The organism is Tenacibaculum xiamenense, assembly GCF_964513065.1.
GTDB classification, from domain to species: domain Bacteria; phylum Bacteroidota; class Bacteroidia; order Flavobacteriales; family Flavobacteriaceae; genus Polaribacter; species Polaribacter xiamenense.
In genome coordinates, this window is sequence record NZ_CAZEQU010000002.1 from 1 (window position 1) to 46521 (window position 46521).

Genomic DNA, 46521 nt, shown 5'->3' on the forward strand with positions numbered 1-46521 from the left:
TTATTACAATCAAGAAAGACCACACCAAAGTCTGAATGGTGTAGCTCCTAATATTTTTAACCAAAACTGTCAACGAATTAGTTAACCTTTACAGAAGTGACATGTATCAATCAATATACCATCAAATACAATGAATTCGAGTCTTACTTTTATGCCTTTTTCCATATGACAAACCTACTACATGAAATAAAAATGCTATTCAAACTAGATATAAACCATTAAAAATGAGTACTCAGATATACTACACTTCATTTTTCACCAAAATCCGTCTGTATGTTTGCCTCGAGTTTGAATCCCTTATGAATAGTTAATTTTTGAGGTTGTCAAAATTGATAAGAAAGTAGATCATCCCTTAAAAAACTTAGTTCCCCCCAGAAGAAGTTTTGACAACCTCTTTTTCATCCCTATCGGGGATGATTGGCTCCTTAGGGAGCTTTTTTTATTACTGTTTATGTTTGTTTATCGCTCCGTCTTTATTCTTAAATCTTTTCATCAAAAACATAAGTACCATGTAAAGTAAAGCTGGAATTCCAATATAATACAGTTCACTATAAATAACTCTTAGTCCCCAATGGCTAAAAAAACGACTTGCACCAATAGGTGATACTTGAATTGGTCGCCAAGGAAGGAAATGTCTGGTGTTATCAAATGGCGAAAATAAAGCTACTCCTAAGCCCCCATTTGTTAATCCATCTAACAGCGCATGAGATACCGTACATAAGGTAAAAAACACCATGTATAATACTCCTTTTTTGCTGAAGAAGTTTTTGCTATAGAACAAAGCCGTAATCAGTATACCGAATAGCACTGCAAACAAAATGGAATGCGAAAATCCGCGATGCCCCCAAAAACTTTCATAAGGAATCCCAAATTGAAATCCAATAACATCTGCATCTGGAATTACCGAACATAAGATTCCTAACAACCAAAACTTCCAACTCTTGATTTTCTTGGAAAAACTAGATCCAATTGCTACTGCTGTAAGTGCGTGTCCGAAAATAGATGCCATGTTATTCTCTAATTCTAATAATTGCTAAATCATCTGTGGGTATATAACCTTCTTTTTCCAGAGATAGTACTTTTCTATCCAAAAAATTATCTGGTAATTCGCTTGTTTTATTGATCTAGCTATTAAACTTAGGTGTATTTAAATGTACGCGAAACGTTAAAAACCCTTGTTTTCTAATTTCTCTATGTATTTCGTCAATATCTTCTGGAATATCATTATTTAATAGCCAGTTTACATCAAAACCATTTTGTATAGCTATTTTCATTAGACTAGGATTTTCATTTATTAACTCTCCTAATTGCTCCAAATCGTCATCAAATTCTAACCATAAATCTTCATGAAGTTTTTGTCTTAACACTAATATTTTAAAGACTCTTCCAATAATATATATGCATATTTTTCTTGATTTCCCTGAGCTATGTCGGGTTATTTGACTGTTGTTCTTTCGGAGTGTTTCTAATAAAAGCAACAAGTTAAGACTTACTTCTCCGTGTTTATCTTTCGTTATTTTAACATGTTCAGTGATTTCACTGCTGATTTCGCGCATGTACATCATTAGGTCACGCGGTGATAAATTATACTCCGAAAAAAATGCAATTCGTTCATTAATATAATTTTCTTTGTCAAGCCTTCTATCATCAACCGTTTTATGGTCTACAAGTTCAAAATACAGTCTTTCAGCAAGGATTCTATCTTTTTTTAACAGACGTAGGATTAGCTTATCTTTTTCCTTTGAAGGAAGGTGACTAATTGCCTCTTTAAAGTCTTTCTCGAAAGTCATATGATTGATTTGCTTTTCATCCAAAGATAGAATAATAAATGCTCATTGTAGATTAAAAGGATTGACTTCTCATTAGCTTACCGCTGAACTGACAGTTTAATAAATTTGCTTTCTGTTAAGAAGTGATAAAGGCAATATATAAGCTATATTTTTTCCCTTTCTTCTAACAATAACTTAGCTATTCTTAGAGCCTCTTCTTTATACAAATGAGGTCTATCTAGAATTTCCTGTAACTCAAAATTAGATTTTTCCTCGTATTTCTGATATAATGACTTTTTTTCTAATGGAAAAACGGTATCTTTTCTCGAGATATATGGAAAAACTCGATACTTAATTTTTGTATTCTTTCCTTTTTTTCTTTTATGAATATCATGAATAAAATTGGTAAGAAAATATCGATCTCCATTTTTAAATTCTACCTCCCAGTATCCAAAATCAGAAAACAACAACTCTTCACCCCCATAGAACCCTTTCTTTGAATGAGTTAAATGATATATCGATTTCTCAATGTCGCCGTACAAATAATCTTTTCTCTTATCGTTTTTGATAATGGTAATATTCTTAAAGTCATAAATAAAAGTGGTGTTTCTGTTTTCTAAATAATAATCTACAAAAAGCCATAGAGAAGGACCAAAGACCAAGATTATCATCAATAAAACTCCTGTCCAAACCTTTTCTTCAAAAAGAAAAACACAAAAACATACTACAGCAATTAAGAAAATTAAATGCTCCATTACAATTTTCTTAAACTCCTTACTTGGAAATTTATATGTTTTTGTTTTCATTATGATCTACACACTCTTCAACGTATTCAGTGCCTTATTTACAGTATCAATTTTAATGAAAGTAATCAATAAACGTAATCCGTTTTTCGTTTCCTTTTCTTTCATAACACAGCTTTTTGAGTTCTTTTGAACATACTGTAGCATTTTTGTAAAGGCTTCAGTTTGATAAAAATCGCTTTGCTGATTCGATACAAAATACCCAATCATTCGTTTTTGCTTTAGAATTATTTTCTCTAAACCTAAAGACTTCGCTAGCCATTTAATACGCACACTATCCAATAAATCGGACACTTGAGTTGGATACTCTCCAAAACGATCGACAATTTCACTTTCAAACACCTGTAATTCTTCTTCATTGGTTACCTCAGAAAGCTTGTTATATAATACCAAACGCTCACTTACCGAGTTCACATAATCATCAGGGAATAAAATTTCAAAATCAGTATCAATTTGAACATCTTTTACATACTCTTTTTCGCCTGAATCATCTGTAGGATATAAATCTTTGAACTCATTTTCTTTCAATTCTTCAATCGCTTCGTGTAAGATTTTCTGGTAGGCATCAAAACCAATATCATTAATAAATCCACTTTGTTCACCACCTAGTAAATCTCCAGCACCACGAATTTCTAAATCTTTCATGGCAATATTGAGTCCACTACCTAAATCTGAAAACAGTTCTAGCGCCTGAATTCTCTTACGAGCATCATCCGTCATATGATGATAAGGTGGAGTAATAAAATAACAAAACGCTTTTTTATTAGAACGTCCAACACGACCACGCATTTGGTGTAAATCGGACAATCCGAAGTTGTTAGCATTGTTAATGAAAATTGTATTGGCATTTGGTACATCCAATCCACTTTCAATAATCGTAGTTGACACCAACACATCAAATTCATTGTTCATAAAGGCTAGCATTAACTCTTCCAGCTTTTTTCCTTCCATTTGCCCATGTCCAATTCCAATTTTAGCATCAGGAACCAAACGTTGTAACAATCCTGCAACCTCTTTAATATTTTCAATTCGGTTATGAATAAAGAATACCTGACCACCTCTTGAAATTTCATAAGAAACCGCATCTCTAATGGTTTCTTCACTAAAACGGATCACATTGGTTTCAATGGGGTGACGGTTTGGTGGTGGTGTTTTGATTACCGATAAATCTCGCGCAGCCATTAAACTAAACTGTAAAGTCCTTGGAATTGGAGTTGCTGTTAAAGTCAATGTATCTACGTTCTCCTTGATGGTTTTGAGCTTATCCTTTGCGGCAACTCCAAATTTTTGCTCCTCATCAATGATTAGCAAGCCTAAATCTTTAAACTTGATACTTTTGTTTGTTAACTGATGCGTTCCAATAACAATATCAACATGACCACTAGAAACTCCTTCTAAGACCCCTTTTCGCTGTTTTGTGGTCCTAAAACGGTTCAGATAGTCAATGACAACCGGAAAATCTTTTAATCGCTTAGAAAAGGTTTTAAAGTGCTGAAATGCCAAAACTGTTGTTGGTACCAAAATAGCCACCTGCTTTCCGTTGTCAACTGCTTTAAAAGCAGCACGCACCGCAACCTCTGTTTTTCCGAAACCAACATCTCCACAGACCAATCGATCCATAGGTTGTTCTTTTTCCATATCGGTTTTTACATCTTGCGTTGCAGTAAACTGATCTGGTGTATCTTCAAAAAGGAAGCTAGCTTCCAATTCGTGCTGCATATGAGTATCAGGCCCAAAAGCATGTCCTTTTTGAAGCTTTCTCTTTGCATACAACTGAATTAGATTAAAAGCAATTTCCTTAACACGTGTTTTGGTTTTCTGCTTTACTTTTTTCCAAGCATTGGAACCAAGCTTATATATTTTTGGAGCTTTTCCGTCTCTTCCATTAAACTTCGATATTTTATGCAGCGAGTGAATACTTACATACAAAATATCACGATCGCCATAGATTAACTTAATGGCTTCTTGTTTTTTTCCTTCAACATCAATCTTTTGAAGTCCTCCAAACTTTCCAACCCCATGATCGATATGAGTTACATAATCGCCCACCTCAAGTTTTGTCAATTCTTGAAGGGTGATGGATTGTTTTTTTGCATATCCATTTTTTAAACGGAACTTATGATAACGTTCAAAAATTTGATGATCGGTATAACAAACTATTTTTTCATCTGTATCAATAAACCCTTGGTACAATGGAAAGACTAGCGTTTCATAATGCACCTCTTGATCAGAATCATCAAAAATATCTTTAAAACGTTGCGCTTGTTTATCATTTGCGCAAAAGATATAGTTGGTAAATCCGTTGGTATGATTCTCGTTCAAATTGTCTATTAACAAATTGAATTGCTTGTTAAACGAAGGTTGAGGCTTAATTTGAAAAAGCACATCCGTTTTAGGATTTTCTTCTTTTAACTCCGAACGGAAACTGATATGCGCAACAGTAAAATCTTGTAATTGTTTACTAATTTCAGCTCCATTACAGAATAGGGTAGCAGGTTCTGCATGTTTTACCTCTTTTGATAATTCACTAAAAGCAGTTTCTGCTTTTGTATAAAATTTATCAAGTTTTGCCGATAATACATCTGTATTTCTAGCGAAAACTACCGTTTTTGATGAAATATATTTTAAAAAGCTTTCTCTGGTTTCTTGTAATGCCTTGTTTTCAACATTGGGCATGATACTCACTTTTTTTAGTTTCTCCTTTGACAGTTGTGTTTCCACATCAAACGTTCGAATACTATCAATTTCTTCCCCAAAGAATTCAACACGATAGGGTTCATCATTTGAAAAAGAAAACACATCGATAATACCTCCTCGTACCGAAAACTCGCCAGGTTCTGTAACAAAATCTACACGATTGAAATTGTACTCAAACAACACCTCATTCACAAAATCAAGAGATACTTGTTCTCCAACGTTTAATTTTAAAGTGTTTTTTTCCAACTCTTTTTTCGTCACCACCTTTTCAAAAAGAGCAGTAGGATAGGTAACAATAATGGCTGGCTTTTTACGTGAGTTGATTCTGTTTAAAACTTCAGAACGTAGCAACACATTGGCATTATCCGTTTCCTCAATCTGATAAGGTCTGCGATAAGATCCTGGGTAAAACAAAACATTCTTTTCACCCAATAACTGCTCTAAATCGTTCAAATAATAGGCCGCTTCCTCCTTGTCATTTAGAATTAGAAGGTAAGGTTTATTGGCTTGTTTAAAACTTTCAGAAATAACAAAAGACAACGAAGAACCGACCAAATTCGTAATTTGAAAATGGTGTGGATCTTGTTGAAGCTGACCAACAATCTGCGTTACTTTACCCGATTGCTGGTAATGATTTACAATGGTTTGCTTGCTCAACGTAAAAAAATTTTGGCAAAGATAAGGTTTATTAGTTTTGAATAGTTAATTCTAAATGTTAAGTGATGAACGATGAATTTTAAGTTGTTAAGTTACTTTTTTTATAGATTTCTCCCTAGCGCTCGAAATGACAAATAGAAAATAAATTAAACAATATTAATAGCTTCCACCATTAGTAATTCATTTACAAATTGAAAAACATAACCTAAATCCCAATCTGGGCTAAAAGATGTTTCTAGTTCTTGAAAACTTATTGTTTCTCCATTATTCAGTTTTTTTAACACTTCTTCGATACTAATGTTTTTTTTAATTTTTAATTCATGACCTCTTGCTATGATGCAGCTTTCACTCTCTTGATCATTTAAAAGAATTGGAAATATTGTTTTAGCTCGAATATTAAATGGAGGATTCGGTAGTGCATTGTTTTTAATTAGAGAGGATTGAAGAACACCCGCATTAGATTTCAATTTGGTAATAAACTTATTTAATTCCTTTTTATACTTTTCTTCCCAGGTTGTTTTGTTCAACAAAAAGTTCCAGTCCAAAGAAACATCACTTTTAATTGGAGCTAAGTATCCTTGATTTTTCTCTATGGAATTGGTTTCTGCTATTTGACCAGCCATCTTGTTTTCTAAGTAATCTCTTGACGGATTGATATAATCCATCACCACACTTAACGAAAACTCATTCGTATTTGCTATATGATAAACGTGATGAGGTATAAACATTACGGATTTCGCTTTCAAAGGATACTTTTTCGACTGTGGTAAAAACTTTTCAATATCATGAAATACCTGAGTATTGTGTTCAATTTTATTATACTCTTCAATATCCCAAGTATAAAAATCCTTATTATTTGGTCCTAAGTGAAATAAAAAACCTTCCTCACCCTTGGCTTCCTTATGAATTCCAAAGGGCGTAAATCCGTAATTTCCCATGAAAAACAAAAAAGAAAGTCCGCCCAAGGGAAGTCCTGCTTTTTCTAAAAGAGGTGCAACTATGTTACACATTTTCTCAGTTAAATCATTACTATAAGCTTCCAAGCTATTAAAAACAACCCCAAACTTATCATTTCCGAAAAGTTGATTGCACCAATCTTCAATGGTTTTGTCTTTTTCAGGTCTGTTCTCAACCATTTCATAAACCTTGGCATTGTTTAGCTCTTGATTTATATAGATTTTTATACCTTTATGAAGCTCTCCTCGGTCAAGAAACTTATTGATTACATTTTTTAGCTCTTGCTGCAAATAGTTCACATCTTCATTAGAGAATATATTATCAACAGATGCTGGTTTGGTTAATTCTTTTGATAATGTATAAAGTTGGTTCCAATTTTTCGTCATTTTTAGATTTAGTTGTAGTTGTAGTTGTCTTTATTGTTGGTTAAATAGTAATATGCATTTTTCAAGTACTAAAAAACAACATTTCTTATAAAAAAACCAACGAACTCTCTTAGGAACCTAAAAACTTGAATTTTCAATATATAATACTACCTAAAAAAGCATCCAAACACAAGGTTTAGATGCTTCACAATTAAATACTTTTCTTTTTCAAAAAGTAAGTTACTAGTGAGTAGTAGTTACTTTTGAATTGTTATAATCCACATGGGTTTTCACCAAATATTCCTGGAACACAACTTCCTGACCATTTGTCGCAAACATATCCGTATGACGAATTATGTTGGAAATTACAACAATCGCTATCCGTACGACATCTTTGCGATTTAAATCCTCCAAGAATATCTTTCTGCTTTGCTTTATCAAGAACAGTTCCTAGGTTTAAAATTGTTTTTTTCATTATACATAAATTTAAATTAAACATTCTGTTTATAAATAGAAGGGTGGTAGCGAGAACAAAAACCTAATCCATTTAACAGTTTTTAGTTTTGTCTTTTTAAAGGAAACTACCAGTTCGAGTTATCGTATAAATCCTTAGTAATGCTCCAACTATACTGTGTCGCTTTTACTTGTATTCCTTGGTTAATAATTCCAAATTTTAAAGTTCCAGCACCTGTATTCCACCAATCTCCACCAGTAATTTTAGCTCTTCTACTTCTTCTTCTTCGTACCGATTTGTATTTTGAAACATATAATTCATCCTCACAATTCTCCAAACAATTACCGTTAAAAAGAATTCCAATTGGAGTTCTTCTTTTTCTCCATTTTCTTCTTCTCTTTTTATACCCTTTAATAATGGTTACGATTTTTGGTGCACCAGCAAACTGATTGAGTCTTACTTTATGCTTTACTTTAATTCGTCTTCTGCCGTTATGACCATTTACATAGCTGTTTTCTCTAGTTAATGTTTTTTTACATCCTGTTGTTGTAGTTCCACCACCTGTATTGGTTGGATATGTAGACACAATTACAAAACCTAAATCAATTAAAACAGGTACTGAGTTTATTGATGCTATAAAAAACCTTGCTCTTGTTAATGAATTATAGTTTTCGGTTTTCACAACACCCCAGTCATAAAATTTGTGATAAAACTTGCCAATTTTCACTTCCGCAAATTCATTTAGTAAAGCTCTCTCAACATCATCAACTATAAAATGATTATCTGGATCGGTTTTTTCATCCAACACCTCGACATCACCTTGTTGAGCCAACCACTCTTCTTCTTTTTCAGCTATAATTGATCTTAAAGATTTAAATCCTCTTTCTTTTTCGAATTCAATAACTGGTTGAAAATCGTCATAGTTTAACTTGTCTTCCATATCATCCAATTCATCTTCTTCCAAATGCCCATATTCCTTCAAAAAAGCGTCATCGTGGCTTTCTATTTTGTCATATAACATCTCAATAGTGGCATCGTATTCATCAAAATCTTTAAACTCTAATATTTCATTAGATGCGCGTTTTGAATAATTATTAACATCATTTTCATTTGTTACTTCTTCATCAGCGTTATTACAAGACCATACGGATATCAATAACAACAAAATCATCAGTTTTGTAGTTTTCATTTCTTCAATTTAAAAATTAGCGATTCCCCGAGTATTTAAAGACATTCAAGGTTCATGTCTATTACAACTAAGTCTTAAAGACTTTACCAAATCTCTATTCTTTCGGAGGTCCATCTTCTCCACAAGGCACGCAAATTGGGTTTCCAGAATGATCGTGTCTACCTGATAAACAATATCGCACTCCATCACAAGTTCTCCCTCCACTTCCGTTAATCGATTTCATTTGTGCTTTGTTTAAAGCATTCCCGAAGCCATAAATTGATTTCAACATAATTTTAAGGTTTTTAAGTTTATTTAATTCCGTTATTTTGCCAACCTCTTTTGGTCAACTTTTCCCAAATTATAGGAAATAACAACCTAAATTTTAGTCAATTCAAATTTGTAAGTCATCAATTCAAAAACGGTTAGCTTTAGAATCAATTTGAAAAATTGATAAACATAAATATCAATCGAGAAGACGTTTATTCCACGAACTTCCCTAATTTTTATTAATTTTAGCTTATGTTATTTTATGGGGATGAATAAGACATTTTGCTTATTACTATTTTGTATAGCTATTGCTTGTAAAGAAAAAGTAAATAAAACTCAGGGTAAACCTCCAAGTTTTTATTTTCTCAAATCAAAAGACGGTTTATCAAAAGATTCATTGCAGTTTTATGCAAATGAAATTCAATCAATTGATACTTCGGAAATATCTGATTCTTTAAAAGCTGAATATGCTTTTATGACTGGACGATTTTACAATAAATTGAAAGATTACGACAAAACCATTCTTCATTTTGACAAAGCAACTTCATTCACTAAAAAAATCACAAATAGTAGACAGGTTCTGCATTTCAGGGCATTGATTGCCATCTATCGTAGAAAAAAACAAGATTATTTAAATGCTTCTGGAGTTAATGAAAAACTTCTTAATTTAATTGATAGTACAGATTATAAAAATTTAGCGTTCGTTTACACGAATAAATATCAAATTAATAGAACTTTAGCAAAATATAGTGAAGCTTTAGAGGATAACTTAACCGCTGCTAGCCTTTATTTAAAAGCTAAGGATACTGTAAACTACTTGATTGCTACTTTAGATAATGCGGCTACATATAGTAGACTTAAAAAAACAAACGAGGCAAATAAAGAGTTAATTAAGGTAATTCCTTATCAACATTTGATGAGTAATTCAATGAAATATCAATTTCATGCGACCCAAGCCTATGTTTTTAATCAAAAAGGGCAGGGCAAAGAGGCCATTGATGCCTATAAAAAATCGTTGATTTATTCGAAAAAGAAATCGTCATTGTTAAGCAGCACAGAGTTGATAAATACCTACCTCAACTTGTCGAATATTTATCTGAAACTTAATTCACTTGAGGTTACTGAGAAATACTTGGATTCTATTTTTGATATCGGACTAGAGAATATTGATTTTGGGGATAAAAAAGAGGTTTTAAAAAACGCTTTAAGAGTTAATTATGACCTCAGAAGAGGTATTGAGAATGTAATGCCAAAAATGGATTCTTTGTTTACTTACCTTGAAAATAACTACGATCAACAAATCAACAATGAACTGCATGTTTTAAACAAATCTTTTGAAAACGAAAGAAAACTACAAAAGGAAAAAAATGAAGCTCAAATTGAAAGTATTACCTTCGAAAGAAATCAGTACATCTTACTTGCATTATTACTAGTATTAATAGTTGTCGGCACCTTGATTCTTAATTTTTACCGACAACGAAAATTCAATATTGAAAAACGTAATTTTTTGCTTCAACAACGCTTATTACGATCACAAATGAATCCACATTTTATCTTTAATAGCTTAAGTTTAATAAAGCAAAATGTGAATACAAATACCGAACAATATTCTAAATACATTGTAAAACTTTCGAGGTTACTGAGAACCGCTTTCGATAATTCTACTCAAGACTTTGTTCCTTTAGAAGATGAATTAACTTCATTACAAGATTATATCGAACTCCAACAATTCAGATTTCCTGATCGCTTCAGTTATGTTATAAATAATGATATTGAATCGGACTATGAACTGTTGATTCCTCCAATGCTCTTACAACCTTTTGTTGAAAATGCTATTATTCATGGATTTGGTGGTTTAGAAAATAAGGGGCATATAGAAATCACATTAAAGAAAGAGAAAAAGTTCCTAGTTTGTATTATTGATGATAATGGAAAAGGATTTAAAACTGGTACTAAAAAGAAGCAATCATCCGTTTATTTAATTGATCAGTTTTTATTGAAAATGACAGGGGAAAATATAAAAATTACAAATAAATCAGATCATTTACATTCAACTGGAACAATTGTTGAGCTAAAAATTCCATATACCGAGTTATAACTATGCTGAAAACATTAATCATTGAAGACGAAAAACATATAAGAGATGAATTAAAAGGCTTGTTAGCAGAGTTTTTTGAATCTTCACTTACGATTATGGCTGAAGCCACATCAGTAAAAGAAGGAATTAAAGCAATTCTTGAACATAAGCCCGACTTAGTTTTTTTGGATATAGATTTAGGTGATGGATCTAGTTTTGACATATTGGCTGTTCTTCCTGAAATATCTTTTGATATTATCTTTGTTACAGGCTACGATTCACATGCAATTAAAGCAATTAAGCTTGGTGCGTTGGATTATCTACTAAAACCAATTGATAATTATGAGTTTAAAGAATCAGTAGAAAAAGCTATTGAAAGTTATCAAAAATCAAAAAATAATGGAAACATTGTCAGTGTAGCTGGAAATTTCTACACCAATCACATTCACGATAAAATCGTTTTAAAAACACTTGACGCGCAGCATTTGGTTAACTTTAATGATATTGTTTATTGTAAATCAGATGGTAACTATACCACTTTCCACTTGATAAAAGAGCAAATTGTAGTTTCGAAGCCCATGAAGAAGATTCAGCCATTATTAGATGAGCAGCAATTTATCAAATGCCACCAATCTTATATTGTGAATGCAAACTATGTGACAAAGTATAGAAATGATGGTTTTCTTATAACAAAAACTGAAGATACCATCCCAGTTGCCACCCGAAGAAAGGATGAAGTGTTACAAATACTATTCAAATAGCAATCGAATACGAATTGCCCCCTTGCATATTTGAAGTTTACCCTAAAACCAGGAAAACTACGACTATTTTTAGTCGTAGAAGACTAAAAATAAATCGAATATGAAGTATTTACCTATTACATTTTTAAGCTTGCTTTTCATTTTTGCTTCATGCAATACAAACGAGGACAACCTCAATACCTCGGCACTTGAGGGGCAAGAAAACGGACTTAAGGGGAGGGCTCCGTTTGGAGAAATAAAAAATCAAGAAGAAAAAAATATGATGTACATGACATCGTATTTGATTGCTAGAACTTTGTTAGAGGATGAAGATGCTCAAAAACAATTTTATAAGCTGGGTTCTGGAAAATCGTTAAAAATAGATTTAAGAACTCTGTTAACTCCAGACAAACCATTTGAAGCAGCATTTCGATTACGATATGCTCGTTATAATGGATCTACTCCACCAAAAGGACAACCAACAACACCGGTATCTCAAGCGGTTCCTGACCCTTTAGAAAGAGATTATAGTACACTTACTATCTCTTATATTGACTATATTGATGTTGTCAATGATAAGTATGATTGGATTATTTACTTGCCAAATAAAGAAAAGCTTTATGAACATGCCAATTTTGGGGATTATTTAGACTCTAATGAAGATATTATAAACTTATGGAGCTTCGATACCTCAGATTACTCAGATGGGCTTAAATTGCATTATTATGGCGGAATTTTTATTCCTATTCCATTTGACTATACCTCAGCATTGGAATCAACATTTATAATGACATTGAAAAATAAACAGAAGTAAGATTTCTAAACTAAAAAAGTGAGCCAAAAGGCTCACTTTTTTAATTTTCTATAACTGGTTTCATATGCATGAATTGCATACTCTTTTCATCAATCATGGCAAAGAATGTCTGACAGGTTTTACTTTTCATGACTTCTTTTGCTGCAAATTCAGCAGATTCTTTATCTGTCCAGTAAACAATATCCGACCAAGTTCCATCTTCAGCCACAGATAATCTTCTTCCCAAATATCCATTAAACTTTGTTACTATTGGGTTTAACGCTTCTGCAGCTTCGATAACTTGTTCTTTGGTAAATAATGGTTTGGTTTTAAACACTACCAACTCAACCGTTCCTACTTCTTTTTTGGTTTCTATACTCATTTTTGAATCATTTGTATTTCCGCAACCTACAAGTAGCAAAGTAGCGAAAATAATTACTATTTGTTTCATTATTAATTTCATTTGAAACAAAAGTAGAACCAGTTCGTGACAAGGGTATGTCAGCAGTAATCAGCTATTTTTAACTCTTCTCTATGAACATTAGCTCAGCCATAAAAAAAATTAAAGTCAATTAAAAAGAAGTAATATCAACTCAAAAGTCAACTAAGGAACAACAAATGAAACAGCGTTTACAGTAGATGAGTTTAAATTAGGAAAAATCTTTCTATTAAGATTTGGATCTTCGTATTCGTTACTCCAAAAAGAATCTCCATAAGCTCTTATATACACTGTTTCTCCTGAAGAAAAACCAGCATTTGTTAAATCCGATTGAGATAATGTAATTTCAATAGGATTTATTCTAATAGTTATACCAGAAGAATGAAATGTATAATTTTCATGGCTTATAGATTCGTTTTTTGACATAAAATAACGAATATAACGAGCCGTTGAATTCGTTCCTGCTGGATTCGTAGTAACTGAAACAACAATATTATTTCCATTAGCTGTGGCAGTAACTCCTGTTACGGTAGTCGTTGACATTTGCCCTAATGATGGTGCTCCAGTTAAAATTGTTGAAGATCCAGTGTTTGAATGCTCTATATTAAATTTCTTAAAAGTCCCGAATCCTTGTTTTTCATAACTTATTGAATAAGTTCCAAAAGGAACTTCTTGAAGAGTAAAGCTTCCTTCTGAATTTGTTGTTGCAGAAATACTAGGTGTAATTCCTTCAACTTTAATCATCATATTCGAGTTATCAACCTGTGTGGTTGCCTCATCATATAAATTAACCGATCCAATAATATTTGCTTTCGTAACAGGTTCTGAAGTTGGATTATCATCACCTCCACAAGAAACAATTCCTAACAAAGCAATTATACCAAAAGTAAGATGTTTAAGTTTCATAAAGCCACGATTTTATGCATTAAATTAGAATTCTAATTGCAAAAATACGTCTGAACAAACATCAAAAACAACTGATTACCAGTAACTTTTTGTGTTCTTCGAAAACAAAAACACCTCTATAAGCAAATAATACAAACCACTATATTACTCATTTCGAAGGAATGGTAATGACTGAGAAATCTAAAAAACAATATTAATTATCCTTATTACTATTCCTGAAATGTTGTTTTATTAAGGTTATTACATTGTTCAACCTCTAAAGTTATATTCCTTTCAAGATTATTTTTCATACCTTTTCTTCTTACTTGCCAATAATCTCCATATACCGATTTACAACAAATAATTATTTCAATGGCATCAGCTTTTGGGTATATAAATTTCATCAAAGGTTTATTGTTTGACCAATCTATTAAATTAAAATCCTCACTAGGCTTTATGACTCTATTTAAAAGAATATCGTTCCTATGGCTTATTTTAATTGAATCTGGTACTTTAAGAAGTTCATAAAATTCAGACCAATTTGAAATATAGGTTCCATTATATGAAATATAGGTTTGTTCAACAATTGCCGGTCCAGTTCCTCTGTTTGATATTGTAAATAAAAAATCAGACACCCCATCTTCATCAACTGTTCTACTCATACCAATACTTAGACTTGGCCAAGCGCTCGATTTAGATTGTTCTAAAATAATTTTAGTTTGTTCGTTCATAATTGAAGCCTGTCTAGTTGATACAACTAATGCTCCAATACTAGCTAACAAAACACCAAAAGCAATTATTAGATTTACATCTATTTTTTTCTTTTTCTTCCCCATATCTACTTATTAATATTACATGTTTAATTAGAGTAAAAATAGAAAAAACACATCTATTTCAATATTTTCAAAATCTAATTTGAAACTATAAAAATGTAATCAACTAATTACAAGACTTCTATAAGCAAACACCTTACTTTTGAATTGTTTGAGCATTTCATTTATTTAACATTATTTATTAACTAGCTTATCTCAAAGTATTTCGATATTGTTCTTATTTTGAATTTAATATGTTTAAAATAGTAATTAGTTTTTTGGCAGTAAAAAATCCATAAGCATTCAAGACGTATTTCTATCTCACATAGGAGATAACGTACATAAAAAAGCAAAATAGGTTTATTCTTTCAACCACCATTTTTCTTTTTCTTTTTGTCTTGCTTTTTCCTCGCTTGCTTTATCCGAATTAAAAGACCAAGCTAGTTGATAATTCTTCCAACCATTGGCAATATATTTTGGATTCGGTGAAAACTCACCTGCACCCAAATCTAAGTCTCCACTATTTGGAATTCGATAATCACCCCAATTACAGGTCTTTGAGGATTTGGTTTTATAACTTACCCAAGTACCTTCAAATTCATTATTAGTAAAACCGTCTGCACCAAACATAATATCATTATAAGCTAATTGGCCTTTTTTATCGAACATAAAATCCGATGAAAAATTACCTTTAAAAGTTCCTGAACCTCTTTGATTTGGATCTTCAAAGAAACGATACTCTCCAACAATAGTTCCTTGTTTGGCATCTGGAAAATCTGGATCAATATAAGTTCCACACTTTTTGATGGTTATTTTTCCTTGAAATGGACAAATGTTATTTTTGACTTTTGATTTTCCATAAACAAAGTATTCAAGAGGGTTGTTCGAATTTTTAATTACAGAAACAAAGTGAATATAAAATCGTTGATAATTTCCCCCAATAAATCCCATTGGCGCTGGTCTCTCCTTAGTAAGAACATTGGAAATATCATAGTTTCTTATTTCGTTGATGAAATTAGTTGTTTTTATTTCTTGCCCAAAAATGAACAAAGAAAATAAGCAGCAGAATAAAGTGTAGTTTAGTTTCATGGCTTTAGTTAAGTTAAGCTTTAGTTTTAGTTTTTATAAGGATTCATAAGGTTGTTATTAACATATCCCTGTTTGCGTTCTTTATCAAACTGTTCCTTGTTTAAGTAACAGCTCATTTCATTTGAAACTACTTTTCCCCAACCATTAACATCCAGAACATATCTTAGTTTTGTTTTGAAATTTCCATTAAAAACAGGAATATTAAAACTCCAAAACTCATTTCTATCTAATTTCACATGATGATAGCTATTTCCGCAACTGCTATACGGGAGATAAGAAATTGCCTTCCATCTATTATCGGAATCTTTTGCCTCTATAAAAATATCAAGTCTACTATCAACTGCTTTCAAACTCAATATCGAATCGGTAGTATTAACTAAATATAGTTTACAACCTAAAAGACTGTCAGTGTATTTGACATGCTCTTTTTCATTAATTGTTAAATAGAGACCATTTCTTATGAAATCAGAAGTTACTTCTTGTGGCAAATTATCCGAGCGCCCTTCTCCATTTTGTTCTTCAGAATTCTTTAAACTACTGTATGCATAACAGTTCCCTCTTAATTGAAATTTAATATTTAAACTATCTAAATTAGATAAGACGTCTTCTTTTAACACATTTTCAGTAAACGGAACATTTTTTATTGAAGAATTTCCAAACACATTACTTTTGGGCTTAAGGTTACACCCGTAGAAAACAATTATTGATATTATCCAAATTATATATTTATTCATATTTCGTCGCTATTTTTATATTTAGTTTATTCCATTTTTCAAGCCACTTTTTCTTTTTAATTCTAGCATTGTAAACATCTACATTGAATTCAGGAGTAGGTTTCACAACAAGATTGAACAAATCATCTAAATCATATGGAGCAATGCATTCAATTTCATCATTGTCATTCAATCTTACTGCCACGGAAGTAGCGGTTTCAGGCCAAAAGGAAATTGCTTCATAACAATCATTATATTGATGATGCCCATTTTTAATATGCATTCTCGCTTGGTTTTTCACAGACCACTTTAAACTTGGGTTAACTTTTACGAGCTTGTATTCTAACTGTAAGTCTTCTTCTTTGGAACATTTTATCTCATCAAAATATATAACGTCAATATCATTGAGTTTTGTTCTGAGTTTATTATGTTTTACATCCCAAATTTTATTTCTAACAAACCCTGCTCCAATCCAACAATCATTTAAATTTAAAGTCCTTACAGTCCGTAACACCTCTAACATTCATTGATCATTCGCTATTACCTTAAAAAGCTCTTCTTTTAATTTCTCATTCATATTTCAAACAAATATGGTTACAAATTTACCTCATATTCATTAATATCCGTATTTAAAAGTTGATTTAAATAAGCGACAAGAACAAAACATATTTCATCGTCATTTCGAAGAAGTGGCAACGACTGAGAAATCTATTTTATTTACTCAAATAAATAAACTTAGTTAAGCGAAAGATTTCTCCCTAGCAGTAGAAATGACGAGAGGTTAAATTTTCAATTATTAATGTTGAAGGTTGAGTAATAAATTATGAGTTATTAATGTACAGACTTCTCGATACAAAATTATTTTCCATTGTATTACAAATAATTTCACTCGAAGTGACACTGACAAAGCATATTTCATCGTCCTTTCGAAGGAGTGGTAATGACGAGGAACTAATTTTGAGCTTTTTAAAATCAAGATTTCCCACAGTTTAAAAAGTCAATCAACAAGCTTTTTAAAACCGCAGGAAATCGGATTAACAATAATACCATTTACAATTCAAATAATTGGTATCAACCTAGAAATGAATTCTTCTTCTTTTTCAATACTCTTTTCATGTTTAGCTAGTGGGTTTATTCATTGGTTTAAATGATTTTAAGGTGGATCAAATTTCGAAATTGGTAGTTAAGCCTTCTTCTAATTACTAGACAAACACACCATTTTATCTATGCCTATTTATAAACTCATTTACTTTTTCACAGAACAAATATTCATCTTGAAACATTCCATTATGTCCACTATTTGGTAAAAGAAAACTTGATGTTTCCGTTGAACTGACGTTCATCAAAATACTTTCACCTAACGCTGGAGGACATACAAAATCATATTCTCCATAGAGTGTTAAAACAGGTATTGTAACCTTTCGTAGAGCATCCGAAAAGTTGTACTTCCTTAATTCATTATTTATTTCTGCATTTTGACTATAGCCGTGGTTGAAAAATATACTTGTTATTGGGTAATCTTGGTCAACGGCATTTTCTTTTAAAATATCCATTAGTGAAAACGGAACTACTTCCGAAAAATAATCTTCCGCATCGGTACAGTAAGTGTTTAATTGATTTGCCTGAGAGAGACTTAAGATTTCTTCTGGAAGACTCAGGCAAAAGTTTTTAATTTCCGTCCAGTTATTTACATAGTTACCACGAGCTATTTCTCTATTCGCATAGAATAATAATGCCTCTTTAGATAATCGGTCGTTAAGAGGATAATTGTGAGATGCACTGCATACAATCCACCCATCTACAAGATCTTGGTTGTTTTCCAGTGTTAAAAACGAAGTGGTTAAAATTCCGCCGAAGCTATGTGCTAATAAAAAGACTTTAGTATCGTTTCCATAACGGTGTTTTAGTACCTGAATTACTTTTTTAAGATCTTCAGTCATCGTTAGAAGATTTAAATGCTCTCCGTTACTGTTTCCTTGAGAAGCACCAGCATTTCTTTGATCCCAATAAGCCACAGCATATTTATCTTCAATATTATCGGAGATGTACTGTGTATTGTAAAAAAACGAACCTGTTCCTGGACCTCCATGTACAAATAACAAAATAGTTTTACTCGCAGTGTTTCCCTCTACAAGAACACGCATAGAAGCTCCTTCATTTTCAACATAAAAGGTTTCGGAAACTTCTGTGCCGATGGTAATTTCTTCTTTTTGGCAAGTGATAAAACTAAGCATAAGAAACGCTCCCAATAATATACTTTTCATACTTTTATTCATCTGTAAATACATAATTTTCAATCTATTCTAAGATTAGTATACCATTTGAAACTTGAAATTAATGCAGTAAAACGCCCTTTTTTCCTTTCTTCTTCATTAGAAAAATATATCATAACTAGACTATGCTTAATTTTTGTAATTTGAATAAAGAAAAAAATCATCATTTTCTTTTACAATAATTCCAAATCACAAATGGTATTATTTTTTAATATGTTTGATTCTTGTATTGAATTTTAAAAAGTTCGAAAACTTATAAACAATTCCTATTTCCATAGCTGGGCGCATATAAAACGTGCTATTGTATGGATACATAGTAAGTAGGTTTACCTTGTAATAAAGTAATATGGGCTTTGACTTCTTCACTGAAAAATCGTAGCCAACGCCTCCTCCAACAGATAAGATTCCATGGCTATAGCCTAAATCGTTGCTTTTTGAAACGGTTCCATTATCATCAACTTGATAAGTAACTCCTCCCAAAAACGTTCGACTATATCCTATTTCAGGTGAAAATTCGTTAAAAAAACCACTGCTTTTCGTTCTTCGGAAAGTATACCCAGCAGTGAAATACAGATTATCATGAAAATTTTGGTGATCGTACCATCCAAAATTGACGGTTAAGAATCTATCTTTTGTAAAGTTTTTTTGAACTCCGTTCTTATTAAACTTTTCAACATAAACTCTTTTTACTGGTAATTGCACCCCAGCTCTAAGTCCCGGATAAATTACCGAACTGTTGTAAGCAAGATAAACAGAAGATGATATTCTCTTATTCGAATTCTTTGCGTCTTCTTGTGCAAGGCAATAATTAGCAAAGAACAACATCATCATAATAACTTTGTAGTTTTTCATTTTGTGATAATCGTTTTATAAACTTTTCAGCAAAACAAAGGCAAAGTCGAGCATGAATCGCTTCATTTTATAAGATGACACCACTTTATGAAAAGTGGCACTCAGTATATAAATCCCATTTTTAAATTCGTTTTTCCTTTTCATCTGTTGGAATGTCAGTTCGAGTGTTTTTCAAGAAGTGATAACGCAGTGAAAAGTGTATCGAGAACAATATTTAGAGATAGAAAACACTTCTTGTTACAAAGTTGTTTTTTATTTTATTTCAACTAATTTATCATTGACATCATTCCGCCTTCAGAAAAAATCTAAGTAATGTTTGTTGCTCATTTTTCTAAGTTATTTTTCTTTTTCCATTGATGAAAAAGAAACAAAAAATCTAGTCTTAACCAGCCTGCACTCAAAAATAATCATCCTCGAACCTAAATTAAAATAACTCGCTATCGCTCAAACAAATTTTAATTTTAACGATTCTTACGGTGTTATTTTTGGATTACCTGCTTATGACGAAGTTCTTTTCGTGTCCATTTTGATATTTCATATAAAATAAAGAATAAAGCGCTTTTTAAGACGTTTTAAAGGTTTTTGATATACTGAGTAGGTGTTTGGTTGGTTATTCTCTTAAAAGATCGATTAAAAGATGATTTAGAGTTAAATCCGGCAGATAAGGCAATAGCAAGAAGATTCAATTTTTGATGTGCTCCTTGATTTAATTGATTTTTGACCTCATCTACTCTAAATGAATTGATAAAAACAAAGAAATTATCATTGGTGTTTTGATTAATTACTTGCGATAATTGATTCGCAGGAATTTCTAGTTGTTCTGCTAACTTAAACAAGGTTAATTGCGGATCGAGATAGGGTTTGTGTTCCAACACATAGTTCTTAACACTGTCAAAAGTATCCTTCGAAGATTCTACGGATAATGCAGTGTTTTGATATTTTACTATTGAAACTTCTTCTTTTTCCTCGGGCACTACCTTGGTTAATGGCATAGTATCAATAAAAATTCTGGTTTGTTTTAGCCCATTGATTCCCATTACAAAAACAAAAAGTGAGAGTAAGGCAACCGTATATAACTCTCCGTTGTATTCTATATTGAAATGAAAACCATCCGATAATATTAAACTTGTTAATCCTGATATTGACAATACTAAAACTCCTATTACAACGATTTTTAACCAAGTGAGTTGTTTTGAATCGATTTCCGAAAAGTAATCAGTGATTTCCTTTTGATATTTATTTAGTGTCTTAAGAATAACAATTGGGTAAACAATAACACTTAATATTTTTAAAATCCCAAGGGATAGCGAAATAGGTAGGTATTCATGTAAAGCTAAATAGGGGAGAAGCATCATATTTACTAAAAAAGGAAGAAGGTGCAATAACTGTGCTTTTGATCTTTTTTCTTTTTTATGAATGGTGATGGTGTAATAGAGAAGTAGTGGCCCATGTAAAAATACTAAGCCACCTGAAAACTCAGTAAAAAAGGTAAAAAAAGGCAATTGATTTCCTTCAAAATAATAGGCTATCAAATGAAACGTGATTACGGACAACCAAATGGTTAAGATGTTATCGGCACTATTTTTATTGTTTTTTGTGAAGACTAAAAAAGTAAAAAACAAACTCAATGTTATTGAGGCAATAATAAATATGTTCATTTAATTTTAACAATTAAACTGGTCAGTAGTTTGGGTTATTTTCGAATGTCCAAAGTTACCGAAAGGCTTTTAATTTTGGTTGAAAACGAAGATAATTATATGTGAAAGTTTCAGTTATTTCATTGAAAACTTCTTCCTCTTTCATAAAAATCAATAGGTTATCTCAGATAAAACCATACTCACTTTTTCCTTCAACTCTAAAGCACCGTCTATTCTCAAAACTTTACAATCTAATTTTTCAATCCAGTTATTATGAACTCTTAAGGATCTACCATCAAAGTCAGGGTTCTCATATTGATTCGCCCAGTTGATAAAAGCTTCATAGTTTCGTTTTCTTTCTATATTCGTTTTCAATTCATCACCATATCGTTCAAACTCTCTTTTTTTAAGTCGCTCCATTCTGATATCATTTTCCAATCGAATAAAAATAGCTAAGTCAAACAAAGACTCCCATTCCTTACCCCAACTGACCATGGAACCACTAATAACAACATTTTCATGCTTAAAAAAATCCTTTTTTATGTTTTCATTTCGCTCATCTAAAGGAACTTTTTCCGTGTAAGGATTCTTCGTTTGTTTCCAATAATAATCATCAGCATCTAAGTGTATGAAATTAGATTTATTTGCAAGTTCTTTTGCCAATGTTGTGGTTCCTGAACCTGAGGCTCCAAATATTAGTATTTTCATGTTTAAAATCGACTGGTTTCTTTCTTTACTAGGATCTTAAAATAACAAAAACAAGTCTTAAAAGACTTGTTTTTGTTATTTTATAGAAAAGGCTTACAAATATGATTACATAATACGCGCCATATTTATTTGTTATTCAATATTTCAACGGTCTTATCCACCCATTCATAAGGTTTAATAGTTCTATCAAAATAATAATCAGGTTGAATTCCTTTCCCATCAATTGCCATTCCTGGAATTCTATAACTTTTGGTTAATCCATACCACAATCTAAATTGTTTAGAAGGCGAAATTACAGTGTGCATATTCGATATATCCAGACTTCCCAATGTTGTGGTTCCAAACAATTTAACTTTTTTACTTTGTTTTGCTTCTAATAAAAACTGTTCTGTTGTACTTCCGCAGCTACCATTAATTAAAACAGCTACATTGACGGGATTCGGATAAATATTTTCATGTGTTTCAATATCTACTACGTTTTCGTTTAAACTGATATACTCACCTAGATGTTTGTTCAATTTTTCCAGTCCTTCTTTCGCCCGTTTCTTTTCATCTTTAGACAAAATTGGATCGTTCATAAATTTAATCATACGACTATTATTCAATTCTGTAGATAAATATTCCACCCCAACTTTTCTTATTGGGTTCGTATAGATATATGGCTTTATTTTTTCATAACTAATGTCAGAGCCACCGCCATTACCTCTTAAATCTATAATTAAATTCTGTGTATTCTTTATGAGCTTATCATTGGAATCTAATAAACTATCGATAAGATCTTTATTTGCACGCTCAAAAGAAGGAATTCTCAACAATAGTGTATTCTTAGATATGCTTTCTAAAATAGGTTTAGGAGAAGATTTTCTTCTGAAATAATCTTCAACATTTTTTTCCGTTTCTATTTTAGGTAAAACTCTTTTTAAATTTATAAACCCTGATCCTATTGAAAGATAATTATTACCTAATAAATCAATATTTTCAAATTGCCTAACAGAATGATCTCCCATATAATATTTCATATTATATTTTGCTTTTTCCGTTTTGAAAATTTCAAATTTCACCTGATTTTTTTGCCAGTAAGGATGCTTTGATTCAACAATAAAACCAACATATTCTCTGTTTGGATTTGTTTCATCTTTAACAACTCCAATTGTGTATGCTCTTGAATTCCAAAGCCCTTCATAACCAGTATTCAAGCCAAGTTTGTCAATATATGATTTGAAAGCTTTTGGTGTTATCTCATACCTTTCAGAATTGCCATATTTTTCAATTATTTCTTTATCTGAAAGATTTGTTTGTTCATTTCTTACTATTTGAACCTGTAAGTGATCTTTTCTAAAAAACTCTGTCCAATCATTTAGTAATTTATGGCACTCGTTTAAATCGGATATTTGTGATGCTTTTTTAGTATAAAATTCATTGTGCATTAAATACCTGTTTTCACCTTTCTTATCGAGGATATATTGAAATCCTGCGTCATTTTTCTCAAATGTTTCCGTTAACCATTTTAAGTTTTTTAAGCAGTCGCAATCCTGTGAAAAAAGCTGTATTGAGGTTAAAAAAGTAATTGTTATTATTAGTTTTCTCATTAAAAAGTTTTTTCAAAACTAGATGATCTAAAAAAATAAAATCATAAAAAAAACTTAAACAAATCATAAATCCCTTCTTAATAAAGCAGTCTATAAATATTTGATAAACTCAACTTTTATGATTTTTATTGAAGTAAGCATCCTCATTTAAACCATCTTCTTGCGTTCATTTAATACCATTCAGTGAGATATTTTTCATCTACATTTTTTTCTCCAAAACAACCATATGTTTACATTGAATTCCGTTTTCAAATATGGGTTCTTTATAATTCTTTAGAAAGAAATTTTTATCAATTCGGTCTATTTCAAATCCTGACTTTTGGTATAATGCTAACTGTCCAATGCTCGAGTTTCCAGTTCCTATGATTAGCTTTTTATATCCTAATTCCTTACTCAGATTTTCAGCTTGTTGCAATAAAACTTTTCCAAAGCCTTTTCCTTGCTCAGACTCCTTTATCGCAATGTTTTTTATTTCAATAGTTGTAGAATTAACCGAGTTTAAGACTAGTACTCCGATCAATTTTGATTGATGTTTTGCTATATAGCAACTACCTGTTTTCAAATAGGATTCTATTTGTTCCCTTGAAGGGTCCGCCATTTTAAGAAGTTTAAAAGGAATATCCTTATTTTCTTTTACTTGTTCAATTTTAAGTTCTTTGATATTCATTGTTTTCTTTTAATTCAATTTTTCGCCAGTCTAAATCTTTAATGACGGCAAAATAGCCAAATTCCGACTCTTTTGGCTCTTGTAAAACGGTAATATTGCTAGCTTTTAATTTTTCTATTGTACTTTCCAAGTTATTCACCACAAAACCTAATCGTGTGGAAATATCGGGTGCTAATTGTGTTTTTAATAATGGATAAATCTCAAAAACTATGTTTCCTATTTCCGTAGCATAGTGCCAAGGCCCATTTCCATGCTGGTGAAACCTAAAAGTAAGACCCAACATCGTATAAAAAGACGAAAGTTCCTTGGGTTTATCTGATCGAATAACAATTAAATTTACTTCCATAGCCTTAAATTCATGTAATTTCTATAAACTCTTTTTAATCAATTTCCTCAATGTTTCTAAATCAATATCCGCAAGTTTGTTGATATATAAACAACCTCTTCCCCATTTACATTTTCCAAGTTTCGCTAACAATTCTTCTTCTTTGCCAATATCATAAGGTAAATAAACAGTTATTTTAGTTTTTCTAGGTGCAAACCCAACTTTAAACCATTCAAACTCTTCTTTAGAACCTTTCCTTTGATAAGTGTATTTATCAAAACCAATTAAAAAATCGGGGTCCATATGGTTTCCCCATACTTTTGGTTCTTTTTGAATTGTTTCTTTCATTAAATCTAGAATTATTCGACTGTCTTTTTGTTTCGATTCATTACTTATATTATTTATAAAATTATCAACACTTCTATCCGTTTCTTTGGTAATTAACCCTGCCATGATTTCTATTTTGGTTTTAAAACATCTTGAAGTTACGTTAAAAATTAATAACGGAATACTATACAAGGTAAACTCTTTTCCTTTAAAGTATTCTCTAATTTGTAAATCGCTTTAACATTTCATCCTTCACAATGACATCATAACGAATTGACTTTTATCGAAGAAATCAACCCAAAAACAAGTGATTTAGCTTTATTAAATCTTCCGCATTATTAATTGAATAAAAATAATTCAATTGCCATTTTTGAGTTCTTTCGGCTTGTTTACTTTGTACCTCATCCCAAGAAGGATATATTCGAAAACCTCTTTTTCCTTCTTTGTTTGTTGTAGATATAATTCCCTTTTTTATTAAAATATCTCTAGGAAAAACAAACAGCCCAAAACGTTTATCCCATATTGAAGATATCATAAAATAATCAAAAGCATCCAACTCAGAAAATGGTGCTATTGGACCGTTATAATCGCGCTTCCAAAAGGTTACAAATTGCCCGATTTTCTTTGGTGTAATTTTCGAGGTTCTACTTATCACCTGTTTTTTATTTAATTCAAACTGACAAGCATCATATTCTTGGCTTTCACTCTCTTCGTTGTAATTAGTAAATTCTAAATTTTGCTTATCAAAAAGTTCTTTTTTAAGGTAAGTAAGGTTCTTATTCATAGTTATTTTTAGTCAGTCTCTGCATCATGTAAATTATATTCGGTATGTCGTAAATCTTCCAGCCTCGTGGTCCATAAAATATTAATCTTCTTCCATTTTTTTCTTCTATTATTATTTTATGCTGAAACCTTTTTAAATAACCAAAATATCGTGCTTTTAAATATTCAATTGTTGTTTTCGGTTCATCTAGAGGATAATCATAGGGAGTCCAATTTTTAATATTCTCATAAGAAATACTATCAGCAAATATATCATTTCCACAAGCAATTTTTTGTGTACCAATAATCGTCCAGTTTTTATTCCTTCCCTTAAAATATACTACTGGAACCCCTATGTTTTGAAATGCTAGCAATGTCGTTAACTCTTGCTTTTTCGATTTTTCCAGAGTCTCAAAAAACAAAACTTTTGAACAAAGAGCATTATTCTTTCGCACTCTCCATTTGATTCGATTCTCTAGGTACTCATGTGATTTTATCATAGCCTTTATTTAGGAAGTAATTTCTAAATATCAATTCAAGAAGCCCAAAAATAACATGTAATACCTTACTAAGCTATCATTTTTATTTCTTTCTATAAATAGCTCTGGGATAGTCAGACATTCTTTTGTTTTTCTTTCGCAATTCTGTTAGTGCATTTTTAGCAATCCACTTGGCTGAAGCACTTTCAAACTCTACGATTTCCTCAGCAACTTCAATGGCTCTTTTATTCAAATCGATATTTCGTTTACCAATATTCCTAAGAGCCCAGTTTACCGCCTTTTTTACGTATAATCGTTCGTCATTTGCTTCTCTTTTGAGAATAGGAAAAAACTGTTCAAATAATTCATTATCTGATTTTTTATCAGCCATACAATAGGCTGCCATAATTGCAAAACCCGCTCTTTTTTCAAACTCTGGTTTTCGCTCTGTCCATTCCAATAACTTCAATAAAGCTAAATCGCTTTTCGCAAAAATTCCCATGCAAAAACTGTCACAAATTTCCCAATTTTCAAAAGTTTTCACCCACTTTTCCATTAAATCTTCAGTGATACTTTTAGGGCTAAATATTTTACTACATAAAAGTCGCGCTTCATAAATTCCACTATCAAAAAGCTTTATAGCCAACATGTTGTTTCGCCCTATTTCTTTTGCCAACTCTTTTAAATCTTTGTGATAAATTCCAAGTGAATTATTGGCAATAACTCCAAATTTTTGCTTTTTAAATGTTATTTTATCTTCATCCTGAAGCTCATACAATCGTTCTATAATTTCTTCGTAGGTCATCTGGACTTATTCATTTTTACCAACAATATAGAGATAGTCACCCAAATCATTTTTGTACAAATTCATAATCTCATTAATACGACCACTTTTAACGTCTTCCTTTAGTTTTAATAAGCCTTCATTAACCTCTTTTTGATTGGCCAAAGAAGAAAATGAAGAAATACCTTCTCGAATTTGCTCATCAAAATACAAGTCTGGAAAATCTTTTCCGCAATACAAAAACTGATCTTGTAAATCAGGACGTATAAAATACTTTTCTGTTTTTTCTAAACTTATATTATTCTTTCCCATAGCATCTTTAACACCCTCCAATGAAGGCATTTGATTTATGGAGTTAGATAGCATTTTTGGAAAATAATGATTCAACCAATAGCCTTTCATTTGTTCAGGAGTTGAAGTAAAAATCACAATACGTCCATTAGTTTTTAAAATCTTACTTAACTCTTTAAATCCACTCTCTAAATCCGACCAATGATGAATGGTTAATGTAGCGACAATACCATCTATTGAGTTTTCAGAAAGCCCAGTCTTTTCTGAAGATCCTACTCTCCAATCAACATTATCGTTCAGACTTTTTGCTTTGCTTAACATTTGTTCAGAAGGATCAATTCCAATGAGGTTCATACCTTTTGTTTGAAGTTCACTGGTATAATTTCCCGTTCCACAACCGATATCCAAATACAATTCGTAGTTCACCGGTTTTAAATGATGAATTAATCTTTCAGTAAGAAATTTATCAGCCTTTCGCGTTTCATTATAATTTACACCTATTTTATCATACTTTACTTGCATATTCCTTTTCGATTTAAGTAACACTCCATTTTCTAACTAAACGATAATACAAAGCAGGTAAATACCTTCTGGCATATACTCCAGCTTTTTCTTTTGCCCCGCCAATATACACTTCTGGCTTTTTATTTTTAATAGCTTTAATCATCAATTTTGCAAACCGATCAGGATGCATTCCTTTCTCAGTAGAAGCATCCATAATTCCTTGTTTAGAACCATCTCCAACTAATGCATTTTTGGAAACTTCAGTAGCTACAAAACCTGGGCAAATTAGAGAGACTGAAATATTATCCTTAAAATGTTCGGCTCTTAATGCATCATAGAAACCATGCAACGCATGCTTGCTTGCAGAATAACTTGAACGTAAAGGGGTTCCGAATTTTCCTACTACACTAGAAGTGACAACAAAATGCCCTTTTTTATTCTTTATAAAATGAGGTAATAATGCTTTTGTTAGAGCAATGTTTCCTAAGTAATTAATTACCATAATTCTCCGATCTACTTCCAAAGATGTTTCTTCTATCAATGAACGTTGACTAACACCTCCGTTATTAACTAAAACATCTACTTTACCAAATAATTTAATTGCGTCAGATGTTTTGGCTTCCAAGGTTTCATATTGCTCCAAATCAAGAGGTAATATTTTCACGTTCTCAGGTTTTTCGCATTGTAATCGAACTTCATTCAGGGCTTTTTCGTTTCTGGATGAGAGAATCAGCTTAACATCTTTTTTTGAATAAGCGATGGCTAATGATTTCCCTATTCCAGAGGAAGCGCCGGTAATCCAAATAACTTGATTATTCATCATTTCTTTGTTTTAATCGCAGGGCGATAGCCAAGGGTTTAATTCCGAAAGGTTTGTCTCGAAATATAAAATTATGAAACCAACACATACCCTGCATGTTTGTATTGGGGCAGTTCATTATCACTCTCAACTAATACCACCTGGTAATTGAGTAGTAAATATTTCATCTAATGTATTGAAAACAAAACAATTTATGGTTACAAACTATACCAATGTACTTTTTAAAGGTATTTGTTGGAAGAATAATTCAAATTTTCGGCAACATTTGTAGAATCTAAAATGTAACTTTTCTTATCATTTTAGACGAATCCAAACCTCTTAATCGTAAAACTTATTCTTTTGCACCTATAATTTCAAAGGTTTTTCATACTAGTAAAAGCTTTCTCTTCTACTAATGAACTGATAGAAAAAGCATTTGAAGTACCGCCTAAAATTCACATATTATTGTTTCGTCAAATATTGACCTCTATCAAAATCTTCTTGAGTAATTGGCTTTCCATTTACTGAACTTCCATCCCAATCTTGTGCAATTAACCAAACGCCATTTACTTTTTTAAGTACCACGTGAAACATTCCAAAATGTGTTTTAAATTTTGGGTTTTTCTTCTTGTAAGTCACTTTGTAATACCCTATTTCATAAGCAGTATTGTCTTTATGCATTCTTTCAAGAAAACTAAACTCAATTTGTTCCACATTAGAAACAGGTCTTTGAAAACTCTCCTTAATTTTTTCTTTGTACTCACTTCCTATTCGCATTGCATAGGAGTTCACCCTTAAAACATCATTTGTTTGTAAGTCGTTAAATGCTTTCCAATCCCTAGAATTGTAGGCTTTTATAAAAGGAAACCAAACTTGTTGGTCAATTTCTTTAGTAATTTCAGTACTCTCTAACTTTGTTTGAGAGAAAATAGAAGTAACCGAAATAAAAATAATCAGTAACGAGTATATAGTTTTCATGAGTAAAATTTAGCTGCATACAAGTTACTGATTTTTTTAAACCCTTGGTTTATACTATTTACGAATAAAACTTTCGCTCATAAATAGTATTATTTCCAATAAGTTAGCTCAAGGTTTATCCGAAAAACCTTAGTATTTATTATATATTCTGAAGAAGCGAATGACTAAAATGTTCTATCGCTTGAATATAGGCATACACTTCTATCGGATGAGCTCCTAGTTTCTTTTTCTCTAAATCGGCAGTAAATCCAAAATCAAGTTTTGTACACCCCTTTTGTTGGGCTCTTTCAAGTGTTCTGTAGAGTATTTGTTTATAGGCATTAACCTCATACACGTGTTGATAATCTAAACCAACAATCATAGCATTGTATAAATCGTTGTGAATAAAACTAAACATAACTCCTACAAGTTTTGGTTTTTCTCCTTCTTCTTTTGGTTTTAAGTATAACTGAATAAAATCGTAATCAGCATTCGTCGCCATTGCCTGAAAAAAGCTTAGTGGAAGCTTAAAAACATTTAAAGTATATGACTTTTCAAAAACCTGTTCGTATAAATTATACTGTGTTAGTAGCTCTTCTTTTGTACTAGGTTTTCGATACTCAACTATAAATTTATCTTCAAATTTTAATACTTCTTTTCTAACATTATATCGATACTTTTGAGGCAACTTCTTTAAATATTCATCTTGATTATTCCATGAAAACTCGTTTATCAATAAGTTATCAGGTAATTGAAACTTCGTAAAACCAAGTTCTAGCATTTTTGTTTCAAACTCTGAGTTTTGCGGTCCATAAAAATCACGTATCATAATTTTACTTGCCTGGTATTCCATTGTTGCTGAATTCAAAATTTCCACCAATTTTTCCAAAGCTAAAGACCAAGATGGGTCTTCTTGATCAATAAAAACATGGTTTCCCTTGGTTATTAATGAACCCGTAATTATGGTTTTTGAGGTTAAAAAGTATGGGGAGTTTTCTTCCCTTTCTTTTTCAACTTTTTCCGAAACATAAGCAGGAGAAAACATATCGTCTTTTGTTAAAGCAACCGTAAAAAAAGTTTTCAAAATGGTTTTCCCTGAATTATTTTTAATATCAACATACTTAAAAAACCAATTATCTTCTTCTTTTTCGTTGTTGGAAAATGTTTTTTCTACCAACGCAATATTATCATAATTTAAGGTTCCATTTCCCTTAAAAATAGTATTCCAATCTTCTCTTGACTCTTCTAATATTGATGAGCTTAAAGTCACTTGAAGTTCTTCTTTTTCAGAAATAGAATTTTCAGAAATAGCTGCACTCAATTTAAATTCTGGAAGTTTAAATGTTTTCGCTACTTTCTCACAATTACTATTATTTTCTTTTAGCGCTTCCAAATATTTATATTGAAGTAACTCCAACATGTCGTCAATGTTTTCCTTAGTTAACGAGCTATTTACCATAAAACGTAATCCGCTCTTTTTCATTGGAACCGCAGGAAATGAGGCTACATTAAAAAAGAAACCTTCAGCTTTCATTTTATTCACTGCTTCATAGGCTATTTTGGGCAATCCTGCTGGAATAAAAAATAATGGGCTATCCGTTTTTTGATACTGCGGAAAGTTCAATGCATCTAATTTATCATTCGTATAATCTATCAACTCTTTCAGATACTTCTGTTTTTTAATGATTTCATCAGATAAATGGAGCTTTGCTGAAGCAATTGCCGCTCCTAACATTGGTGGTTGAATTGGTCCAGAAAAGATATACGTTGAGCCACAATTTCGAACTTTTCTGGCAATTTCTTCATTTGGAAGAACCATACATCCACCAGCGGCAGCAAAGGATTTGTTTAAGGAAACAGTGAGGTACATCTTTTCGTGATACCCCATTTCGCTTTTAGCAACTCCGCATCCATTCTCTCCATACCAACTTACACCATGTGCATCATCAATATACACATGGAACTTATTGTAAGTATTTAATAACCTTTTAAGTTCATCAAATGGAGTAAAATCACCATACATTGAATAAACTCCATCAGCGAAGTACCAAATCTTGTCAAACTTATTGTTTAAGGCTTTTATTTTAGTTTCCAAAGATTCCATGCAATTATGTTTCACAATGTATACAGGAATTCTTCTTTCTTTCAATAATTTTACTGCCATTTGCACGCTTGAATGCACTTGTAAGTCTAAAATAACAGCATCATTATTTCCAACAATTACCGGAATTGTAGCCAAATGCCCTAAAGTAGTGCTAGCAGTTACAATACATGGACTCTTATAAATCTTTTCCATCAATCCTTCTAATTCCTTATATAAACCTATTGACAAATAGGTACGAGAGGATGAAAATTGAGTTCCGTGTTCTAATACAGAGTTGACAACTCCATTTTTAAGTTCTTGTTCATTTTCTAATGATAAGTAACTACAGGATCCAAAATTTATCAGTTTCTTGTTTCCTATTACCACAGCATTATCATCTGTTTTTTTTTGGTTTGAGGTGTAATTATGCACCAAGTTTCTTCTAAAACCATCTTCAATTATTTGATCCAAGGTTTCAATCATAATATGTTTTTATGTTTAAGTTTAGGTTACATGATGTCAGCTGAAACATCGCAAAAACCTTATTGGATATTAGCTATACAGTATACATATCCAATAAGGTATTTGGCTCTTAGACCTTGAATTGTTTAAAAAGTTTATTTAAATAAGAGAAAAAAATTGAAGTAAAATGGTACTTGTTTTTAAATAGGCTGAAAATGAACCAACTCTAATTACAGAAATTCTTTTTTATTTTTACTTTATTTAATTTTTTCCATGTAGAATGTTGGAAAGGTTGACGTGAAAATCGAAATAAACAGATATAATTTTTTGTTTTTTTGCAGAGCTTACTCTCAATATCAACATAGAGTAAGATTGTATTTTTGGTTTTAAAAGAATCGTGTAAAACCAAAGTTCCTCGATAAAAATTGGTTTTATTTTTTTCTTTTCTTGAATAAATTTTCACCTGTGTTTTTGGTATAATTTTTTCTTTTTCCTTATTCACAAGGTTCATTAACCCATCAAAATAAAACATCAAATTCTCTTCAAAAAAAACTGGTTTTGGTCGTTCTTTTAAGTTAATATTCCAAACAAAAGTATAGGTCCAAAACTCAGGACTTTCAATATTTCCCCAACCTTTAGCAAAGCGAATATCTTCATAACCTTCGTACTTAATTTCTGGCGCAAAATGGAACGGTAATCTAATCTTTTCTTTTGTCCAAGTAGAATCCGCTACCAAAATATCATCCACTTCTGTTTGCGAAAACATATTCACTGAAACAACCAACATTACAACTAAAAACTTTCTTAATATCATCTTTTTAATTTTGTTTTATAATCCGATTTCAACAATAAACCCAATGGCGTCAGAAATAGCTCCATCTCTCATTTTGCTAGTGTAATTAACATTCCAACGTCTTCTATCAATTTTAAACTTTGTTTTAAGTGTTTGATTTTTATAATCTAGTGTAGCTCTAAAGTTAATCGATTTTGTAATTTCTTTTATTGTAAAATCGGCCTCTATCCTAACAGTGTTATTTTCGTAATAATCTACTTTAGTAATGATCAAATAAGCTTTTGGATATTTTTTCACATCGAAAAAGTCTGGATCTTTTAAATGATCATCTAAGTTTTTACGTGCTTTTTCATTGTCAATATCAGTGCTTTTCAATGAATTCATATCAATAGTAAATTCACCACCTGTTATTTTCTCATTATTTTTAATAAAATGACCGTCAATAAAATTGATAGTTCCTTCATGGCCTCCAAAATAAAAGGTGTATTCACCTATCCATTGAATACTGCTTTTTTTTAAGTTAATAGGGAGTTTTTCTTGTGCTTTTAAACTATATATAATGTTTAAAAAACAAATAAGTGTTATGCTAATTTTTCTCATAAGTAATACATTTTGAAGCGAATCTAATAGAGAGAGTTTTGAAAAGTGTCAAAAAAGTGTCAAAGAAGTGCAACCCCTTGTAAAATCTGAGAAAAATATCGGAACTTTACTTACTAAATAAGAATAAAAAGTAACTACACTTGTGTCTAATTTTTTTAAAATAGTTTCATTTGAATGTCTTGCGACTTCAATCTATAAAGTCGATTTCGAAAATCGATTCTTCAATTCAGACATTTGTAATTTTTTTGTAATTTCCTCTGTAATAATTTATGAGTAGCAAACGGTTTTATATATATGGTAGTTTAGCAATCCTTCTTTTTTTAGGTGGTGTTTTTTCAAGCTTTAATCAGGACAATTCTGACTTTATTGAACGTGTAAAAATTGGGCTTCGTGAAGTCGGAAATAATTTATTATTATCAAATAATGATAGTACTTCACTAGTATTACCTGTAAAAGAAATAAAACCCAATATTTATGAGGTTTCTTTTGAAAAAGGACTAGAAATTGAGCCTGGTTTTTTGGTTAGTGAAATTAAAAAAAGCTTTAAAAAATCCGACCTTTCTAAGTTTTACAGAGTTGCTGTTTTAGAATGCATTATTGATGATGTTGTATATAGCTATGAAATGAAAGAAACCAATAAAAAAAGTATTGTGCCTTGCTTAGGAAGGGTTTTACCCAAAAATTGCTATAAAATTCAGGTTAAATTTACTGGCTCATCACCAAAGCTTTTAAGGAGTTCTTTTTATTGGTTTGGCTTTTTAGTAGTCCTGTTATTATTACTTTCAGAAGTCTATTTTAGGAAGAAAAATAATTCAGGTAAACTGGAAGAAAATCCTTCAAAAATTCAAATTGGAAATTATTGGCTACACCCAGATCAAAGTAAATTAATATTTGATTCTGAAGAAATTATGCTTTCAAATAAAGAGTGCGAAATACTAAGTATTTTCGCCGCTGCTCAAAATGAAATTATAAAAAGAGAAGAACTTTCCAAAAAAGTATGGGAAGATAATGGTGTTTTCGTAGGAAGAAGTTTAGATACTTACGTTTCAAAATTAAGAAAGAAGCTAAAACAAGATTCAGCATTGAAAATTATCAATGTTCATGGAGTAGGTTATAAGCTTGAAGTAACTAAAAGCTAAATAATTACCGTAAAAATATTGCTTATCAATTGAGATAACTTTTATAGCGTACAATCTTTCAAAAGAAAAAAGGTTCTACGAAAATAGAGCTTCGAAAAACCTTTAATTAAACATTAATTGGTCAAAAATTATATACAACATTTACCATTAACTATTGTTCCAAAAACAGTATTTCCATTTACAGGTACAGCGCAGCGATCATCATAACTTGCAAAATAATATCTATAACATCTTCCCGATGAAAGCATTCCTCCATTAACTGTTTGTTGTTCTGATTTATCTAGTATAGATCCTAAATTTGAAATATTTTTTAACATAGTACATATATTTATTGTTTATCAAAAATAAATAGGCATCCATTACTAAAGTTATCTATTTCCTAAATGCAGGGAAGTAATGTAAAATTGAACCCAAACAATTAAAATATGTAATTTAAGTATGTAGCAATAAACAAATCTATAATTTTGAAAAGCTTAAAATGGTTCTCGTAAAAATCTAGTAAATTTTCTTTGGTGCTTTTTTTTAAAGAATACCATGAAGTTGCAAAATCTTATTTCAAAATTTCTGAAGCTGATTAAAAAAAAGCTGTAAAACCAGAAAAACATGCCCTTTTCTAAGTTTTTGTCTTCAAAAAATGAAATTTCGATTTTAATATTGTTTTTAAACAGGTTTATCATATCACTAAACAAATCACCTTATGTGTTTTTAAAAACCGTTAAAATCACTATTTAAAAAAGTCAAAAAAATCGATATTTTTTATTTAAACAAAGCTTCGTAATAAGAAAAAAAAATACAGGTTTTTCAGTAAAAAAATTGTTAGATAAATAAAAAAAACAGGTCGTTCAAACTGAATTTGAATCAAAAATGGAGTATGAGGTGTCATAATTTTTTTTTAGCAAAATCTCAAAAAAATATGGCTCCAGCTTTTAGTATTGAAAAGCAGGTCGGTGACTTTTTTCACTAACTTTGTATCTAAAATTGAGAATAACAATTTAACAACATAATTTTATGTCAATATCAGATTTATATTCTAGCGGAAAACATTTACAAGAAATCGGTCATTTTGCAAGCATCGTAAAAATTGCAAAAATAGATAACGTTATTACTGAAGGAGAACAAAAGTTACTTGATAGAGCGGCAAAAAAGCTAAATATCAGTAGTGATGAATATGAGAAAATACTAAAAAACCCAGAAAAATACCTCGTAAATCCACCAGCCAGCTACGATGATAGAATTGAGCGTTTGTATAGACTAACAAAAATGATCTTTGCTGATGAAGAAGTTGACAGAGAGGAAGTAGATATTCTAAATAAAATTGCTGTGGCTTTACAATTTCCATTAGACAATGTTGAAAAAGTATGTGATGAAGCGATTCATTTAGTTCTAAACGACAATGATTTAGAGGACTTTACCAATGCTATTAAGCGAGTGAATTTGGACTAATTATACTAATTTCATAATTTATTAGTTATACTATAAATAAACCCCCGGATTTATGAGAAAAAGTTTCTTTGTTGCCGTTTTATTACTAATAACTAGTTCTATATTAGGACAAAACCTAAATGATTCTTGGCAAATAGGTTTTGGTGCAGGTATTACTAGATTCAGTGCTGATGATGCGACTTTTATTGGTGATGCAACTATTTTTCAGGTTCCACGTTTTAACATAACAATGCCTGTTGGTGATCGCTTTTCTATTGATGGAGCGGTTTCATTCAATACCATTGAAGATGTTGGTTTTATAAAGAATTCAGCCTCTTATTTTTCAATAGATGGATCGGTACGTTATAATTTTGACGCCGTTTTAGAAAGGTTTGCTCCATATATATTTGCTGGAGGAAGTGTGGTAGATTCAGAAAGAAAAATGACTCCTACCTTAAATTTTGGTGCTGGGGGAATTTATTGGATCTCTAACAGAGTCGGAATAAATCCACAAATTTATTACAAACATTCATTTGAAGGATATGAAAGCATGCGCTCTCATGTTCAAGGAACCTTAAGTATTATTTTTAGACTGGATTGGTTCAATTTATTTAAAAGTGGAAATCATGCGACCACCTCAGGTGGGTTGTGTTTCTAAATATTTAACTTACACTACAAAAAAAAGCGGCTTTTAGGCCGCTTTTTTTATTATTATAAATTACTTATTGCATTATTAAGTCGTTGAATGGTAGCTTCTTTACCAACCATTTCGATAATATCAAATAAATGTGGTCCTTTTAAAGCACCAACCAAACTTAAACGTAATGGTTGCATTACCTTACCAAAACCAACTTCTTTTTCAGTTATCCAAGCTTTTACAATCGTTTCAATATTTTCTGATTCAAACGTTTCTATCCCTTCAATAACAGAAATAAGTTCTTTCATTAAATCCGGAGTAGTTTCTTTCCACTGCTTTTTTACTGCTTTTGCTTCATACTCAGATGGGTTTTCAAAGAAAAAGCTCGCTAAATCCCAAAAATCTGAAACGAATACAGCTCTTTCTTTCACTAAAGAAACAACCTTTTCAATATAGCTGTTTTCGATTTTTAAGCCCTTTTTAGCTAATATTAATGCAAATGCACCAGATAACTCGCTATCTGATTTTAATTGCATGTATTGCTGGTTAAACCACTTTGTTTTTTCAGGGCTAAATTTCGCTCCCGATTTACTTACTCGTTTCAAATCAAAAACTTCTGTCAACTCTTTTAAAGTAAACAGCTCTCTTTCCGTTCCTGGATTCCAACCTAAAAAGGCTAACATGTTTATAAAAGCGTCAGAAAAATATCCATCTTCTTTATATCCTCTTGAAACATCACCTGTAGCTTCATTAAGATATTCTAGCGGGAATACTGGAAAACCTAGTTTATCACCATCTCTTTTACTTAACTTTCCTTTACCAACTGGTTTTAAAATTAAAGGTAAATGCGCAAATTTAGGAGCATCCCATCCAAAAGCTCTATAGAGCAACACATGGAGTGGGAGAGAAGGTAACCACTCTTCACCGCGAATTACATGTGAAATTTGCATTAAGTGATCATCAACAATATTCGCTAAATGATACGTTGGCATTCCATCAGACTTAAACAATACTTTATCATCTAAAGTACTTGTATTCACAGAAATTGTTCCACGTATTTCGTCCTCCATTACTAAAGTTTCATCTTTAGGAGTTTTAAAACGAATTACAAATTTTTCTCCCGCTTCAATTTTCGCTTTTACTTCATCAGAAGATAAAGCCAATGAATTTTGAAGCTTCTCACGATTATGCCAATTATAGATAAAGGTCTTTCCTTTTTCTTCGTGATTTTTTCTATGTGCATCTAATTCTTCAGCTGTATCAAAAGCATAATACGCCCAACCACTTGCAAGCAATTCATCAGCATATTGTTTGTACAGATCTTTACGTTCCGACTGACGATAAGGTCCAAACTTTTCATTTTTACCTGGGCCTTCATCAAATGGAATATTACACCATTCCAATGAATTGATAATATACTTTTCAGCATTAGCTACATAGCGTGTTTGATCAGTATCTTCAATTCTCAACACGAAAGTTCCATTATGCTTTTTTGCAAATAAATAGTTGAATAATGCGGTTCTTACTCCCCCCATATGAAGAGGTCCTGTTGGACTTGGAGCAAATCGTACTCTTACGTTGTCAGTCATTTTGATTAAATTCTTTTAAAAATCTGTTTTTAGAACTCATTGTTCCTTAGACGGCGCAAAGATAACTTTATCTTATGAACTCATTGCATGTTTTTGCTAATACCATTTACAAATTGAAATTACTGGTATCACGAAGTGATATTTAAAGTACTTATTAAAGGTTATAAGCTTACCCAATTGGAATACACCAAGATTCAGTAATATAACAATTGTTGATTTTAACTAAAAAAGACCTCCAAATGGAAGTCTCCTTTTATAAAGTATGTCTTTATTTTAATCTATAATTTGTAATATAAGCCAAGGCTGAATGCTGGTTTTTTAGCAACATTTCTACCTCCAAACGCGCCACCAATTCCGGCATTTGCACCAAACTTGTCATTAATTTCTCCAATTAACTTTAATCCAAAAGCCGCATAACTCTGATTATTAACATATAATCCTGTTAAAGCATTGCTCGTTGGAATTACAGTTTCGCCATTTTGAAAAGAAGCAACACCATCTAAAAACCCAGCTACCCATAACCAATCAATGGCTTTATAACCAAGCTCTCCACCTAGTTTGTAGGCACTACTATAGTCATTAGTTCTGATATCTACTCCAGTAAAAGCTTGAATATACCAATTGTTAAAACCTCTTCCGACAAGTACTAAAGGGGTAATTGTCCATGCATCGTATCCAGTACGAAGACCTGTTGCAGCGTTATATGAACCAGTATTTGCTTCAACTCCTACTTGTCCAGAAATCAACCATTTTTTATTGTAAAAATTATGTTTTACACCTAATTGAATATTCCCTAAAGACGATTCTGATCCTTCAGGAATTATAGCAACATCAAGAGTAGGGTTTCCTGATTTCACCATTTTAAAAGGAACATTAGCAAACAAAGTAGTTTTATCCGACACACCATATTCTGCATAAAGCTGTAAAGTATTGTCTGTAATTTCTCTATCGGTTCCATAATCTGGATTCCCAAAAAGCTCTGTGTAGTTCGAAATACTTGAAAAAGATAATTGAAGATATGCTTCATTTTTCTTTTTAGTCCAAGGGCTTTGAGCAAACAAAGTTCCTGTAAATAGGAGTGCAATAATGATTTTTACGTTTTTCATCTGTATATTTTTATTGGTTTTCTAATATTCTGAAGACTTACTAATGCTTATTTTAAAGGTATTAATAATATCTTCTATTCAAAGAATAACAGCATTAAAACAATGCCTTTAGGTTATTTATTTCTTAGTAGTAGTAGGTAGGATATGCTTACAAAAAATTGTTTGTAATGGTTTACTGTAAATGTAGTATTTTTATAAGTTATATGATAACCAATTATTAACAATATTATCAAGTAGGTTTTTCTTATTAAAATGAGCTAAAAGGCCAGTTGATATCATGGAAATAATAGTTGTTTATTAAAACTTGAACAACTCAAAACACTAAAAGCTAAGGAATTGAATAAAAGAGAACGGTTTAGAATTAAGATGCTTAAGTACAAAAAACGACTTAAAGTATTAGGTCTTAATGAAAAAGAAGGTAATTATTATAGCTACCGATCGCATGGCAGACCTTGCAGTTGTTGGTTATGTAAAGGCGAAAGATTTAGTAGAAAAATCAAACATAAGAAAGGTAATAACTCAATAAAATTTCAAGATTAACTCGATGGAAGTATTTGAAAAAATAGAACAAAAATTACAACAATTTAGTAAGAAATATTATACCAATGAACTTATTAAAGGTACTCTATTGTTTATATCGTTAGGGTTAATTTACCTTTTTGTTACCTTGTTTATTGAACATTTCTTATGGTTAAAAACGAGCGCTAGAACATTACTGTTTTGGTTATTCATATCGGTAGAAGTTCTCTTATTAGTGAGGTTTATACTTTTTCCAATTTTCAAATTAGTGGGATTAAAAAAAGGTATTTCTACAGAGGAGTCTTCGAGAATTATTGGGGCTCATTTTCCTGAAGTAAAAGACAAACTAATTAATGTTTTACAGTTAAAAAATCATTCTGAGCAATCGGATTTACTTTTGGCTAGTATTTCTCAAAAATCAGAAGAGTTACAACCAATTCCATTTACAAAAGCCATTAATTTCAAATCGAACTTAAAGTATGCGAAATATGCATTAATACCTCTTTTTATATGGGGAATAAGCCTTCTTACTGGAATAAACTCTAAACTTAATCAAAGTTTCGAACGTGTAATGAACCCTAGCAAGGCCTATACACCACCAGCTCCTTTTTATTTTATTCCAACGAACTCGGACTTTAGTGTTATCAAAGGTAAATCAATCACTGTTTACTTTGAAACTAAAGGAGAAATTGTTCCACAAGAGTCAAAAATTCATTTCAACAACCAACAATATTACATGCATAATGATGGAAATGGATTGTTTTCTTACACCTTCAACAATGTTCAAACTCCAATTTCATTTTTCGTAAAAGCTAATAAAGTGGAATCAAATTCTTATTCAATTAGACTAATCAATACTCCTTCGATTCAAAATATTGTCTTAGAGTTAAGATATCCAGGTTACTTAAGAAAGAAAAATGAAATCATAAAAAACCTAGGAAACATCAATGTTCCACAAGGAACATTCATCACCTGGAAGGTTAAAACATCTGAAACAGATAGTGTTGCCTTTACAAGTAATGAAAAACGAACAAATTTTATCAAAGATTCAAAAGATGAGTTTTCGTTAAAGAAAAGAGTTCTTAACTCAATGAGTTATCAATTATCAACTTCAAACCAAAACTTAAAAGATTATGAACAATTGCAATTTTCCATACAAGTTATAAAAGACGAAAACCCAAATATTAATGTTCAATCAAATATTGATAGTATTTCAAGAGGTAACGCGCAGTTTTTTGGACAAATTTCTGATGATCATGGAATTTCAAAATTAGAACTAGTTTACGGAGAAGAAAATAATACTCAAAATATTAATAATCAAACAATTAACATAAACAAAGAAGCTATTCAGACCTTCTTTCATGAGTTTCCAAATAACTTAAAATTAAAAGAAAAAGTCAATTATGAATTGTATTTCCAGGTGTATGATAACGATCAAGTAAATGGTGCTAAAAAAGCGGTTAGTCAGAAGTTTTATTATCGTCAAAAATCAGTAACCGAATTAAAAGAAGAGCTTCTTAAGGAGCAAAAAGATCACATAAACAAGCTTGAAAACTCTCTTGAAAAGCAACAAAACAGTAAGAAAGATCTTGAGAAAATACAATTAGAGCTTCAAAACAAGAAAAATATAAGTTGGAGCGATCAAAAAAACATAAAAGATTTGATAAAGCGTCAAGAGCAATACAAGCAAATGATGGAACGTCAAACAGAAAAACTACAAGAAAACTTTGAAGAAAAAGAAGAAAACACTCCTACTTTAAACGAAAAAAAGGAAAATTTAAAGAAACGAATTGAAGAATTAAAGAAAATTGACAAGCAACAAAAACTTCTTGATGAACTAAAAGAGCTTGCTGATAAATTGAAAAAGGAAGACTTAATTAAGAAAACAAAGGAACTGGCTGAACAAAATAAACAGAAAGAACGCAGTTTAGAGCGTATTCTTGAAATGACAAAACGTTATTATGTCGAGCAAAAGATGAATCAAATTACTGAAAAACTTAATGAGCTTTCAGAAAAACAAGAAGAATTATCTAAAAAGGATAATACTACTGAAGAACAAAAAGAGCTAAATAAGGAATTTGATGATTTGAAAAAAGATATTGATGAGCTCGAAAAAGATAATGAAAAATTGAAAGAACCAATGGATATTCCATCCATGGAAGAAATGGAGAAGCAAGCTGAGCAAGAAATGAAGAAATCGCTAGAGAATATGGAGCAAAACAACAGTTCTAAAGCGAAAAAAAACCAGAAAAAAGCTGCTAAAAAGATGAAAGAAATGAGTCAAAGTATGCAAAATTCTATGCAATCTATGAGCGCCGAAATGGAAGAAGAAAACATGGAAAGTCTGCGTCAAGTACTGGAAAACTTGGTTACTTTTTCTTTTAATCAAGAAGATTTAATGAATGAGTTTTCAAATACGAACGCCGCTCATCCAAATTTCGGAACTAATATCAAAAAGCAGTATCAATTAAAAACATATTTCGAACATATTGATGATAGCCTATTTGCATTATCAATGAGAGTTCCAAGTATAAGTACTAAAATTCAAGAAGAATTAGCAAATGCTCATTACAACATTGATGAATCTCTAGACAACTTAGCCGACAATAAAATTACCATTGGTGTATCCAACCAACAATATGTAATGACTTCAGCAAACACCCTTGCTGATATGCTAAGTGATACGCTTGACGCTATGCAAAATCCTCAACAAGGAATGGGGCAAGGAAAAGGAAAGGGTGGTAAAGGAGATTCTTTTAGCTTACCAGATATCATTCAAAAACAAAATGATATTATGCAAAAAATGAAAGAAGGAATGAAGCAAAGTGAAAGTGGTAAACCAAAAGACGGTAAAGGAAAAAAGGGTGAGAAAGGAGAAAAGGGTGAAAAAGAAGGCCAGCAAGGAGAAGGTCAACAAGGTGAAAACGGCGAACAAATGGATGGTGAATTATATAAAATATTCAAAGAACAATCACAGTTACGTCAACAACTCCAAGATGCCATAAAAAATGGTAAAGATGGCAATGGTAATGCTAAAAAAGCCTTACAACAAATGGAAGAATTAGAAAACAAGATACTTGAAAATGGTTTTAATCAAGAAAACCTAAAAAGAATGCAAGCTTTAAAATACGAACTATTGAAACTGGAAAAAGCTTCTTTTGAACAAGGTAAAAAACAAGAACGAAAATCAAACACAAACATTAACGAATATAAAAACACCAATAAAAAGGAATTAAAGTTTAAGGAGTTGTTTTACAATCAAACAGAGATATTAAATAGACAATCCTTACCTTTGCAGCAGAATTACAAACAAAAGGTTAAACAATACTTTACAACTACAAAAAAGGAAGAAACACCTAAGAATTAACCTTGACAGCAACTATTATTTAAGATACAACATTGTTACTACTATATTTTTAATGATACAATTTAATTACGAAACAGATTTTAAATTAAACGACGAAGCAAACACCAGTTCTTGGATACAAGAATGTATTCAAAAGGAAGAAGGATCTTTGGGAGAGATTAATTACATTTTTTGTGATGATGATTACTTACATAAAATCAACGTAGAATTTCTTCAGCATGATACTTTAACTGATATCATTAGTTTTGATTATTCGTTAGGAAAAGAAGTTAGCGGAGATATTTTTATATCGATTGAACGTGTTAAAGAAAATGCTTCTCTTTTTAATGTTCCTTTTGAAAACGAACTTCATCGGGTGATTATTCATGGTGTTCTCCATTACTTAGGTTTTAAAGATAAAACCGACGAAGAAAAAGAAATGATGAGAGGAAAAGAAAATGAGTGTTTAGAAATTTTAAATAAAATATAACCGAGTTCCACGTGGAACTGAAATTTATAAAATGAGTTTATATAATACCATATACGACGTTATTGTAGTAGGAGGAGGACACGCAGGAAGTGAAGCCGCTGCGGCCAGTGCTAATATGGGAGCAAAAACATTGCTAATTACAATGAATTTGCAAAATATAGCCCAAATGAGTTGTAATCCAGCTATGGGAGGAATAGCAAAAGGACAAATCGTTAGAGAAATTGATGCTTTGGGTGGATACAGCGCAATTGTTACTGATAAAACTGCTATTCAGTTTAAGATGCTCAATAAATCAAAAGGACCTGCTATGTGGAGTCCAAGAGCACAATCAGATCGAATGCAGTTTGCTGAATGTTGGAGAACCATGCTTGAACAAACTGAAAATTTAGATTTCTATCAAGACTCTGTAAACGGATTATTATTCGAAGGTAACCAAATTTCTGGGGTTAAAACCGCATTAGGATTACATATAAAAGCAAAGACAGTAATTGTAACAGCAGGAACCTTTTTAAATGGTTTGATTCATATTGGAGAAAAAACTTTTGGTGGCGGTAGAGCAGGAGAAGGGGCTTCAACTGGAATTACAGAAGATCTAATGGAAAAAGGTTTTGAAGCCGGAAGAATGAAAACAGGAACTCCACCTCGTGTTGATGGAAGATCATTAGATTACTCTAAAATGACTGAACAACCAGGTGATGATAATCCTGAAAAGTTCTCGTACTTACCTGTTACAAGACCCTTGCAAAAACAACGTTCTTGTTATTTAACCTATACCAATCCAGAAGTACATGATTTACTACGTGAGGGATTTGATCGTTCACCAATGTTTAACGGTAGAATTAAATCAACCGGACCACGTTATTGTCCTTCTGTAGAGGACAAAATAAATCGTTTCGCTGAGAAAGAAAGACACCAAGTTTTTGTAGAACCGGAAGGATGGAATACCGTAGAAATTTATGTAAACGGATTCTCTACCTCTTTGCCTGAGGATATCCAAGATAAAGCTATACGATCTATCCCTGGTTTTGAAAACGTAAAGTTCTTTAGATATGGATACGCTATTGAATACGATTATTTCCCGCCTACACAATTAAAACATAATTTAGAAACAAAACTTATCGAGAATCTCTTCTTTGCTGGTCAAATTAATGGAACAACAGGTTATGAAGAAGCAGCTGCTCAAGGGTTAATGGCTGGTGTAAATGCCGCTCTAAAAACTCAAAATAAAGAACCATTTATATTAAAAAGAAGTGAGGCTTATATTGGAGTTTTGATTGATGATTTAATCACAAAAGGAACTGAAGAGCCATACAGAATGTTTACTTCAAGAGCGGAATACAGAACCTTATTAAGGCAAGATAACGCTGATTTAAGGCTTACAAAAAAGTCTTTTGAACTAGGATTAGCCTCACAAGAAAGATTAGATAGGGTAGTAGAAAAAGAACAAAAGACAGAAAGTTTAATTAGCTTCCTAAAAGAATTAAGCGTTTCAAAAGAAGAAATAAACCCTATTCTTGAAAACAAAAAACTAGCTTCTATTAATCAATCGATGAAGCTATATAAAATCGCTGCACGCCCTCAATTAGTTTTTGAAGACTATCGTAATATTGATAAATTAAAATCTTTTATTGAAGAGAATAATATAGATGAAGAAATTATAGAACAGGTAGAAATTCATTTAAAATATTCTGGATATATAGAAAAAGAGAAGAATAACGCAGATAAACTAAACAGATTAGAAAACGTTCCAATACCTTCTAAATTCGATTATAGCAAAGTAAAATCTCTTTCTTATGAAGCAAGAGAGAAGTTAAGTAAAATACAACCTACTTCAATTTCTCAAGCCAGTCGTATAAGTGGAGTATCTCCAAGTGACATATCAGTACTACTCGTATATATGGGTAGATAACTATAAAATTACAGCTTTTTAAAAACGTTCCATGTGGAACGTTTTTTTTATACCCATTATTTCACATAACAAATTACGATAGTCAATAAGTAAAACAAGTCAAAACATGCATAACCTCTATCATTCAATTTGTGAAAATATACGAGGTTTCAGCAGATCCTCAATTAGCTTTTAATAATTCCCGAAACACACATAAACTAAATCATTTATTAACGAGAATAACATAGACGACGAAATTACAGAACACATATAAATTAATTTAAAATATTCTGGCTATATAGAAAAAGAGAAAAACAATGCAGATAAACTAAACAGATTAGAAAACGTTCCAATACCTTCTAAATTCGATTATAGCAAAGTAAAATCTCTTTCTTATGAAGCAAGAGAGAAGTTAAGTAAAACACAACCGACATTAGTTTCTCAGGTCAGTTGTATTAGTGGGATATTTATAAATGACACATTATTACTGCTCGTATATATGGGTAGATAACTGCAAAATTATATCTTTTTAAAAACGTTCCATGTGGAACGTTTTTTTCACACCTAATATTTCACATAACGAATTAAGATAGTCAATAAGTAAAATAAATAAAAGCACACATAACCTCTATCGTTCAATCCATGAAGACATTCAAAGTTTCATCAGATCCTCAATTAGCTTTTAATTAAACGCGAAACACAGATAAGCTGAATTCTTTATTGACTAGAATAACATAGACAAAGAAATTATAGAACACGTAGAAATTCATTTAAAATATTATAGCTATATAGAAAAAGAAAAGAA

43 protein-coding genes and 1 pseudogene are annotated in these 46521 nt (G+C 31.3%); 10 read left to right on the forward strand and 34 right to left on the reverse strand.

The features are described from left to right. Nucleotides 1-442: 442 nt before the first annotated feature. The 8 genes from ACKTTV_RS00015 to ACKTTV_RS00050 all read right to left on the reverse strand — a co-directional run bounded on the left by ACKTTV_RS00015 (nucleotide 443) and on the right by ACKTTV_RS00050 (nucleotide 9162). On the reverse strand, nucleotides 443-1009 hold the full coding sequence (locus ACKTTV_RS00015; RefSeq protein ID WP_408028747.1) for a metal-dependent hydrolase: 567 nt from the start codon (nucleotides 1007-1009) through the stop codon (nucleotides 443-445). Nucleotides 1010-1124: 115 nt separating this feature from the next. Then, nucleotides 1125-1790: a hypothetical protein gene (locus ACKTTV_RS00020; RefSeq protein ID WP_408028748.1), complete on the reverse strand. Its 666-nt coding sequence runs from the start codon at nucleotides 1788-1790 to the stop codon at nucleotides 1125-1127. 143 nt (nucleotides 1791-1933) lie between these two features. Then, the gene (locus ACKTTV_RS00025; protein WP_408028749.1) at nucleotides 1934-2575 is read right to left on the reverse strand and encodes a hypothetical protein; all 642 of its coding nucleotides are present in this window, start codon (nucleotides 2573-2575) and stop codon (nucleotides 1934-1936) included. 6 nt (nucleotides 2576-2581) lie between these two features. Then, the gene (gene mfd, locus ACKTTV_RS00030) at nucleotides 2582-5926 is read right to left on the reverse strand and encodes a transcription-repair coupling factor (protein WP_408028750.1); all 3345 of its coding nucleotides are present in this window, start codon (nucleotides 5924-5926) and stop codon (nucleotides 2582-2584) included. Nucleotides 5927-6072: 146 nt separating this feature from the next. Continuing rightward, a complete protein-coding gene (locus ACKTTV_RS00035; RefSeq protein WP_408028751.1) occupies nucleotides 6073-7269 on the reverse strand; it encodes an RNA methylase in 1197 nt (398 codons plus the stop codon). Between the two features lie 250 nt (nucleotides 7270-7519). Next, complete coding sequence (locus tag ACKTTV_RS00040) at nucleotides 7520-7723, reverse strand: hypothetical protein (RefSeq protein WP_408028752.1); 204 nt, start codon at nucleotides 7721-7723, stop codon at nucleotides 7520-7522. Between the two features lie 106 nt (nucleotides 7724-7829). Next, nucleotides 7830-8891, reverse strand: a complete 1062-nt coding sequence (locus ACKTTV_RS00045) for a hypothetical protein (RefSeq protein WP_408028753.1) — start codon at nucleotides 8889-8891, stop codon at nucleotides 7830-7832. A 94-nt stretch (nucleotides 8892-8985) separates the two neighbouring features. Then, nucleotides 8986-9162 (reverse strand): hypothetical protein, encoded by a 177-nt coding sequence (locus ACKTTV_RS00050; protein WP_408028754.1) that lies wholly within the window; start codon nucleotides 9160-9162, stop codon nucleotides 8986-8988. A 246-nt stretch (nucleotides 9163-9408) separates the two neighbouring features. Between ACKTTV_RS00050 and ACKTTV_RS00055 the strand changes: the two genes are divergently transcribed. The 3 genes from ACKTTV_RS00055 (at nucleotide 9409) to ACKTTV_RS00065 (ending at nucleotide 12771) form a co-directional block, all read left to right on the forward strand. Continuing rightward, nucleotides 9409-11238 carry a tetratricopeptide repeat-containing sensor histidine kinase gene (locus tag ACKTTV_RS00055; RefSeq protein ID WP_408028755.1) on the forward strand — a complete coding sequence of 610 codons (1830 nt, stop codon included), beginning with the start codon at nucleotides 9409-9411 and terminating at the stop codon, nucleotides 11236-11238. A gap of 2 nt (nucleotides 11239-11240) precedes the next feature. Next, entirely contained in the window at nucleotides 11241-11978 is a 738-nt protein-coding gene (locus ACKTTV_RS00060) for a LytR/AlgR family response regulator transcription factor (protein WP_408028756.1), read from the forward strand. A gap of 100 nt (nucleotides 11979-12078) precedes the next feature. Next, on the forward strand, nucleotides 12079-12771 hold the full coding sequence (locus tag ACKTTV_RS00065; protein ID WP_408028757.1) for a hypothetical protein: 693 nt from the start codon (nucleotides 12079-12081) through the stop codon (nucleotides 12769-12771). 40 nt (nucleotides 12772-12811) lie between these two features. Here the strand turns inward: ACKTTV_RS00065 and ACKTTV_RS00070 are convergent, their stop codons facing one another. The 23 genes from ACKTTV_RS00070 to ACKTTV_RS00180 all read right to left on the reverse strand — a co-directional run bounded on the left by ACKTTV_RS00070 (nucleotide 12812) and on the right by ACKTTV_RS00180 (nucleotide 33580). Further along, the gene (locus ACKTTV_RS00070; RefSeq protein WP_408028758.1) at nucleotides 12812-13201 is read right to left on the reverse strand and encodes a hypothetical protein; all 390 of its coding nucleotides are present in this window, start codon (nucleotides 13199-13201) and stop codon (nucleotides 12812-12814) included. A gap of 153 nt (nucleotides 13202-13354) precedes the next feature. Then, nucleotides 13355-14095, reverse strand: coding sequence for a carboxypeptidase-like regulatory domain-containing protein (locus ACKTTV_RS00075; RefSeq protein ID WP_408028759.1), 741 nt, complete (start codon nucleotides 14093-14095; stop codon nucleotides 13355-13357). A 209-nt stretch (nucleotides 14096-14304) separates the two neighbouring features. Further along, on the reverse strand, nucleotides 14305-14910 hold the full coding sequence (locus ACKTTV_RS00080) for a hypothetical protein (RefSeq protein ID WP_408028760.1): 606 nt from the start codon (nucleotides 14908-14910) through the stop codon (nucleotides 14305-14307). A 336-nt stretch (nucleotides 14911-15246) separates the two neighbouring features. Next, entirely contained in the window at nucleotides 15247-15975 is a 729-nt protein-coding gene (locus ACKTTV_RS00085; RefSeq protein WP_408028761.1) for a hypothetical protein, read from the reverse strand. 26 nt (nucleotides 15976-16001) lie between these two features. Further along, the gene (locus ACKTTV_RS00090; RefSeq protein ID WP_408028762.1) at nucleotides 16002-16709 is read right to left on the reverse strand and encodes a hypothetical protein; all 708 of its coding nucleotides are present in this window, start codon (nucleotides 16707-16709) and stop codon (nucleotides 16002-16004) included. Continuing rightward, a complete protein-coding gene (locus tag ACKTTV_RS00095; protein WP_408028763.1) occupies nucleotides 16702-17211 on the reverse strand; it encodes a nucleotidyltransferase family protein in 510 nt (169 codons plus the stop codon). Before ACKTTV_RS00095 ends, ACKTTV_RS00090 begins: the two co-directional genes overlap by 8 nt. A 697-nt stretch (nucleotides 17212-17908) precedes the next feature. After that, nucleotides 17909-18952, reverse strand: coding sequence for an alpha/beta fold hydrolase (locus ACKTTV_RS00100; RefSeq protein ID WP_408028764.1), 1044 nt, complete (start codon nucleotides 18950-18952; stop codon nucleotides 17909-17911). A gap of 210 nt (nucleotides 18953-19162) precedes the next feature. After that, on the reverse strand, nucleotides 19163-19813 hold the full coding sequence (locus ACKTTV_RS00105) for a hypothetical protein (protein ID WP_408028765.1): 651 nt from the start codon (nucleotides 19811-19813) through the stop codon (nucleotides 19163-19165). Between the two features lie 572 nt (nucleotides 19814-20385). Continuing rightward, complete coding sequence (locus ACKTTV_RS00110) at nucleotides 20386-21471, reverse strand: helix-turn-helix domain-containing protein (protein WP_408028766.1); 1086 nt, start codon at nucleotides 21469-21471, stop codon at nucleotides 20386-20388. Between the two features lie 150 nt (nucleotides 21472-21621). After that, entirely contained in the window at nucleotides 21622-22158 is a 537-nt protein-coding gene (locus ACKTTV_RS00115; RefSeq protein WP_408028767.1) for an AAA family ATPase, read from the reverse strand. 125 nt (nucleotides 22159-22283) lie between these two features. Next, nucleotides 22284-23747, reverse strand: a complete 1464-nt coding sequence (locus ACKTTV_RS00120) for a S41 family peptidase (protein WP_408028768.1) — start codon at nucleotides 23745-23747, stop codon at nucleotides 22284-22286. A 199-nt stretch (nucleotides 23748-23946) separates the two neighbouring features. Continuing rightward, a complete protein-coding gene (locus tag ACKTTV_RS00125) occupies nucleotides 23947-24414 on the reverse strand; it encodes a GNAT family N-acetyltransferase (RefSeq protein ID WP_408028769.1) in 468 nt (155 codons plus the stop codon). Further along, complete coding sequence (locus tag ACKTTV_RS00130) at nucleotides 24395-24760, reverse strand: VOC family protein (protein WP_408028770.1); 366 nt, start codon at nucleotides 24758-24760, stop codon at nucleotides 24395-24397. Before ACKTTV_RS00130 ends, ACKTTV_RS00125 begins: the two co-directional genes overlap by 20 nt. A gap of 21 nt (nucleotides 24761-24781) precedes the next feature. Then, nucleotides 24782-25192 carry a DUF1801 domain-containing protein gene (locus ACKTTV_RS00135; RefSeq protein ID WP_408028771.1) on the reverse strand — a complete coding sequence of 137 codons (411 nt, stop codon included), beginning with the start codon at nucleotides 25190-25192 and terminating at the stop codon, nucleotides 24782-24784. 166 nt (nucleotides 25193-25358) lie between these two features. Next, on the reverse strand, nucleotides 25359-25850 hold the full coding sequence (locus ACKTTV_RS00140) for a MepB family protein (RefSeq protein ID WP_408028772.1): 492 nt from the start codon (nucleotides 25848-25850) through the stop codon (nucleotides 25359-25361). Then, nucleotides 25843-26328, reverse strand: a complete 486-nt coding sequence (locus tag ACKTTV_RS00145) for a hypothetical protein (protein ID WP_408028773.1) — start codon at nucleotides 26326-26328, stop codon at nucleotides 25843-25845. Before ACKTTV_RS00145 ends, ACKTTV_RS00140 begins: the two co-directional genes overlap by 8 nt. Nucleotides 26329-26410: 82 nt before the next feature. Next, nucleotides 26411-27112 (reverse strand): DNA alkylation repair protein, encoded by a 702-nt coding sequence (locus ACKTTV_RS00150; protein ID WP_408028774.1) that lies wholly within the window; start codon nucleotides 27110-27112, stop codon nucleotides 26411-26413. A 6-nt stretch (nucleotides 27113-27118) separates the two neighbouring features. Next, on the reverse strand, nucleotides 27119-27904 hold the full coding sequence (locus ACKTTV_RS00155) for a class I SAM-dependent methyltransferase (protein ID WP_408028775.1): 786 nt from the start codon (nucleotides 27902-27904) through the stop codon (nucleotides 27119-27121). Nucleotides 27905-27917: 13 nt separating this feature from the next. Beyond that, a complete protein-coding gene (locus tag ACKTTV_RS00160) occupies nucleotides 27918-28709 on the reverse strand; it encodes an SDR family oxidoreductase (RefSeq protein WP_408028776.1) in 792 nt (263 codons plus the stop codon). 438 nt (nucleotides 28710-29147) lie between these two features. Beyond that, nucleotides 29148-29663, reverse strand: coding sequence for a YybH family protein (locus ACKTTV_RS00165; protein ID WP_408028777.1), 516 nt, complete (start codon nucleotides 29661-29663; stop codon nucleotides 29148-29150). Between the two features lie 139 nt (nucleotides 29664-29802). Next, nucleotides 29803-32208, reverse strand: a complete 2406-nt coding sequence (locus ACKTTV_RS00170) for an aminotransferase class I/II-fold pyridoxal phosphate-dependent enzyme (RefSeq protein ID WP_408028778.1) — start codon at nucleotides 32206-32208, stop codon at nucleotides 29803-29805. A 205-nt stretch (nucleotides 32209-32413) separates the two neighbouring features. Continuing rightward, on the reverse strand, nucleotides 32414-33001 hold the full coding sequence (locus ACKTTV_RS00175; protein ID WP_408028779.1) for a hypothetical protein: 588 nt from the start codon (nucleotides 32999-33001) through the stop codon (nucleotides 32414-32416). A gap of 15 nt (nucleotides 33002-33016) precedes the next feature. After that, on the reverse strand, nucleotides 33017-33580 hold the full coding sequence (locus ACKTTV_RS00180; protein ID WP_408028780.1) for a YceI family protein: 564 nt from the start codon (nucleotides 33578-33580) through the stop codon (nucleotides 33017-33019). Between the two features lie 269 nt (nucleotides 33581-33849). On the opposite strand from ACKTTV_RS00180, the gene ACKTTV_RS00185 reads away from it, so the two are divergent. After that, on the forward strand, nucleotides 33850-34719 hold the full coding sequence (locus ACKTTV_RS00185; RefSeq protein ID WP_408028781.1) for a winged helix-turn-helix domain-containing protein: 870 nt from the start codon (nucleotides 33850-33852) through the stop codon (nucleotides 34717-34719). A 128-nt stretch (nucleotides 34720-34847) separates the two neighbouring features. On the opposite strand, the gene ACKTTV_RS00190 is transcribed toward ACKTTV_RS00185, so the two are convergent. Then, nucleotides 34848-35036, reverse strand: a complete 189-nt coding sequence (locus ACKTTV_RS00190; RefSeq protein ID WP_408028782.1) for a hypothetical protein — start codon at nucleotides 35034-35036, stop codon at nucleotides 34848-34850. A 691-nt stretch (nucleotides 35037-35727) separates the two neighbouring features. Here ACKTTV_RS00190 and ACKTTV_RS00195 point away from each other — a divergent pair. Both ACKTTV_RS00195 and ACKTTV_RS00200 read left to right on the forward strand, forming a co-directional pair. Then, a complete protein-coding gene (locus ACKTTV_RS00195) occupies nucleotides 35728-36162 on the forward strand; it encodes a tellurite resistance TerB family protein (RefSeq protein ID WP_408028783.1) in 435 nt (144 codons plus the stop codon). A 52-nt stretch (nucleotides 36163-36214) separates the two neighbouring features. Beyond that, nucleotides 36215-36799: a transporter family protein gene (locus tag ACKTTV_RS00200; protein ID WP_408028784.1), complete on the forward strand. Its 585-nt coding sequence runs from the start codon at nucleotides 36215-36217 to the stop codon at nucleotides 36797-36799. A gap of 53 nt (nucleotides 36800-36852) precedes the next feature. On the opposite strand, the gene gltX is transcribed toward ACKTTV_RS00200, so the two are convergent. Then, a complete protein-coding gene (gene gltX / locus ACKTTV_RS00205; RefSeq protein ID WP_408028785.1) occupies nucleotides 36853-38367 on the reverse strand; it encodes a glutamate--tRNA ligase in 1515 nt (504 codons plus the stop codon). Between the two features lie 278 nt (nucleotides 38368-38645). Continuing rightward, nucleotides 38646-39473, reverse strand: a complete 828-nt coding sequence (locus ACKTTV_RS00210; protein WP_408028786.1) for a transporter — start codon at nucleotides 39471-39473, stop codon at nucleotides 38646-38648. 544 nt (nucleotides 39474-40017) lie between these two features. On the opposite strand from ACKTTV_RS00210, the gene ACKTTV_RS00215 reads away from it, so the two are divergent. The 4 genes and pseudogenes from ACKTTV_RS00215 to ACKTTV_RS00230 form a co-directional block, all read left to right on the forward strand. Next, a complete protein-coding gene (locus ACKTTV_RS00215; protein WP_408028787.1) occupies nucleotides 40018-43359 on the forward strand; it encodes a DUF4175 family protein in 3342 nt (1113 codons plus the stop codon). A gap of 52 nt (nucleotides 43360-43411) precedes the next feature. Next, a complete protein-coding gene (gene ybeY / locus ACKTTV_RS00220; protein ID WP_408028788.1) occupies nucleotides 43412-43828 on the forward strand; it encodes an rRNA maturation RNase YbeY in 417 nt (138 codons plus the stop codon). Nucleotides 43829-43859: 31 nt separating this feature from the next. After that, the gene (mnmG, locus tag ACKTTV_RS00225) at nucleotides 43860-45737 is read left to right on the forward strand and encodes a tRNA uridine-5-carboxymethylaminomethyl(34) synthesis enzyme MnmG (protein WP_408028789.1); all 1878 of its coding nucleotides are present in this window, start codon (nucleotides 43860-43862) and stop codon (nucleotides 45735-45737) included. A gap of 202 nt (nucleotides 45738-45939) precedes the next feature. Continuing rightward, nucleotides 45940-46227, forward strand: a pseudogene (locus ACKTTV_RS00230) (tRNA uridine-5-carboxymethylaminomethyl(34) synthesis enzyme MnmG); the annotation flags it as partial. Between the last annotated feature and the right edge of the window lie 294 nt (nucleotides 46228-46521).

Coding starts and splice junctions, on each gene's coding strand:
- ACKTTV_RS00125 (WP_408028769.1), bottom strand. CDS start 24,414: ATGAATATCAAAGAACTTAAAATTGAACAAGTAAAAGAAAATAAGGAT.
- ACKTTV_RS00185 (WP_408028781.1), top strand. CDS start 33,850: ATGAGTAGCAAACGGTTTTATATATATGGTAGTTTAGCAATCCTTCTT.
- ACKTTV_RS00180 (WP_408028780.1), bottom strand. CDS start 33,580: ATGAGAAAAATTAGCATAACACTTATTTGTTTTTTAAACATTATATAT.
- ACKTTV_RS00100 (WP_408028764.1), bottom strand. CDS start 18,952: ATGAAAAGTATATTATTGGGAGCGTTTCTTATGCTTAGTTTTATCACT.
- ACKTTV_RS00175 (WP_408028779.1), bottom strand. CDS start 33,001: ATGATATTAAGAAAGTTTTTAGTTGTAATGTTGGTTGTTTCAGTGAAT.
- ACKTTV_RS00200 (WP_408028784.1), top strand. CDS start 36,215: ATGAGAAAAAGTTTCTTTGTTGCCGTTTTATTACTAATAACTAGTTCT.
- ACKTTV_RS00065 (WP_408028757.1), top strand. CDS start 12,079: ATGAAGTATTTACCTATTACATTTTTAAGCTTGCTTTTCATTTTTGCT.
- ACKTTV_RS00160 (WP_408028776.1), bottom strand. CDS start 28,709: ATGATGAATAATCAAGTTATTTGGATTACCGGCGCTTCCTCTGGAATA.
- ACKTTV_RS00085 (WP_408028761.1), bottom strand. CDS start 15,975: ATGAAACTAAACTACACTTTATTCTGCTGCTTATTTTCTTTGTTCATT.
- ACKTTV_RS00215 (WP_408028787.1), top strand. CDS start 40,018: ATGGAAGTATTTGAAAAAATAGAACAAAAATTACAACAATTTAGTAAG.
- ACKTTV_RS00120 (WP_408028768.1), bottom strand. CDS start 23,747: ATGAGAAAACTAATAATAACAATTACTTTTTTAACCTCAATACAGCTT.
- ACKTTV_RS00170 (WP_408028778.1), bottom strand. CDS start 32,208: ATGATTGAAACCTTGGATCAAATAATTGAAGATGGTTTTAGAAGAAAC.
- ACKTTV_RS00090 (WP_408028762.1), bottom strand. CDS start 16,709: ATGAATAAATATATAATTTGGATAATATCAATAATTGTTTTCTACGGG.
- ACKTTV_RS00110 (WP_408028766.1), bottom strand. CDS start 21,471: ATGAACATATTTATTATTGCCTCAATAACATTGAGTTTGTTTTTTACT.
- gltX (WP_408028785.1), bottom strand. CDS start 38,367: ATGACTGACAACGTAAGAGTACGATTTGCTCCAAGTCCAACAGGACCT.
- ACKTTV_RS00210 (WP_408028786.1), bottom strand. CDS start 39,473: ATGAAAAACGTAAAAATCATTATTGCACTCCTATTTACAGGAACTTTG.
- ACKTTV_RS00140 (WP_408028772.1), bottom strand. CDS start 25,850: ATGAATAAGAACCTTACTTACCTTAAAAAAGAACTTTTTGATAAGCAA.
- ACKTTV_RS00045 (WP_408028753.1), bottom strand. CDS start 8,891: ATGAAAACTACAAAACTGATGATTTTGTTGTTATTGATATCCGTATGG.
- ACKTTV_RS00195 (WP_408028783.1), top strand. CDS start 35,728: ATGTCAATATCAGATTTATATTCTAGCGGAAAACATTTACAAGAAATC.
- ybeY (WP_408028788.1), top strand. CDS start 43,412: ATGATACAATTTAATTACGAAACAGATTTTAAATTAAACGACGAAGCA.
- ACKTTV_RS00055 (WP_408028755.1), top strand. CDS start 9,409: ATGAATAAGACATTTTGCTTATTACTATTTTGTATAGCTATTGCTTGT.
- ACKTTV_RS00130 (WP_408028770.1), bottom strand. CDS start 24,760: ATGGAAGTAAATTTAATTGTTATTCGATCAGATAAACCCAAGGAACTT.
- ACKTTV_RS00190 (WP_408028782.1), bottom strand. CDS start 35,036: ATGTTAAAAAATATTTCAAATTTAGGATCTATACTAGATAAATCAGAA.
- ACKTTV_RS00050 (WP_408028754.1), bottom strand. CDS start 9,162: ATGTTGAAATCAATTTATGGCTTCGGGAATGCTTTAAACAAAGCACAA.
- ACKTTV_RS00105 (WP_408028765.1), bottom strand. CDS start 19,813: ATGAAAAACTACAAAGTTATTATGATGATGTTGTTCTTTGCTAATTAT.
- ACKTTV_RS00080 (WP_408028760.1), bottom strand. CDS start 14,910: ATGGGGAAGAAAAAGAAAAAAATAGATGTAAATCTAATAATTGCTTTT.
- ACKTTV_RS00025 (WP_408028749.1), bottom strand. CDS start 2,575: ATGAAAACAAAAACATATAAATTTCCAAGTAAGGAGTTTAAGAAAATT.
- ACKTTV_RS00145 (WP_408028773.1), bottom strand. CDS start 26,328: ATGATAAAATCACATGAGTACCTAGAGAATCGAATCAAATGGAGAGTG.
- ACKTTV_RS00060 (WP_408028756.1), top strand. CDS start 11,241: ATGCTGAAAACATTAATCATTGAAGACGAAAAACATATAAGAGATGAA.
- ACKTTV_RS00150 (WP_408028774.1), bottom strand. CDS start 27,112: ATGACCTACGAAGAAATTATAGAACGATTGTATGAGCTTCAGGATGAA.
- ACKTTV_RS00155 (WP_408028775.1), bottom strand. CDS start 27,904: ATGCAAGTAAAGTATGATAAAATAGGTGTAAATTATAATGAAACGCGA.
- ACKTTV_RS00020 (WP_408028748.1), bottom strand. CDS start 1,790: ATGACTTTCGAGAAAGACTTTAAAGAGGCAATTAGTCACCTTCCTTCA.
- ACKTTV_RS00015 (WP_408028747.1), bottom strand. CDS start 1,009: ATGGCATCTATTTTCGGACACGCACTTACAGCAGTAGCAATTGGATCT.
- mnmG (WP_408028789.1), top strand. CDS start 43,860: ATGAGTTTATATAATACCATATACGACGTTATTGTAGTAGGAGGAGGA.
- ACKTTV_RS00135 (WP_408028771.1), bottom strand. CDS start 25,192: ATGGCAGGGTTAATTACCAAAGAAACGGATAGAAGTGTTGATAATTTT.
- ACKTTV_RS00040 (WP_408028752.1), bottom strand. CDS start 7,723: ATGAAAAAAACAATTTTAAACCTAGGAACTGTTCTTGATAAAGCAAAG.
- ACKTTV_RS00075 (WP_408028759.1), bottom strand. CDS start 14,095: ATGAAACTTAAACATCTTACTTTTGGTATAATTGCTTTGTTAGGAATT.
- ACKTTV_RS00115 (WP_408028767.1), bottom strand. CDS start 22,158: ATGAAAATACTAATATTTGGAGCCTCAGGTTCAGGAACCACAACATTG.
- ACKTTV_RS00035 (WP_408028751.1), bottom strand. CDS start 7,269: ATGACGAAAAATTGGAACCAACTTTATACATTATCAAAAGAATTAACC.
- ACKTTV_RS00165 (WP_408028777.1), bottom strand. CDS start 29,663: ATGAAAACTATATACTCGTTACTGATTATTTTTATTTCGGTTACTTCT.
- ACKTTV_RS00070 (WP_408028758.1), bottom strand. CDS start 13,201: ATGAAACAAATAGTAATTATTTTCGCTACTTTGCTACTTGTAGGTTGC.
- ACKTTV_RS00095 (WP_408028763.1), bottom strand. CDS start 17,211: ATGTTAGAGGTGTTACGGACTGTAAGGACTTTAAATTTAAATGATTGT.